At 45.9% G+C, this 57,671-nt stretch carries 43 protein-coding genes, 4 tRNA genes and 1 pseudogene (1 of these 48 running past the window's edge); 35 read left to right on the top strand and 13 right to left on the bottom strand.

The window, feature by feature from the left end:
- The 3 genes in view from I2494_RS17620 to wecG are tightly spaced (at most 9 nt apart) and all read left to right on the top strand, a layout consistent with a single transcriptional unit that may run on beyond the window.
- Positions 1–713, top strand: partial view of a TDP-N-acetylfucosamine:lipid II N-acetylfucosaminyltransferase gene (locus I2494_RS17620; RefSeq protein WP_218468383.1) — the 3' portion only. It extends 376 nt beyond the left edge of the window; only the last 713 of its 1,089 coding nucleotides appear in the window; its start codon lies off the left edge, out of view; its stop codon occupies positions 711–713.
- Positions 713–2,083, top strand: coding sequence for an ECA oligosaccharide polymerase (gene wzyE, locus I2494_RS17615; protein ID WP_218468382.1), 1,371 nt, complete (start codon positions 713–715; stop codon positions 2,081–2,083). Before I2494_RS17620 ends, wzyE begins: the two co-directional genes overlap by 1 nt.
- Before the next feature lie 9 nt (positions 2,084–2,092).
- On the top strand, positions 2,093–2,821 hold the full coding sequence (wecG, locus tag I2494_RS17610; protein WP_218468381.1) for a lipopolysaccharide N-acetylmannosaminouronosyltransferase: 729 nt from the start codon (positions 2,093–2,095) through the stop codon (positions 2,819–2,821).
- Between the two features lie 67 nt (positions 2,822–2,888).
- On the opposite strand, the gene sstT is transcribed toward wecG, so the two are convergent.
- A complete protein-coding gene (sstT, locus tag I2494_RS17605; protein WP_407657926.1) occupies positions 2,889–4,142 on the bottom strand; it encodes a serine/threonine transporter SstT in 1,254 nt (417 codons plus the stop codon).
- Positions 4,143–4,505: 363 nt separating this feature from the next.
- Between sstT and I2494_RS17600 the strand changes: the two genes are divergently transcribed.
- The 4 genes from I2494_RS17600 (at position 4,506) to I2494_RS17585 (ending at position 4,966) form a co-directional block, all read left to right on the top strand.
- Positions 4,506–4,582, top strand: a tRNA-Arg gene (locus tag I2494_RS17600).
- A 65-nt stretch (positions 4,583–4,647) separates the two neighbouring features.
- A tRNA-His gene (locus I2494_RS17595) sits at positions 4,648–4,723 on the top strand.
- Positions 4,724–4,764: 41 nt separating this feature from the next.
- Positions 4,765–4,850 (top strand) — tRNA-Leu (locus tag I2494_RS17590).
- A 39-nt stretch (positions 4,851–4,889) separates the two neighbouring features.
- Positions 4,890–4,966, top strand: a tRNA-Pro gene (locus tag I2494_RS17585).
- 92 nt (positions 4,967–5,058) lie between these two features.
- Here I2494_RS17585 and I2494_RS17580 read toward each other — a convergent pair.
- From I2494_RS17580 to hemC, 5 genes are all read right to left on the bottom strand, one after another.
- Entirely contained in the window at positions 5,059–5,439 is a 381-nt protein-coding gene (locus tag I2494_RS17580; RefSeq protein WP_218468380.1) for a DUF1294 domain-containing protein, read from the bottom strand.
- 582 nt (positions 5,440–6,021) lie between these two features.
- The gene (gene hemY, locus I2494_RS17575) at positions 6,022–7,203 is read right to left on the bottom strand and encodes a protoheme IX biogenesis protein HemY (RefSeq protein ID WP_218468379.1); all 1,182 of its coding nucleotides are present in this window, start codon (positions 7,201–7,203) and stop codon (positions 6,022–6,024) included.
- A 2-nt stretch (positions 7,204–7,205) separates the two neighbouring features.
- A complete protein-coding gene (hemX, locus tag I2494_RS17570) occupies positions 7,206–8,411 on the bottom strand; it encodes a uroporphyrinogen-III C-methyltransferase (RefSeq protein ID WP_218468378.1) in 1,206 nt (401 codons plus the stop codon).
- A gap of 17 nt (positions 8,412–8,428) precedes the next feature.
- Positions 8,429–9,172 (bottom strand): uroporphyrinogen-III synthase, encoded by a 744-nt coding sequence (hemD, locus tag I2494_RS17565; RefSeq protein WP_218468377.1) that lies wholly within the window; start codon positions 9,170–9,172, stop codon positions 8,429–8,431.
- Positions 9,172–10,110: a hydroxymethylbilane synthase gene (gene hemC, locus I2494_RS17560; protein WP_218468376.1), complete on the bottom strand. Its 939-nt coding sequence runs from the start codon at positions 10,108–10,110 to the stop codon at positions 9,172–9,174. Before hemC ends, hemD begins: the two co-directional genes overlap by 1 nt.
- A gap of 365 nt (positions 10,111–10,475) precedes the next feature.
- Between hemC and I2494_RS17555 the strand changes: the two genes are divergently transcribed.
- From I2494_RS17555 to I2494_RS17530, 7 genes are all read left to right on the top strand, one after another.
- On the top strand, positions 10,476–13,022 hold the full coding sequence (locus tag I2494_RS17555) for a class I adenylate cyclase (RefSeq protein WP_407657925.1): 2,547 nt from the start codon (positions 10,476–10,478) through the stop codon (positions 13,020–13,022).
- 444 nt (positions 13,023–13,466) lie between these two features.
- Entirely contained in the window at positions 13,467–15,644 is a 2,178-nt protein-coding gene (locus tag I2494_RS17550; RefSeq protein ID WP_218468374.1) for a type VI secretion system Vgr family protein, read from the top strand.
- Between the two features lie 28 nt (positions 15,645–15,672).
- On the top strand, positions 15,673–17,307 hold the full coding sequence (locus I2494_RS17545) for a hypothetical protein (RefSeq protein WP_218468373.1): 1,635 nt from the start codon (positions 15,673–15,675) through the stop codon (positions 17,305–17,307).
- Positions 17,304–17,435, top strand: coding sequence for a hypothetical protein (locus I2494_RS20575; RefSeq protein WP_267081335.1), 132 nt, complete (start codon positions 17,304–17,306; stop codon positions 17,433–17,435). The genes I2494_RS17545 and I2494_RS20575 overlap by 4 nt, the downstream gene beginning before the upstream one ends.
- A gap of 29 nt (positions 17,436–17,464) precedes the next feature.
- Positions 17,465–21,589 carry an RHS repeat-associated core domain-containing protein gene (locus tag I2494_RS17540; RefSeq protein WP_218468372.1) on the top strand — a complete coding sequence of 1,375 codons (4,125 nt, stop codon included), beginning with the start codon at positions 17,465–17,467 and terminating at the stop codon, positions 21,587–21,589.
- Positions 21,586–21,921 carry a barstar family protein gene (locus tag I2494_RS17535; RefSeq protein WP_228351000.1) on the top strand — a complete coding sequence of 112 codons (336 nt, stop codon included), beginning with the start codon at positions 21,586–21,588 and terminating at the stop codon, positions 21,919–21,921. Before I2494_RS17540 ends, I2494_RS17535 begins: the two co-directional genes overlap by 4 nt.
- Positions 21,922–22,107: 186 nt before the next feature.
- Positions 22,108–23,241: a hypothetical protein gene (locus I2494_RS17530; RefSeq protein WP_218468371.1), complete on the top strand. Its 1,134-nt coding sequence runs from the start codon at positions 22,108–22,110 to the stop codon at positions 23,239–23,241.
- A 67-nt stretch (positions 23,242–23,308) separates the two neighbouring features.
- On the opposite strand, the gene cyaY is transcribed toward I2494_RS17530, so the two are convergent.
- Entirely contained in the window at positions 23,309–23,632 is a 324-nt protein-coding gene (gene cyaY / locus I2494_RS17525; RefSeq protein ID WP_130590115.1) for an iron donor protein CyaY, read from the bottom strand.
- 78 nt (positions 23,633–23,710) lie between these two features.
- On the opposite strand from cyaY, the gene lptM reads away from it, so the two are divergent.
- The 9 genes from lptM (at position 23,711) to I2494_RS17480 (ending at position 33,483) form a co-directional block, all read left to right on the top strand.
- On the top strand, positions 23,711–23,899 hold the full coding sequence (gene lptM, locus I2494_RS17520) for an LPS translocon maturation chaperone LptM (RefSeq protein ID WP_218468370.1): 189 nt from the start codon (positions 23,711–23,713) through the stop codon (positions 23,897–23,899).
- A gap of 126 nt (positions 23,900–24,025) precedes the next feature.
- Complete coding sequence (gene lysA / locus I2494_RS17515) at positions 24,026–25,276, top strand: diaminopimelate decarboxylase (protein WP_218468369.1); 1,251 nt, start codon at positions 24,026–24,028, stop codon at positions 25,274–25,276.
- Between the two features lie 116 nt (positions 25,277–25,392).
- Positions 25,393–26,217, top strand: coding sequence for a diaminopimelate epimerase (gene dapF, locus I2494_RS17510; RefSeq protein WP_218468368.1), 825 nt, complete (start codon positions 25,393–25,395; stop codon positions 26,215–26,217).
- A complete protein-coding gene (locus I2494_RS17505) occupies positions 26,214–26,930 on the top strand; it encodes a DUF484 domain-containing protein (protein WP_218468367.1) in 717 nt (238 codons plus the stop codon). Before dapF ends, I2494_RS17505 begins: the two co-directional genes overlap by 4 nt.
- Positions 26,927–27,853, top strand: coding sequence for a tyrosine recombinase XerC (xerC, locus tag I2494_RS17500; RefSeq protein WP_218468366.1), 927 nt, complete (start codon positions 26,927–26,929; stop codon positions 27,851–27,853). Before I2494_RS17505 ends, xerC begins: the two co-directional genes overlap by 4 nt.
- A complete protein-coding gene (yigB, locus tag I2494_RS17495; RefSeq protein ID WP_218468365.1) occupies positions 27,853–28,569 on the top strand; it encodes a 5-amino-6-(5-phospho-D-ribitylamino)uracil phosphatase YigB in 717 nt (238 codons plus the stop codon). The genes xerC and yigB overlap by 1 nt, the downstream gene beginning before the upstream one ends.
- Before the next feature lie 43 nt (positions 28,570–28,612).
- The gene (uvrD, locus tag I2494_RS17490; RefSeq protein ID WP_218468364.1) at positions 28,613–30,775 is read left to right on the top strand and encodes a DNA helicase II; all 2,163 of its coding nucleotides are present in this window, start codon (positions 28,613–28,615) and stop codon (positions 30,773–30,775) included.
- A gap of 578 nt (positions 30,776–31,353) precedes the next feature.
- The gene (gene corA, locus I2494_RS17485) at positions 31,354–32,304 is read left to right on the top strand and encodes a magnesium/cobalt transporter CorA (protein WP_218468363.1); all 951 of its coding nucleotides are present in this window, start codon (positions 31,354–31,356) and stop codon (positions 32,302–32,304) included.
- A 117-nt stretch (positions 32,305–32,421) separates the two neighbouring features.
- The gene (locus tag I2494_RS17480; protein ID WP_218468362.1) at positions 32,422–33,483 is read left to right on the top strand and encodes an AbrB family transcriptional regulator; all 1,062 of its coding nucleotides are present in this window, start codon (positions 32,422–32,424) and stop codon (positions 33,481–33,483) included.
- Here the strand turns inward: I2494_RS17480 and rarD are convergent.
- Complete coding sequence (rarD, locus tag I2494_RS17475) at positions 33,480–34,367, bottom strand: EamA family transporter RarD (protein WP_218468361.1); 888 nt, start codon at positions 34,365–34,367, stop codon at positions 33,480–33,482. The genes I2494_RS17480 and rarD overlap by 4 nt on opposite strands.
- A 341-nt stretch (positions 34,368–34,708) precedes the next feature.
- Here rarD and recQ point away from each other — a divergent pair, with 341 nt between their 5' ends.
- The 4 genes from recQ (at position 34,709) to I2494_RS17455 (ending at position 39,554) form a co-directional block, all read left to right on the top strand.
- Complete coding sequence (gene recQ, locus I2494_RS17470) at positions 34,709–36,538, top strand: ATP-dependent DNA helicase RecQ (protein WP_218468360.1); 1,830 nt, start codon at positions 34,709–34,711, stop codon at positions 36,536–36,538.
- A gap of 10 nt (positions 36,539–36,548) precedes the next feature.
- Positions 36,549–37,670 (top strand): polysaccharide deacetylase family protein, encoded by a 1,122-nt coding sequence (locus I2494_RS17465; RefSeq protein ID WP_218468359.1) that lies wholly within the window; start codon positions 36,549–36,551, stop codon positions 37,668–37,670.
- Between the two features lie 126 nt (positions 37,671–37,796).
- Positions 37,797–38,429 carry a threonine export protein RhtC gene (gene rhtC, locus I2494_RS17460; RefSeq protein WP_218468358.1) on the top strand — a complete coding sequence of 211 codons (633 nt, stop codon included), beginning with the start codon at positions 37,797–37,799 and terminating at the stop codon, positions 38,427–38,429.
- A 21-nt stretch (positions 38,430–38,450) separates the two neighbouring features.
- The gene (locus I2494_RS17455; RefSeq protein WP_218468357.1) at positions 38,451–39,554 is read left to right on the top strand and encodes a hypothetical protein; all 1,104 of its coding nucleotides are present in this window, start codon (positions 38,451–38,453) and stop codon (positions 39,552–39,554) included.
- Between the two features lie 80 nt (positions 39,555–39,634).
- On the opposite strand, the gene gntT is transcribed toward I2494_RS17455, so the two are convergent.
- Entirely contained in the window at positions 39,635–40,969 is a 1,335-nt protein-coding gene (gntT, locus tag I2494_RS17450; protein ID WP_218468356.1) for a gluconate transporter, read from the bottom strand.
- Between the two features lie 255 nt (positions 40,970–41,224).
- Here gntT and I2494_RS17445 point away from each other — a divergent pair, with 255 nt between their 5' ends.
- Positions 41,225–41,749 carry a gluconokinase gene (locus tag I2494_RS17445; protein WP_218468355.1) on the top strand — a complete coding sequence of 175 codons (525 nt, stop codon included), beginning with the start codon at positions 41,225–41,227 and terminating at the stop codon, positions 41,747–41,749.
- A 6-nt stretch (positions 41,750–41,755) separates the two neighbouring features.
- Here I2494_RS17445 and gntR read toward each other — a convergent pair whose 3' ends face one another.
- Complete coding sequence (gene gntR / locus I2494_RS17440) at positions 41,756–42,751, bottom strand: gluconate operon transcriptional repressor GntR (protein WP_218468354.1); 996 nt, start codon at positions 42,749–42,751, stop codon at positions 41,756–41,758.
- Positions 42,752–43,537: 786 nt separating this feature from the next.
- Between gntR and edd the strand changes: the two genes are divergently transcribed.
- Positions 43,538–45,349 (top strand): phosphogluconate dehydratase, encoded by a 1,812-nt coding sequence (edd, locus tag I2494_RS17435; RefSeq protein WP_218468353.1) that lies wholly within the window; start codon positions 43,538–43,540, stop codon positions 45,347–45,349.
- Between the two features lie 337 nt (positions 45,350–45,686).
- On the opposite strand, the pseudogene I2494_RS17430 reads toward edd, so the two are convergent.
- Both I2494_RS17430 and I2494_RS17425 read right to left on the bottom strand, forming a co-directional pair.
- Positions 45,687–47,968 (bottom strand): annotated as a pseudogene (locus I2494_RS17430) (zinc/cadmium/mercury/lead-transporting ATPase).
- 132 nt (positions 47,969–48,100) lie between these two features.
- On the bottom strand, positions 48,101–48,847 hold the full coding sequence (locus I2494_RS17425; protein WP_218468352.1) for an SAM-dependent methyltransferase: 747 nt from the start codon (positions 48,845–48,847) through the stop codon (positions 48,101–48,103).
- A gap of 403 nt (positions 48,848–49,250) precedes the next feature.
- Here I2494_RS17425 and I2494_RS17420 point away from each other — a divergent pair, with 403 nt between their 5' ends.
- Entirely contained in the window at positions 49,251–50,126 is an 876-nt protein-coding gene (locus I2494_RS17420; protein ID WP_218468351.1) for a carboxylate/amino acid/amine transporter, read from the top strand.
- Here I2494_RS17420 and metR read toward each other — a convergent pair whose 3' ends face one another.
- Entirely contained in the window at positions 50,127–51,023 is an 897-nt protein-coding gene (metR, locus tag I2494_RS17415) for an HTH-type transcriptional regulator MetR (protein WP_218468350.1), read from the bottom strand.
- A gap of 101 nt (positions 51,024–51,124) precedes the next feature.
- On the opposite strand from metR, the gene metE reads away from it, so the two are divergent.
- From metE to hemG, 5 genes are all read left to right on the top strand, one after another.
- On the top strand, positions 51,125–53,401 hold the full coding sequence (gene metE / locus I2494_RS17410; protein ID WP_218468349.1) for a 5-methyltetrahydropteroyltriglutamate--homocysteine S-methyltransferase: 2,277 nt from the start codon (positions 51,125–51,127) through the stop codon (positions 53,399–53,401).
- A 108-nt stretch (positions 53,402–53,509) separates the two neighbouring features.
- Positions 53,510–54,841, top strand: a complete 1,332-nt coding sequence (gene pepQ / locus I2494_RS17405; protein ID WP_218468348.1) for a Xaa-Pro dipeptidase — start codon at positions 53,510–53,512, stop codon at positions 54,839–54,841.
- A complete protein-coding gene (locus tag I2494_RS17400) occupies positions 54,841–55,452 on the top strand; it encodes an IMPACT family protein (RefSeq protein WP_218468347.1) in 612 nt (203 codons plus the stop codon). Before pepQ ends, I2494_RS17400 begins: the two co-directional genes overlap by 1 nt.
- A gap of 38 nt (positions 55,453–55,490) precedes the next feature.
- Positions 55,491–56,942, top strand: a complete 1,452-nt coding sequence (trkH, locus tag I2494_RS17395; protein ID WP_218468346.1) for a Trk system potassium transporter TrkH — start codon at positions 55,491–55,493, stop codon at positions 56,940–56,942.
- A gap of 31 nt (positions 56,943–56,973) precedes the next feature.
- On the top strand, positions 56,974–57,507 hold the full coding sequence (hemG, locus tag I2494_RS17390; RefSeq protein WP_218468345.1) for a menaquinone-dependent protoporphyrinogen IX dehydrogenase: 534 nt from the start codon (positions 56,974–56,976) through the stop codon (positions 57,505–57,507).
- Positions 57,508–57,671: the final 164 nt, after the last annotated feature.

The following is a 57,671-nucleotide window of genomic DNA, read 5'->3' as shown; positions in this document are numbered from 1 at the left end:
TGTTTTATCGGTTGCGCCGTGTCGCTCAGGGAAAGGTGGGGCATATTTTTGCCACTCGGGGTGATTTGAACTATTACCAACAACGCCATCCTGATACACCCTGTTCATTACTCTATTTTCCAACCCGAATGGATCCTGACTATCAACCAACACTAATTGATAAGAGCCACAAGAAGACGTTAACAATATTGGTGGGTAATTCCGGCGATCGTACTAATCGCCATATTGAAGTGTTACAGGAAATTCACCGTCAATTTGATAACGATCGGGTGAAAATTATTATTCCGCTGGGCTACCCGGCGAATAATCATAACTATATTTCAGAGATTAGCGTTAAAGCGGTGGAGTTGTTTCCTCAGGGGCAGGTAACATTGCTGACGGAGCAAATTCCTTTTGATGAATATTTATCGATTCTTTCTGGCTGTGATTTAGGCTATTTCATTTTTAATCGTCAGCAGGGAATCGGTACGCTTTGTTTGCTGATTCAAAGCGGAGTGCCTTTCGTTGTGAGCCGTAATAATCCGTTCTGGAATGACCTTCAGGAGCAGAAAATTCCATTTCTGTTTTATGGCGATAAGATAGATATGGAAAGTGTTCGGGATATTCAGGAAAAAATCGCTACACTGGATAAAAGCCATATCGCCTTTTTTAACCCTAACTATATTAGTGGGTGGAAGCAGGCACTGGTTGTGGCTGCCGGAGAGGTAAAATAATGGAACCTGCACAGTTTGGTGGTTTGTTTGTTGTTTACCTGATATCACTGATATTCATTCTGACCTTAACGTATAAAGAGTTTAGAAAAGTGCGTTTTAATTTTAACGTATTATTTTCACTGCTCTATTTATTAACGTTCTATTTTGGTTTTCCGTTAACCTGTTTGCTGGTTTTTCAATTTGATGTACAGGTAGTTGAAGTTGATTCATTACTTAATGCGTTACTTTCGGCGACCTGTTTTTATGCTATTTATTATGTTTGCTATAAAACCCGATTATTAAAACCGAGTGATAAGCCCCGTCCGGCACTATTTAATATGAATCGTGTCGAAACCAATCTAACCTGGATGCTGCTAGCTTTAGTAGCGATTATCACCGTTGGAATATTTTTCCTGCAAAATGGCTTTTTACTGTTTAAGTTAGAAAAATATAGCCAGATATTTTCCAGTGATGTTTCTGGCGTTGCGTTAAAACGCTTTTTCTATTTCTTTATTCCTGCCATGTTGGTTGTCTATTTTCTGAAAGAAAATACGCGCAGCTGGTTTTTGTTTTTGATAAGTACCGTTGCCTTTGGGATTCTGACCTATGTGGTTGTAGGCGGAACGCGGGCCAACATCCTGATTGCTTTCTCCCTGTTTCTGTTTATTGGCATTGCTCGTGGACACATCACTTTATGGATGTTGGTCATGGCGGGTGTTGCTGGCGTCGTAGGTATGTTCTGGCTGGCGTTAAAGCGTTATGGCATGAATGTATCTGGTGCAGAGGCCTTTTATACCTTCTTGTATCTCACTCGGGATACCTTCTCCCCATGGGAGAATCTGGCATTATTATTGCAAAATTACGACAAGATAGAGTTTCAGGGTTTAGCTCCCATTGTCCGTGATTTCTATGTATTTATTCCCGGTTGGCTATGGCCTGACAGGCCTAATTTGGTCGTGAACACTGCCAATTACTTTACCTGGGAAGTGCTGGATTATCATGCTGGTCTGGCGATATCACCAACCCTGATCGGTTCCTTGGTGGTGATGGGGGGGGTATGGTTTATCCCTCTGGGAGCGGTACTGGTTGGTTTGATTATTAAATGGTTTGACTGGGTGTATGAGAAGGGACGAACCGAAACCAATCGCTATAAAGGTGCGATTATGCAGGCATTCTGCTTTGGTGCGGTTTTTAACATCATCGTATTAGCCCGGGAAGGTTTAGATTCCTTTGTTTCCCGAGTTGTTTTCTTTGCTTTGATATTTGGATTATGTTTGATTATTGCGAAGCTGCTGTATTGGATTTTTGATGCCTGCGGCATGATACGCCAACGAGTCCGCCGTTCTCTGTCTTCCGGGCAGGTAAACATTGATAATGCGAAAGCAGGTTAGGAGAGTAGAGTGAATATTGCTAAATATAGTATTCGCGGTATTGATATATGGGGCTTTCGCAACATGGCTCAGTTTGTTGACTATCTGTTTGATGATAGCGATATGAAAACCGGAACGCTGGTTGCGATCAATGCTGAGAAGGTAATGACCGCAGAGCAGGATAAGCCTTTGCGTGAATTGATTGATGCAGCTGAGTATAAATATGCTGATGGAATCAGCATCGTACGTTCTATTCGTCGTAAATATCCGGATGCTGATGTACAGCGTATCGCTGGTGCCGATCTCTGGGAAGCATTAATGGAACAGGCTGGAAAGCAGGGCGTACCGGTATTTCTGGTGGGGGGAAAACCAGAAATATTGGCAGAGGTTGAGCAAAAGCTAAAAAGTCAGTGGAATGTAAATATCGTTGGTAGTCAGGATGGATATTTCAAACCGGAAGATCGCGAGGCTTTGTTTGAACGCATTCGTGCCAGCGGAGCAAGATTTGTGACGGTTGCGATGGGATCGCCAAAGCAAGAGATGTTTATGCGTGATTGCCGTAAGATCTATTCTGATGCGCTGTATATGGGTGTTGGTGGAACCTATGATGTGTTTACTGGCCACGTAAAGCGTGCACCAAAAGTATGGCAGAATATGGGGCTGGAATGGTTATATCGGTTACTTGCCCAGCCAACTCGCTGGCGCCGGCAGTTTAAGTTGCTTAAGTATGTTGTTTACCATTACACCAATCGCCTTTAGTGAATAAGTTATCACCAATAAAAAAAGCCCTTTCGGGCTTTTTTTATTGGTTAAACTCAAACAATTATTAGTTTTCTTTTATTGCAGAAGCTGCCATAGCCGCCTCTTTTTGCTCTTCAGCTTTACAGACTGCTGCAATAAATACCACATCAGTGGATGAGTTTATTGCGGTTTCTACGGAATCTTGTAGAACACCAATGATAAATCCTACAGCAACAACCTGCATCGCAATCTCATTCGGAATACCGAACATGCTACAGGCAACAGGAATCAGTAGCAGAGAGCCACCGGCGACACCTGATGCACCACAGGCGCATATAGAGGCAATAACACTCAGTAATAATGCGGTAGGAATGTCAACGGTGATATCTAAAGTGTATACAGCTGCTAACGTTAATACCGTAATTGTTACCGCTGCACCCGCCATATTGATAGCTGTACCAAGAGGAACTGCAACAGAGTAGGTTTCTTCTTTAAGTTTTAACTTCTTACACAGGGTCATGTTGACCGGAATGTTTGCCGCAGAGCTCCGGGTGAAGAAGGCGGGAATACCGCTATCACGCAGGCAGGTAAACACTAATGGATATGGGTTTTGACGCGTGATAATAAATGCAATTAGTGGGTTAAGTACCAGCGCTACCACTGCCATACAGCCAATTAATACTGTTAACAGGTGAGCGTAACCACGAAATGCAGAGAAGCCTGTTTCAGGGTCTGACAGCGTTGCTGAGACTAAACCAAAAATACCAATAGGAGCAAAGCGGATCACTAAACGAACAATAAAAGTAATACCGTAAGAGAGATCGCTGACGACGGTTTTGGTGGTATCAGATGCATGGCGTAAAGCCACACCTAATGCGATCCCCCAAACCAGAAGGCCAATATAGTTTGCTTCCATAAGGGCTCTGACGGGGTTATCCACCATTTTAAACAGTACCGCATGAAGAACCTCAACTACGCTGCCAGGCGGGCTCAGTGAGGCATTGGTTGTGGCTAACAATAGTTTCGACGGGAATAAAAAACTACCCAGAACAGCAATTAAGGCGGCAGCAAAAGTACCAATCAGATACAGCATAACAATTGGCCGCATATTGGTTTTCTGGCCTTTTTTGTGGTTGGCAATAGAAGAGGCAACCAGAATAAAGACCAGAATAGGTGCAACAGATTTCAATGCACTGACAAATAAGTTACCTAAAAGGCCAACGGCCTGAGCGCCGCTTGGTGATACAAGTGCCAGAATAATACCGGCCAACATGCCTATCAATATTTGGGTAACGAGGCTACCGCGTAGAAAGCCAAATGGCTTTTTTATGTTACTCACTGTGGTTGATCCCTAAAATAGATATTATTTCCTAAGCCTGTCTTTCCGGGCGTTTTTGTGCAAATAAAGCACCGTCACCAGGTGTGGTGATGTTTAGCTGACCGGAAATCTGTGTTTGCTTTTATTAGTGTGCGAATGTATTTCTCATTCGCTGACTCTGACTTTAAAAGAGGTTGAGGAATTCTGGAAGCAAAAATTAGCAATAAAGATAAATTAATTATGAGTAAAATATGTTTTACCCCGGTTTTGTGATAAAAAAGTAGCCGAATCGTTGATGAAGTGAGCAATTAGAAAAATTCCTGAAAAAAGGGCTAGACAGATGGGTTCTAAATCCGTACTATCCTCACCGCAACGGCGCACTGCGCGCCCGTAGCTCAGCTGGATAGAGCGCTGCCCTCCGGAGGCAGAGGTCTCAGGTTCGAATCCTGTCGGGCGCGCCATAAACAGTGCGCAGGGCGTGATTAATGTCCAAGGTTTGGATACCGGGTTGAGCAAAGAATTTATGGTGGCTATAGCTCAGTTGGTAGAGCCCTGGATTGTGATTCCAGTTGTCGTGGGTTCAAGTCCCATTAGCCACCCCATTAATTTGTTGGTATAGTAAGTTTTAGATTTTTGTGTAACTGCGAAGGTGGCGGAATTGGTAGACGCGCTAGCTTCAGGTGTTAGTGTCCTTCGGACGTGAGGGTTCAAGTCCCTCTCTTCGCACCACACGAATTTAAAATAACAAATAAAAAGTAGTGCCTGATTCGGCGAGTAGCGCAGCTTGGTAGCGCAACTGGTTTGGGACCAGTGGGTCGGAGGTTCGAATCCTCTCTCGCCGACCAAATTTTGAGAACCCCGCATATTGCGGGGTTTTTCTTTATCTGCGTTTTAAATAGTGGTTTGATAATCACTCTCTTCTGTTTAATTCATTGGATTACCGGTTTCTTAACCACCAAATGAGAATCGCACTGTTAATCGCAACAGTAATCCAGAACATCCATTGAAATGACTTCTTGCTCGATTTATGGCGGAATAATTGTTGTGCCATCAGAGCTCCAGGCCATCCACCGATGACACCCAGCCATAACAGCGTACTTTCTTTAATACGCCAGGTATGGTTTTTGGCTGCAGACTTATCTTTACCGTAGAACAGAAAGGTTATCAGGCTTAATGTGGCATATAAAATCACAACTGGTAACGGCAGCCAGCCAAACCAAAATGCCAGCGCGATAGCAGATATAAACAAGATAATCACCAGTAGGGTGGTGAGGCTAGAGGTTCTGTATTTTTTGTTGGTATCTGTCCGTGATTTCATACTGTCGTTGATCTCTTCTATATTTTCTTTGCTTTGTCGTTACTTAAAGACACTTAATTAATTGATTATATTGAATAAATATATAACAGGAATTAGGTGTCTCTAAAAAGAGACGTCTTGTCCATGCGCTTTGTGCTCTGCGGAATAAGTATAAAAATAGTAGTAAAAACAAAACACAAAAATAATGATTTTATAATCAATATGTTACGTTAATTTATTATATTCTTATCTGAGTTAGTAAAAGTTGGCATGATAAGTGCATTATCTTATATGTAGATGCTCATTCTCCTTTTTATGATAGTTGGTTTAAGAACCACTTCATAATCCAATGAATGATGCAGAGCCGAGTAATGGTGTCTATCGTCTAGCTTTATGATGACATTGTCATCAAACATTAGACATAACGTTGAGTGAGACACCACCATGTTGTCCTTTGACCTGATTTTTTTCTCACACTTGCCCTTATAGGCAAGTGTTTTTTTTGTCTGAAATTTGTTGTCCTCTGATTAAGTTAGAGGATATTCAGGACAAATAAAAACGGACTCATATCCTGAGCCCGTTTCATTGCGATTGAAATCATTGTTACTTCAGGGAGAGTGCTAATCCCTGGCGCCGTATTTGTGCGGCTTCTTGTGTACGATTTAGTTTATCCAGAGCATCTGCCAGTAGTGCATAGTCCTTGGCATCGGGATGTTGCTCAATCGCTTGTTTCAATACTGCGCTGGCTTGTTCCCATTCACCGTGCTTCATTAACAGTTGACCCAATGTACTATTTAGCAGTGGTGTTGCGCCGTGTTCCTGAATCTGCATTTTTAGCTCTTTTTCCAGCGGATCAGGATTGCCGGATTCCAGCTTTTGAATTAACAGAATCAGCCTTTCATCATATTGATGTTTTAAACCGTCCAGAATGATCTTTTGTGCCTGCTCATTATCATCACAATCGATGAAATGGGAAGCCAGTTCAACCTGAAGCGTTTGGTTATTACGCACTTTACGTGGCTGATTCTTCCACCATAGCTTCAGCCCTTCGCTACCACCTTCTGACATGGCCTGATCCATTAAGCCGATGTAAGTATCGAGACGCAGGGTTTCCAGCGTATCTTCGTCATAAAGTTTAGCTTTCTCAATAGAAGGAATAATTTCCAGCAAAGAGGCATAGCCACCGGTTTTTAAATAGGCTTGCTGAGCCAAACGTAATACTTCCGGATGACGTGGAGCATCATTAAGTAACTGATCGATACCGTGTCGTGCAGCGTGATATTCACCTTGTGCTAATTGAATGCGGATGCGAGTAATATCAACCGGAAGTTGATCGGTATCCGCCAGCTCTGCAGCACGGCTCAGGTAGTCATTCACGCGTTGAGTGTCACCATTTTGCTGTGCAGCTTCAGCTGCCAGCAAATAGTTCACCACCGGTTGCTCTGCATGGTCAGCGTTACGGGTTAGTAATTTCTCAACCTGAGAGAAATCACCTTCGGTCAGCTTAAGCATTGCAGCTCGGGTTTGTTTGCGCGCGCGAGTGCTTTTACGACCAATAAACCAACCTTTGGTACGCGCACTGGTATGAAAAATACGGCGTAGTACCCACTCAAGGCAGAACAGAACGATAAACAGCAGTGCGATAAGGATAGCAAGACCGGTTACGCTCATTTTAATGTCGTAATTATCCGTTTGGATCATTACTGCACCCTGATGTCCTGCCAACATCGGACCTACCGCTATGCCTGCAACCAGTATCAATAATAGAAAGAGTAAACGCAGCATGTTTAACCCTCCTGATTACTGGATGGATGGGCTGATTCTGGGGCAGGTGCCGTTGTTGGAGCTGAAACCGGTGCTGGCGGTGCGATATCACGAGTACGTTTTCTCGTTACGGCATCCAGCAGCGACAGACTTTTCAGTTCTTTAGGCATATCCAGATTAATGGATTGCTGAGTGAGCTCATCAAGCTGGCTTAAAAACGCTTTAGTTGACGAGTGATCCGGATCGAAGTAGGCGCGAACCCAGGTAGACACGCTGTCCAGCGATTGCTGATAAATTTCGCTTTGATGACGAGAAACTGCTCTGGCTGCAATTAACAGTTTTAAGCGCAGGTTTTCTCTCAGATAAGTATCCTGATCGGGTGTTAACAGCGGGCTGGTTAGTTCATTCGCCGGAACATCGCGGGCGCGAATGGTAATGAACTCTGACATAAAGTTATGCCAGCTGTTTTTCAAATTCTGACGCCAGTCTTTCAGCTCACCGCTAACTTCGGTGCTGCTTTTATCCAGCGGCGCATTATCCCAGTCAGTGCTGGCGGATGGCAGATTCATCACTTGATCAGAGAGTTCATTTAATCTCAGGGCGATACCGTCGAAATCGATCTGGCTTACCGCTGAAATAGAGTTGATATCCTGAATAATTGCCTGACGAACCTCACTTAGGCTAGGGTCATTAAATTCAGACAGTGATTTATCTGCACTTTTTAGCATATTGATTGCTGTCGCTGCATCTTGCTCAATCCACAGCTTACGAGCCGCCATTTTGACCAGGAAATCAGCTTCAGACAGATGCCATATTTTGCTATCACTGGAAGCGATAGTGGTAACCTTATTTTGTAGCTCTTGCAGCGTTGATATTTGAGCGTTTAGCTTATTATTTTGCTCGGTTATCTGCTTTTCAGTATTTTTCAGCTGCTGAGTAAATTCATTTTGTGATGCTAATAACTGACCATCTTCTTTAGATTGACCGGTTTTCAGCGTATCAATTTGAGCCTGTAACTGTTGTATTGTTGCCTGCTGGGATGCAGCCCATTGATGACCGTGGTAATAAAGACCACCGCCAAGCGCAATGACTAAAGCGATCGCGATCGCTCCTAATGCAACACCAGACCGGCTACCTTGCCTGACTTTTGGCGTTTGAGTATTTGTTTCTTTTTCAGCTGACACGTTCTCTTGTTCAACTGGTGCTGATGGGGTCGTTGAATCCGTCATCTTGGCACATCCCGTAGTTAAATTTGTTGTAGCGCACGCAATAGCGCATCGTTATCTGCATTATCTGCAATTTGGCAATGCATCCAGCCTAAAGTATTGGCCAGAGCAGCAAGTCGTTCACTGACTACCAGCAATTGGCAACTAAGTAACCAGCTACGATAGCGTTCAGGAACCAATTCGTACAGTTGTTGTAACATTTCTCCACTGGTAATTACCAGCGTGTTAACGTTCATCTGTTGCCAGTGAAGGCAAAGTTTCTCGCCATCATAAGCTATCGGGTGACGTTGATAACATTCACAAAACGTTACTTCAGCTCCCCGTTTTTGAAGTTGTTCTGCCAGAAATGGCCTACCGCCGTTTCCACGCAAGATCAACACTCTTTTTCCGGCAACATGCTGTAATTGAGGTAATTTTAGCAGTTGTTCACTGATTTCGCGACCTTCAGGACGAGCCACCGGATAGTTTGTTACTTTTTCAAGTTCTCCGGCAGTTTTCTCCCCGATAGCCAAATAATCTATACTATCAGGCCAGGAATAACACTCTTCGAGCAATTTGTCCCTTGCGTAATATACCGCATGTTGGGAAGCCGCGATCAGTAAGTCACCCTGACGTAAATTATTTAAATAATCAGGTAACTTATTAAGTTCATCGCCAGGGGTAAAGCGAATCAATGGGATATGGCAGGCATTACTCCCCTGCGCAATGAGTTGTTTAACCAGCTCATCACCGGCAGGAGAGGGACGCGTAACCAGTATGGTCATCAGGACTGGCTATCCTGATAGACGCGTTGCAGAATGTCATCGGCTCCCTGACTGAGTAGTTCTTCAGCCAGAGCGATGCCCATCTTTTCAGCATTGGAGGCAGGGCCGCGACATTCTGCGCGGATCATTTTACTGCCATCCGGTGCGCCAACCAGCGCCCTGAGCCAAAGTTCATCGCCTTCCAGCACGGCATAGCTACCAATTGGCACCTGACATCCGCCTTCCAGACGAGCATTCATGGCTCGTTCAGCCGTCACCCGAATTTCTGTTGCAGCATCATTTAGCGGCGCTAACAATTCACGGGTTCTTTGGTCGTTCAGGCGGCACTCGATACCTACTGCACCCTGACCTACCGCCGGTAAAGACTCTTCCGGCGTCATAAAATTACGAATACGTTGTTCCAGCTTCAGGCGTTTTAAGCCAGCTGCAGCCAGAATAATGGCGTCATATTGGCCATTATCCAATTTGCTCAGGCGAGTACCAACATTACCGCGCAGGTCTGTAATGACTAAATCTGGACGACGGGCACGCAGTTGGCACTGGCGACGCAGGCTTGAGGTGCCAACGATACTGCCGGCAGGTAAATCATCCAGTGAATTAAAGAGGTTAGAGACAAATGCATCACGTGGATCTTCGCGTTCGCAAATGGTAACTAAACCCAAACCTTCCGGAAAAGCGACGGGTACATCTTTCATTGAATGAACGGCAATATCTGCTCGTCCTTCCAACATGGCGATTTCCAGTTCTTTAACAAATAGCCCCTTGCCACCCACTTTAGCCAGAGGCGTATCCAGAATGATATCGCCGCGAGTTACCATGGTCACCAATTCAACCGTCAGGTTTGGGTGAAAAGCTAACAAGCGATCCCGGACGTAATGTGCTTGCCATAACGCCAGCGGGCTTTGGCGAGTCGCAATACGAATAGTGTTAGTAGACATGCTTTATCATTACCTTTTTATTATGTCGTCTTATTCTACCAGTTGGTGCCTTGGGTGTCAGCGCAGCATAAAAATTATCAATATTTGAAATGAAATGAAGTCCCGATGCTTTTTGCTGAAATTATTTATTATTCAGCAGGAAGGTCTGATATCTACCTCGAATGTTGTATTGAATTGTGAACAAAATAGTGTGGGAAGCGGTGACAGAAGGGGGAGATACCTTTACGCCTACCTCACAAGGTGTTAAATTGATCACGTTTCTGGCAATCAATGAACGATTGTATTTGCTAAATGGACGAGCAACCAGAATGCAGTTCCTTTAACAATCTTGGGAATCAATCAGGCAAATCGTCTTGCATCTTAATATGACTCTATTAAAGCAGCGATTGGATACGCTAAATCAATTACGTATCGATCGGGCTATGGCGAATATGGGATCTGCTTTCCGGCAGGTTTACATGCTGCTGCCCGTTTTTTTGCATTATCACCACCCGAAAATGCCTGGTTATCAGGATGGTATCGTTCCTAACGGTATCTGCGCCTATACACCTAATGAAGCTCAAACACAGTATCTTGCCAACTTCTGTCAGAGCACCGATATTCCTCTCAATCAACATGCAACCCAGGCGCTACCGATTACCGGTGTTTACAGCATGGGAAGTACCTCCTCTGTTGGCCAAAGTCAGTTTTCCGATCTGGATATTTGGATCTGTCACCAGTCATGGCTAAACGGTAACGAGCGTACTATTTTGCAGGCAAAATGCCTGTTGCTGGAACAGTGGGCTGCTTCGTTGGGTGTGGAAGTTAACTTCTTTTTGATTGATGAAAACCGCTTCCGCCAAAATCAGAGCGGTAAATTGGATAACGAAGATTGCGGTTCAACCCTGCATATTCTGTTATTAGATGAATTTTATCGCAGTGCTGTGCGTTTAGCGGGTAAACCTGTTTTATGGAACGTGGTTCCTGATGAACAGGAGATGAATTATGAAGAGTATGTTTCAGCGCTATTTGCTGACGGAACGCTACAGCGCGATGAGTGGATAGATCTGGGCGGTTTAGGCTCGCTGTCTGCTGAAGAGTATTTTGGTGCCAGTCTGTGGCAATTGTATAAAAGTATCGACTCGCCGTATAAAGCAGTGTTGAAAACCTTGCTGCTTGAAACCTATTCATGGCAATACCCTCAATCACAACTGTTGGCAATAGAGATTAAACAGCGTTTGCATAATGGTGAACTGGACTCTTTCAGTCTGGATGCCTATTACATGATGCTGGAAAGAGTGACCACCTATTTGCAGGCGATTGGTGATGATGCCCGTCTGGATCTGGTTCGCCGCTGTTTTTATATGAAGGTTTGTGAACGTCTGTCTGAATCGACCGATACTATTCCGGCTCAGGGCAACTGGCGTCGGGAAATTCTCAGTCAGTTAACCCGAGATTGGGGCTGGGATACGGAACGAATGCAGATTTTGGACGATCGCGCCAACTGGAAAATCGAACGCGTCCGTGATGCACACAATGAGCTGCTGGATGCCTTGATGCAAAGCTACCGTAACCTGATTCGTTTTGCCCGCCGTAATAATTTAAGCGTTAGTGCCAGCCCACAAGATATTGGCGTACTAACCCGTAAGTTATATGCCGCTTTTGAAGCTTTACCGGGCAAAGTCACATTAGTAAACCCACAAATATCACCAGACCTGTCAGAAAAAAACCTTACGTTTATTCAGGTGCCTGTTGATCGGGCAAATCGTGCCGGATGGTATTTGTATAATCAGGCTCCACAGGTTGATTCTATTATTGGGCATCAGCCATTGGAATATAATCGCTACCTGAGCAAACTGGTGGCCTGGAGCTATTTTAATGGTTTACTGACGCCGGATACGCACCTGCATGTTAAAAATAGTCAGTATTGTAGCAATGATAAATTGCAGGTGTTTGTTGCCGATATTGCCAAACATTTTCCATTAAGAGTACCGGCACCTACACCAAAAGCGCTATACAGCCCTTGTGAAATTCGGCACCTGGCTCTGATTGTTAATCTGGAAAATGATCCAACAGAATCCCTGTTGCAGCAAGATACTCCACCGTTTGACCTCGGAAAATTAGATGTATTCAGCTTCGGTAATCAGGAGCAGTGCCTGATTGGCAGCGTAGATTTACTGTACCGTAACTCATGGAATGAGGTTCGTACTCTGCATTTCAGCGGCAGCCAGGCGGTAATTGAAGCGCTGAAAACGATTCTGGGTAAGATGCATCAGGATGCGCTACCGCCTGAATCAGTCGATGTCTTTTGCTATAGCCAGCATCTGCGTGGATTAATTCAGACGCGTCTGCAACAGCTGGTATCAGAATGTATTAGCCTGCGTTTATCCAGTACGCGTCAGGATTCAAATCGTTTTAAAGCATTGCGTCTTGCCGGGCAAACCTGGGGATTATTCTTTGAACGTCTGAGCGTTTCGGTGCAGAAGCTGGAAAATGCCGTCGAATTTTATGGAGCAATTTCCAACAATAAGCTGAATGGAATTCCGATTCAGCTAAAAGCGGGTCAGGAACATTTACCCGAAATTATTGATGGTTCCGCCAGTGAAGGGATTATTCAGTTCTTCTTTGAAGATACGGATAAAGGGTTCAATATCTATATTCTGGATGAGCTAAATCGGGTTGAAGTCTATTTGAACTGTCAGGGGTGTATTGAAGAGTTGGTATGCGATGTTAGTCGTTTCTACGCCTCTTCCCATGAACGTTTCACTTACGGTTCGGGTTCGGTTAACTTTAATTTGCCGCAGTTTTATCAAATTATTCAGTCCGAGGATGAAGCGCGAATTATCCCTTTCAACAGCAATTCAATTTCACCGTTGAGTGCGCCATCGGTGCCGATCACTAAAAAAGATATTCTTCTTAGTCATACTTTCTGATTTGCATTCTGGTAATGCATTATATATTTTCTAAAAATCACTCCTATTTCTATTTTTAATGATAATTAATTTCTGTTAATTAGTTAGAATTTATACATTCCTCAAAAAATCGATGTCATTGGTTAGATTGATTTTATCTTACTTAGTAATACTATAATTTCCGGGACACTATATTCTGTCAGCTTATTATTCTTTATATATTGAGAATGTAATGTTTCTGGACGCGTTGTAATTTTAATGAAATTTAATGATATTAATTTATTGTATATTTATGGCAGAAGCTACTTACCTAGTAATTATGTCAGGATTGATAGGTCTTGTATTTGTGTGCTTTAATTATGCAAAGTTATATTAATCCTGAGTATAAATAGCTTTTGTAAAAATACCGCATGTAATAAAAAGAATATTAGATATGTTTAATATTCATAAATAGGGATGTTACTTATGGATACTGGCTTATATTTCTCATGTAAAGTTGGCGATTTGCCTGAATCAACTTTTGATGTCGTTGATTTTACATTGGAGGAAGCGTTATCGACCTTGTTTAAATTGGAGGTTCAGGTAGCCAGTAACGATGCCAATATTAATATGGATGAGCAACTTTTACAAAAAGCATCTCTTACCATTAAGGTTGATGGACAAGTAAAACGTACCATTAACGGCATTATTGAAGAAGCATTTCGTGGTGACAGTGGTTTTCATCGGACCTATTATACTTTCACTATCCGTCCGGAACTCTGGTTATTAACATTAACTCAAGATAACCGAATTTTTCATTTCAATTCAATTCCAGATATTCTGGACCAATTATTACAAAAATATAATATCAGATTTGAATCAAAGCTGATTGACACACATAAGCAGTGGGAATACACCACCCAACGTAATGAAACAGACTATGACTTTTTTAGCCGTCTGGCAGCTGAAGAGGGAATTGTTTTTTGGTTTGAAGAAAACCAACTGTTTTACAGCGATAGCCGTACAGGCATGACGGGTGGTGAAAATCTGTTATATAACGCCCATGCTCAAAGTGCGAACCGTGAGTCTGTTATTCATAAACTACAGTATGGTGCCAGGATGAAGCCCAATGCTGTTCACCTGAAAGACTATAAGTTCTCCCATCCGGATGTTGGACTCGATTCCAAAGTTAAGCAGCCAGGCAAACGTCCATTATTTACTATCTATGAAAGCTACGGCCGTTATGATGATGATGGTGTGGCTCAACAGTACGCCAAATATCGTCTGGAAGCTCATCAGGCAAATAGCCTGTCGGGTCAGGCTGAAAGTAATTGTATTCAAATGATGCCGGGTAAAATATTTACTATTGCAGAACATCCGGCCGATGCCATCAACAGCAACTGGCAAGTTGTTAGTATCGTTCATCGGGGTACATTGCCTCAATCAGTGGCAGAAGAATCCTCTGATGCAGTTGCGGTAATAACCAATCAATTTAGTTTTATACCGGGCTCAGTTGACTGGCGTGCGCCATTTTCACCCAAGCCAACAGTATATGGTGATGAGACTGCTACCGTTGTTGGACCAGCAGGTGAAGAAATCTACGTGAATGAATATGGTCAGATAAAAATTCATTTTCACTGGAATAAATATGATGCACCTGATGAGAACGCATCCTGCTGGATTCGGGTATCACAAAACTGGAATGGTGATGGCTTTGGATTTTTATCCACCCCACGAATAGGCCAGGAAGTTGTTGTCTCTTACCTGAATGGCGATATTGACCAACCTATTGTCATGGGTACGACTTATAACGGAAAAAACAGCCCGCCGCTGGACCTTCCCGCCGCTAAAACTCAAATGTCGATAAAATCGAAAACCCACAAAGGGGACGGTTTTAACGAATTACGCTTTGAGGACTCAAACGGTAAGCAAGAAGTGTTTATGCACGCACAGCGCGATATGAATACCAGCGTGCGTAACAACCGAACTACTGACGTTGATAAAGACCATACTGAAAATATTGGTCAGCACCAAACGGTTAACGTAACGTCAAATCAGAGCACCAATGTAGGAGGGAATCAGTCAATTGATGTTAAAGGCCAGCGTACTGACCATGTCGTGCTGGATGAAACTGTCAACATTGATGCCAATCAGACTATCACTGTCGGTGCCGATCAAAAAATTGAGGTAGTAGGGAACCGTACCGATCATGTCAAAGTTAATGAAACGGTAAACATCGATGGTAATCAGGAAACCACAATTAAAGGAACGCATACCGTTAAGGTTTCCCAAAAACAAGATGTCACAATTACCGGACCAGAAACGACAACTTACGAAAATACCCATAACTTCACCATCAACGGCGTGCAAACAATTACGGCTAAGCAGGCAAGAAATCTGACGGTTAACGGCAAGCTAACTGAAAAGTTTACTGCTTCTCATGACATGAATGTCACAGGCAATCAGAAGATTGATGTGACGGCAAAACAGTCAACACATGCCAAGGTAATTGATATTAACGGCGATGATGAAATCAACATTACCTGTGGAGGTTCATCATTAAAGTTAAAGTCAGATGGAACTATTACGCTGAAAGGTAACAAGTTTGTTGTTGAAATGGCAGATAAAATGAGTGTTGATGCAGGCAAAATTGAGCTTAACTAGAACTTATCAAATAAGGGAACGCTGATTTATGGCGGTTGAAATCAAAAATCCGGTTGAGCGAAAAATAGCAGAGATTGAACAACGTTGGCTGGAGGCATCATCAAACGCTGATGCAAGATTATTCATCTGGCGGGTGCCTCAGGAGTCCGATCGTTTGATCCACGGTTTCTTTGCTCTACAACAGCAACCGGATAATGAATACAGTACTCAGGATCTGTTTATCAATTTTCAGGAGCCTTACGAAATTGCCTATCAGTATTGTCACGCTATTGAGCAGGCATTTATTGAGCGTTATGAATCAACTGATATTGAAGGTGAAAAGTGGGCGTATTCTTCATTAGCACCCTGCTATCGTTTTACTGAACTTAATGCGTTATTAGAGAGCTTTATTGCTCATCACGGTCAGTTTTTTCGTTATCTGACAATTGTACTCATGCCCGGGCAAATCAGCCAGATCAATGCCTTTACTACCTGGCTTGGCGAGTGTTTAGCTACGCCGGTTGCCGACCGAATTCGCTTCGTGGTTACTGACACTACTGAAGAACAAGTCTGGCAACCTCTGATTGATGACCATCTGAAGTTGACTCATCTTATTGAAATTAATATTGATGAAATGGAGTTGATGCGCCAGATCCTCAATGAGTCTCCCACTACTGATGGTGTTGATATGCTGCGTTTCAGGCAGTTGATGGTTGATACTTTTATCGGTTTAAGCAACGGCAATACCAGTCAATTAGGTGTTCGTGCGCAAAAAGCTATTGATATCGCAGCGAAAAACAATTGGTTCGATCAGCAAGTTGTCATGTATAGCATGTTGGCTGGCGTATATTTAAAAAATGCCGATATTCCGGATGCGGTTAAAAATTACAGGCTGGCACAGCAGGCAGCGACAAATATCCCATTAGAGCCTCAGCAACTGCTTCTACAGACTCAAAGTCTGTTTGGTGAAGCGGGAGCCTGGTTTATGGGCAAAGAGTATTTACATGCCTCTGAGGCCTATTATTCAGCAGCGCTTTTAGCTCAAAAGCTCCCTCAACCACTCTGGGTTATTGAAGGGTATCGAGTGTCGGGATTTAGCCTGTTGGAAGCCAACGTTAATGAACGACTAAATGAAGTGGTTGATCGCTATTACCATGCATTTATGGCAGGTATTGCGTTACCTGCTGATGAAAGAATGCAAAGTACATTTATGTTTATTTTTCAGGATATTATGAGGCTGGTGGATAATTCTTGCGTTGAGAAGTTGGTTCAATTAGCTGAAGTTTATTATCAGCGTCAGGGTGAAATTATTTCGTCAATTGAAGAACGCCAAAAATCACTGAATTATCCACCATCAGCAAGCCAGATTGCACAGTATGATGATGAGCTGGAACAACAAATGGTGAAGCTGTTCTATCTGGTGTTGCAGGCCCGTGAAGATTTGATTGCTCAGGCTGGTGAGTCTTTTAAACAGCTTATCAGTATCGCCCGCTTTTATTCACATCCTTACTGGAGTGTGCATCAGGATATTGTCCACCCGTTTGATGAGCCGAAAGAAGAGTGGCTACCGCTAACAGATTATACGCCCACCATTGAAATTGAGGACGATGATGTACCAGAAGCATTTTATACGTTACTCAAACACATCATTATTCCTGATAAAAACCAAGGAGAGGCAGCATGAGTTGGTTTACCAAAAAATGGCTAATCATGGCGGTACTGATACTTATCGCCATCGCTGTCGGTTATTTGTGTCCTGAATATGTCAACGAGTTGCGTGTTTTTTTACGGCAAGTTGGTCGGGCGTTCTGATTAATCGATAAACAAAAAGGGATTTGTTGATGAATGGAAGTAAACATTTCGACCCCCAATTAGGCGTTGATTTTCATACTTATATTGTTCCCCCTGCGCCGTTACCAACGCCGCATATTTCTTTAGTGGTTGATATTTTTGATTATCTGCCAATTATTGGGGCCACGACAACCATTCATGGACTAAAAAGAACCGTAGCAGGAACGGAAGGAAAAGTAGTTCATATCCCAATTGGTACCTGGGCACCACCTTATGCGGCTCCCATGGGCCCGCAGAAGGATGATGAACTATTTATGGGAAGCCGTACGGTCATTGTTGATGGTGACCCGCTTACTTACCGTTTACTACCAACGCTAAGTTGTAATATTGTTGGTATCCCCGCGCCATTTCGCCCGAGACAAAAAGATAAGCCCATACCTAAATCGCTGAGCTTGCCGCTTACCGCCAATATTGCCTTACCTCACAATGTCCATGTTGGGGGAATTCCCACCATAAGCATGATGGCTATGGCGATGAAGGCAGGTTTAGGTGCTTTTAAACGGCTTAAAAAGACCAAGGGCTTTAAAAATGCCATGGATAAATTTAAGAGCCTCCGCCAAAAGCTGTTTAAAAACATGGATAGCGGTTTCTTTAAATGCAAAGTGTTACGCGCAGAACCGGTTGATATTCGCGATCGTAGTGTGAGTTTACAACATATTGACTTCACTGTGAGTGGGCGCTTTCCGCTAAATTGGGTTCGATATTATAGCTCCGCTAATATTGATGAGGATGGATACTGTGGCCTTGGCTGGCGTACTCTGGCAGACACTGCTTTGCATCACCATCAGCAACAAGATTACTGGCAGATTGAGTTACCCGATGGTCCACTTGGCTTTATGGAAACACCGAAAGCAGCGGGTCGATCCCATGCTGTTTATGGTGTACCTGCGGGGCAGCTTTGGTATGAACAAGATCAACAGGGGACTCATTGGTTAGTTGAAGCCGATGATGTTATTTGGCGCTTTACCGATCAAAGTAAGCAAATATCTCCACATAACGTTCTTAATATTTCTAAATTGGAAGACAGGAACGGTAATCAGTGGCAGTTTATTTATCAAAATAATCAACTTGTTAAGTTAGTTGAATATAGCAACATTGATGCTACCGGACGAGAGATAGTCGTTACAACAGAACAACATCGTATTTTACAGATGTCTCTGTACGACACGCATCAGCCTGATGACAGTCAATATGAACTGGTCACTTATGAATATGATGGTTTTCGTCAGCTATTTCACCATATAGATAATCAGGGCTACGCCCGGCAGTTTCGCTATCAGGATAATTATTATCTGTGTGCCCATCGGGATCGACTGGGGCAAACTTTCTATTATGAATATGATGATGATAAAGCCGTTATCCGCGCCTGGGGTGATGGCGGGCTTTATGATTACCACTTTAACTGGATTGAAGAGTGTAAAGAGCTTGAAGTAACAAATTCACTTGGTCATACCTCGTTAATTCGTTTCAGTGAAGATGGGGTGCCGGTATGTGAGATAGATCCAGAGGGTGGAGCAACCTTTTTTGCCTACGATGACTGGGGCCGTACGGTGATGGTAACGGAACCTGGTGGCAGAAAAACTCAATGGGAATACGATGAACTGGGAAATCTGGTCAAAGAGTCAGTTAATGGCGAAACTGAATTTTCTGTTATCTACCAAAATAATCAGCCAATAACCATTACCGATACTGGCGGTGGAGTCTGGCAATATGAATATGACACCCGGAATAATCCGACTAAATTGACTAACCCGCTTCAGATTAGCCAACAATATCGCTATGACGATTTAGGGCAGCAAATTGAGACTATCTATCCAAGCGGTGCATCGGAGTTATTTTGCTATACCCCGTTGGGTTTTCTCCTGACCAGAACTGACACAGCACAACAGGTAACCACATATCGCACGGACTACCGTGGCAATCTGCTTGAAGAGACTAACCCATTAGGTCATATCACCCGTTATCGTTATGACGGTAAAGATCGGCTAATACGTGTTGACGGTTTCAACCAAAAACCGGTGCATATTGCCTATGATGCTGAAGATCAGGTGATTGCTTACCGTGATGAGGCAGGACTTGAAACTCAATTAACTTATAACGGCACCGGTGAAGTTACTGGTTGTCGCACGCCAGATGGCGAATGGATCCGCTACTACTACGATACTGAAGACCAACTGACGGGTGTCGAAAACCAGCGTAACCAGCGCTGGCAAATTAAACGAGACAGCCTGGGGCGCATCATTGAAGAGGTTGATTACTGGGGACAAAGCCGCCATTACCAGTACGACCTGAATAACCATATGGTGGCAAGCCGTGATGCATTGGGCGATACGCTGAATTTCCGCTATGACCGACAGGGAAATTTGATAGAAAAACGTCACAATGATATGCCGTTAACACAGTATCAGTATAACGCCAGACGGCAGATCACCGCATGTCATAACCCGTGGCGAAAACTGGAGTGGTCATATGATAACGCCGGGCGCTTAACCGAAGAGTCGCAGGACGGTTTTGTTATTCAGCATCGTTATAACGCGGTGGGGCAATACTCGGGCCGTATTAGCGATATGGGTAATGAGATAACACTGGGTTATAACTCTGCGGGTCAATTAAGTGACATTCAGCTTAATCAGGATGAGCCAATAGCGTTTGATTATGATGCGCTGGGGCGGGTTAAACAGGAAAAGCTCACGGAAACACTGAGGCGAGAGCTGGACTACAACGAGCAAAGTTACATTACCGCTCAACGGGTTTTCAGCGATGCTCAGCCGTTATTTGAAACGGTTTATCAGTATGACAGCGTGGGTCATTTAACTAAACGGCAGGATAGCCTGTGGGGGACTGATACTTATCATTACGATAAAGTGGGCCGTCTGGTTACCCATTCCGATCCGCTGGGCAAAATCAAAACCTTTGTTTTTGATGCGGCGGGTAACCGCCTGAAAGATGTGGTTCAACAACGTTATCACCGTGATGAAGATGGTGAAGCGCTTTATCGTGATAGCTCACTGGATGGCGTTCGTTATGTTTATGACCGAGTAGGACAATTGGTTAAACGCCAGCGTGATGGTGGCGAAGCAGAACAGTTTGTATGGAATGAAAGCCGGCAGCTAATTGGCTATCAGAAGAATGGGGTATCGACTGAGTACGCTTATGATGGTCTGGGTCGGCGCATCTGCAAGAAAACACCGGAGCGAGTGAGTTGGTATTTCTGGCAGGGAGATGCTTTGCTGGCTGAGGCTGAAAAGCCGATTGATTTTATTATTGAACCTGACAACAACAGCGATATTACTCAACCTTGCTTACTCACCAGAGCAAACAGTGAGCAATATAGGCAGGCACAGCTTAAATTTTTGTTTGAGGATTTAAGAGAGTACGTTTATCATCCCGGAACCTTCAGGCCTCTGGCGTTAATTGACAACCAACAGCGGCAGAAAACATCTTATTACTATCACTGTGATATTAACGGCGCACCGCTGCGCCTCACTGACGCCGCAGGCAACATCGTCTGGTCAGAAAGAAGCGGAGTATGGGGTGAGAAAGGAACGGTTTATGCTAATCAAATCCATAATCCACTCAGATTTCAGGGTCAGTATTTTGACGAGGAAAGTGGTTTACACTATAACCGGTATCGGTATTATGATCCGGTTAGTGGGGGGTATGTTAGTCAGGATCCGATAGGGCTGAACGGCGGAATCAATCTCTACTCGTATGTACCGAATCCGCTGAGTTGGATCGATCCGCTTGGCTTGAAATGTACTCATTCAGCCAAAAACCCGAAACAGGCCCATGCTGCTATTAAAGATAAATGGGGCCACACGATGTCTAAAAGAGAAATGCGTGAACTCCAGAGCACAATTGATAGGATTAAATTAAACAAACCGCGTTATTCAAATGATGGAACTCCTTTTGGTAATACTCATACTAAAGGAAATCCTAATAGCCAGCGTCTGGATACAGGCAGTGGTCCTTATACTGAATGGACGGTTAAGACACCGGATGTAGGTACTAATGGGCAGAGAAGAATAGTGGTTGATACCAAAACAGGAAAAGCCTACTACACTCATGATCATTACGAATCTTTCATAGAAATCGATCTTGGGGGGTGGAAATGATGAGGGTAGAGAAAACCATAATTCTAAACCTTTCAGATATAAACGATATTGATTCTCTATATAAGGAACTGGCTTTATTGTTTGGTTTTCCAGATTTTTTCGGGAGAAATGTCGATGCAGTTATCGATTGCATATTTGGAGTTCGATATCCTGAGGAAGGAATGACTAAAATAAATATTAGCAAAGATGGATGCCTTGCTTTAAAAATTAAAAATTTCTCTAATGCACCTGATATTGTGAAGGAAACAATAATTTCTATTATCGAGTTCGTAAACTATAAGTATCAATTTAAAGAGATGAATCCGGCAATTTTGTTGCATTTAACAAAATGATATTAAATCAATAAGAAATAGCTGCAATATAAAACACAGGCCATTTTTTATTTGGTGAAATAACGGTGTCAGAGAAACTTAATGTAATAAGAAGCTGGAGATCATTTAATTATCCCGGCTTCGGGCGATACACTGAATTTCCGCTATGACCGACAGGGAAATCTGATAGAAAAACGTCACAACGATATGCCGTTAACACAGTATCAGTATAACGCCAGACGGCAGATTACCGCATGTCATAACCCGTGGCGAAAACTGGAGTGGTCATATGATAACGCCGGGCGCTTAACCGAAGAGTCGCAGGACGATTTTGTTATTCAGCATCGTTATAACGCGGTAGGGCAATACTCGGGCCGTATTAGCGATATGGGTAATGAGATAACACTGGGTTATAACTCCGCGGGTCAATTAAGTGGTATTCAGCTTAATCAGGATGAGCCAATAGCGTTTGATTATGATGAACTGGGGCGGGTTAAACAGGAAAAACTCACTGAAACGTTGAAACGAGAGCTGGACTACAACGAGCAAAGTTACATTACCGCTCAACGGGTTTTCAGCGATGCTCAGCCGTTATTTGAAACGGTTTATCAGTATGACAGCGTGGGTCATTTAACTAAACGGCAGGATAGCCTGTGGGGGACGGATACTTATCACTACGATAAAGTGGGGCGTCTGGTTACCCATTCCGATCCGCTGGGCAAAATTAAAACCTTTGTTTTTGATGCGGCGGGTAACCGCCTGAAAGATTTGGTTCAACAACGTTATCACCGTGATGAAGATGGTGAAGCGCTTTATCGTGATAGCTCACTGGATGGCGTTCGTTATGTTTATGACCGAGTAGGACAATTGGTTAAACGCCAGCGTGATGGTGGCGAAGCAGAACAGTTTGTATGGAATGAAAGCCGGCAGCTAATTGGCTATCAGAAGAATGGGGTATCGACGGAATACGCTTATGATGGTTTGGGTCGGCGCATCAGCAAGAAAACTCCGGAGCGAGTGAGTTGGTATTTCTGGCAAGGTGATGCCCTGTTAGCCGAGGCTGAAAAGCCGATTGATTTTGTTACTGAACCTGACAATAACAGCGATATTACCCAGCCTTGCATACTCACCAGAGCAAACAGCGAGCAATTCCGACAGGCGCAGCTTAAATGCCTGTTTGAGGATTTAAGAGAGTACGTTTATTACCCCGGTACCTTCAGGCCTCTGGCGCTAATTGATAACCAGCAGCGGCAAAAAACATCTTATTACTATCACTGTGATATTAACGGCGCGTCGTTGCGTTTAACGGATGCAGCCTATCATATAGACGTCATATTTTGAGTGCAAAAAACCAGATTACATCCAGAAAACGGGAGCCATTACCAACCTGCCCCCGAATTACTCCCACCTAATCCCGCAAATAAACCTCTTCACCCGCCTGTTCAGTACAGGCTTCTGACAGCACAGAGAAAAACTCCTGCCCGCTGCGATCGCAAAACCATTGCCCATCACGATAGTCAAAATGGTATCCACCGCTTTTGGTTGCCAGCCAGACTTGGTGCATAGGCTCTTGTTTGTTAATGATAATCTTAGTGCCATTCTCAAAAGAGAGTGACATCACCCCACCATTGATTTCATAATCAATATCGGCATCGCTATCGATGCTATCAATGGCTTCTTCGATGTTATGCATCAGTTTTTCGGCCAGTTGATGAAACTCAGTATCATTCATAATCAGAATTCCTATTGCTTTTCGTGATCTAGCTGCGATTATAGAGGGCTAAACAAAATGAATCACAGGCTTATTTTAATGAATACATTTTTTCGTTGCTCACTCTTAGTACTGACAACCTTTTGGCTTGCTGGCTGCGGCTTGAAAGGGCCTTTATATATGCCAACGGACGAGCCACCTAAGAAGGAGTCTCCGCTAAAACCGACGCAATCACAACCTGCACAAACAGAAAATAATACTCAGGTTGATAAAGCGACCAAAGAATAATCGTTGGTTTATCCACTAAAGTTTACTTTGCTCACGTAATCAACCGGGAGTGCGTGATACAGACATTCAGGGTATTTTGGTTGTATCAGATAAATACAGCATAAAAAAACAGATTAGGCAGACACTATGGATTACTTTAATTACAAAGACGGGCAATTATTTGCTGAAGATGTACCGGTGGCAGAGCTGGCGGCTCGTTTTGGTACACCTCTTTATATCTATTCTCGAGCGACCATTGAGCGCCACTGGCATGCATTTAATGATGCGTTATCTGGCCATCCTCATCTGATTTGTTATGCGATCAAGGCCAACAGTAATCTGGCATTTCTGAATATTCTGGCTCGTTTAGGTTCAGGTTTTGACATTGTTTCGCAGGGTGAGTTGGAGCGGGTTCTGGCTGCTGGCGGCGATCCGGCTAAAATCGTGTTTTCTGGTGTGGCTAAATCGGAAATTGAAATTCGCCGGGCGCTGGAAGTGGGTATCCGGTGTTTTAACGTGGAATCTATTCCTGAATTACATCGTATTAATCAGATCGCTGGTGAGATGGGCGTTAAAGCGCCGATTTCATTACGCATTAATCCGGATGTGGATGCTAAAACCCACCCTTATATTTCTACCGGATTAAAAGAGAATAAGTTTGGTATCAGCTATCAAAAAGCGCGTGAGGTTTACCGCTTAGCGAACGAGATGCCAAATATTGCGGTCAGAGGTGTCGATTGTCATATTGGTTCTCAGCTTACTGAGCTTTCGCCTTTCCTCGATGCGACTGACCGCTTACTGGTTTTACTGGATCAGCTTAAAGAGGATGGAATTGAGATCCATCATCTGGATCTGGGGGGCGGACTGGGCGTACGCTATGACGATGAAACGCCACCAGAGCCGAAAGAGTATGCTGCTGCCTTGCTGCAAAAGTTGAAAGGTCGTGAAGGCTTAGAACTTTGCTTTGAACCAGGGCGTGCCATTGCCGCCAATGCCGGCATTATGCTGACTACGGTGGAGTACCTGAAAGATCAGGACGATCACCATTTTGCCATTGTTGATGCGGGTATGAATGACCTGATTCGCCCCGCTTTATATGAAGCCTGGATGAAGATCATTCCGGTGATTGAGAAACCAACCGGGCAGCATCAAACTTATGATGTTGTCGGGCCGGTATGTGAAACCAGTGATTTTCTCGGCAAAAATCGTGAATTGACACTGAATCAAGGCGATTTACTGGCGGTACGTAGCGCCGGAGCCTATGGTTTCACTATGAGCTCAAACTACAATACTCGCTGCCGTCCGGCAGAAATCATGGTTGATGGTGCACAGGCTCATGTGGTGCGTGAGCGAGAGATTTTTGAAGATTTGTGGCGCGGTGAGCATTTGGTGAAATAATATATCAGGATATACGTTTTCTGGTTTCACAGCTTCAGAATGGCTGGCCCGGCAAGACGAGAATTTAACTGGCGATAAATCAGTAAGATATAAGGTCGTCGAAAGTGGGGTATGAAATGCAATTCTCTAAAATGCATGGCTTAGGCAATGATTTTATGGTTGTCGATGCGGTGACACAAAACGTCTATTTTTCACCGGAGCTGATTCGCCGTCTGGCCGATCGCCATTATGGCGTTGGTTTTGACCAGCTATTGGTGGTTGAGGCACCCTACGATCCCGATTTAGATTTTCATTACCGGATATTTAATGCTGATGGCAGTGAAGTTGCACAATGTGGCAATGGTGCCCGCTGTTTCGCTCGTTTTGTTCGCCTGAAAGGATTGACCAATAAGCGGGATATTCGGGTCAGCACGCAAAATGGTCGTATGACACTCTCGGTTAGCGAGGACGATCTGGTTACCGTTAATATGGGCGAACCCGATTTTGATCCATCACAGGTGCCTTTTCGTGCGGCAAAAATGGAGAAAACCTACATTTTCCGCGCCGCTGAGCACACCGTGCTGTGTGGTGTGGTATCGATGGGAAATCCACACTGCGTTTTACAGGTAGATAATGTAGAAACCGCGAATGTGGAAGAGCTGGGGCCGCTGTTGGAAAGCCATGAACGCTTTCCTGAGAGAGCCAATATTGGCTTTATGCAGGTCATCAATCGTGGGAGCATTCGTCTGAGAGTTTATGAACGCGGAGCTGGTGAAACTCAAGCCTGTGGTAGCGGTGCTTGTGCTGCTGTTGCCGTGGGTATTATGCAGGGTGTACTGGATGATAATGTGAAAGTTGAACTTCCCGGTGGCAGTTTACAAATAAGCTGGAAAGGACCGGGATATCCACTGTACATGGTAGGGCCTGCCTCACATGTTTATGATGGGTTTATTCACTTATGAGTCAGCGTAAAAAAAAGGGATCAACCTCGGAAACACCACCGGTCAGTCTTACCGATGACATGGTTAGTCAGTATCTGCTGCACAATCCTGATTTTTTTATTCGTAATGCCCGACAAATTGAGCAAATGCGGGTTCCTCATCCGGTGCGAGACAGTATCTCATTAGTTGAATGGCAAATGGGCCGCCAGCGTAATCATATTGAGCAGTTAGAAGAAGAGATTACGTTATTGATGGAGCAGGCAACCACCAATGAGATTCTGTTTACCCGGCTGATTAACCTGCAATGTCAGTTGGTACAGGCCGATAGCCTGCAAGATTTATTAGATCGCTTACGGCAGTGGGCGCGTTCTCTGGGGCTGGTTGATGCCAGCATCCGTCTGTTTAATGAGAAATGGCATCTGGGGGCGCCTTCGGATTTTACCCATCTTGCTCTGCCGCGTCAGTCATTTGAATCAATGCGCATTCAGCGGCTGGGTAATCGTAATCAATATTTAGGGCCGCTGAATGGGCCGGAAATTCTGTTATTAATGCCTGAGGCCAAAATGGTCGGTTCTGTTGCGTTATCCCTGTTAGGAAAAAGAGGGGACTTAGGTATGGTGATATTTACCAGCCGTGATCCTCAGCATTACCAGCAGGGCATGGGTACACTGATACTCGATCAACTCAGTTTGATTCTGCCCGGTCTGTTATCCCGATGGATAGAGCCGGTATGACAGAACATCAAGATGAACTAAACTGCCCATCCTTACAGAATCCCGTCGATAGTTTTCTGCGTTACCTGCGAGTTGAACGTCAGCTCAGTCCCTATACTTTGAAAAGCTATCAGCGACAGCTGGCGGCGCTTATTGCTTTGCTGGTCGATATTGGATTGACGGACTGGACTAAATTGGATGCCGCAGGCGTAAGAATGCTGGTCACGCGTAGTAAGCGTTCCGGTCTGGAATCAGCCAGTCTGGCTCTTAGGCTCTCTGCCCTGCGCAGTTTTCTCGACTGGATGATTGGTCAGGGACAGATCACGGCCAATCCGGCAAAAGGGATCTCAACACCGCGTAAGGGTCGCCATCTACCGAAAAACATGGATGTGGATGAGGTGAACCACCTGCTGGATATCGATTTGAATGACCCTCTGGCAGTCAGAGATCGCACCATGTTGGAACTGATGTATGGCGCGGGTTTGCGTCTGTCTGAGTTGGTTGGTTTAGATTGCCGTCAGGTAAATCTGGACTCAGGTGAAATTCGGGTGGTAGGAAAAGGCAGTAAAGAACGTAAATTGCCTATCGGAAGAATGGCGGTAACCTGGCTGAATCGCTGGTTACCCATGCGTGAGTTTTATGCACCAGATGACGATGCGCTGTTTGTCTCAAAACATGGCAACCGAATTTCAGCCCGCAATGTGGAGAAGCGTTTCGCCGAGTGGGGGGTTAAGCAGGGAGTAAACAGCCATGTGCATCCGCATAAACTGCGGCACTCTTTTGCTACTCATATGTTAGAGTCCAGCGGAGACCTGCGAGCCGTGCAAGAGCTGCTGGGACATGCTAACCTCTCCACAACCCAAATCTATACCCATTTGGATTTTCAGCATTTGAGCTCGGTGTACGATGCTGCTCATCCACGCGCCAAGAGAGGGAAATCCTGATGCATTTTTATCGACCGCTGGGGCCTGTCAAAGCACTGACCTTCGATCTTGATGATACGCTGTATGATAATCGCCCGGTTATTGAGCGTACTGAACGTGAAGTTGTTAGCTTTATGCAACAACAGTTTCCTCAGGTTGCTGACTTAAGTCGTGAGGGATTTAATCGAATCCGTCACCAACTGTTGGAGCAGGAACCTGATATCTATCACGATGTCAGCGAATGGCGTCGTCGGGCGTTTGAGACCACCTTACAGGTTCATGGCTACAGCGATAATGATGCCCGACAAGGGGCTGAACTCACCATGGAGCACTTTAGTTACTGGCGTAGCCGTATTGATGTGCCGCAATCCACCCACACCACATTGAGCATGTTGGCGACACACTATCCACTGGTAGCCGTCACCAACGGTAATGCTAATCCGCACATGTTCGGTCTGAGTGACTATTTCCAACTGGTGTTACGTGCCGGGCCGGATGGTCGGGCGAAGCCGTTTGGCGATATGTATTTGAATGCCGCCCAACAGCTTAAACTGGCGCCAGAAACCATTTTACATGTAGGCGATGATTTGATTACTGATGTTGCCGGAGCAATACGCCATGGCCTTCAGGCATGCTGGATTAACGATCGCGAAAGAAACATTATGCATGAACCAACCGGCTGTTTATTACCCCATATTGAAATTTCCCGGTTGGAATCATTGTGTCGATTGATATAATCTATCCATTCATCTGTATAAATTAACAGTATATGGCCTAATAATGGACGTTTCCTACCTGCTAGAAAACTTAAATGATAAACAGCGCGAAGCTATCGCCGCTCCCCGTACCAATATGTTGGTGCTTGCCGGAGCAGGTAGTGGGAAAACTCGTGTATTAGTGCATCGTATTGCCTGGTTGCTGTCTGTTGAGCATTGCTCTCCTTATTCCATCATGGCGGTAACCTTTACCAATAAAGCCGCCGCAGAGATGCGCCATCGCATCGACCAGCTGATAGGGACTAGTCAGGGTGGCATGTGGATTGGAACCTTCCACGGCCTCGCACATCGCCTGTTACGGGCACATCATCTTGAGGCTAATTTGCCACAGGATTTCCAGATTCTGGACAGTGAAGATCAACTGCGATTATTAAAGCGAATTATCCGGGCGATGAACCTGGATGAGAAGCAGTGGGTTCCTCGTCAGGCTATGTGGTACATCAACAATAAAAAAGATGATGGCCTGCGGCCACAGCATATTGATACTTATGGCAATGTTACGGAAGGAACCTGGCTGCGTATTTATCAGGCCTATCAGGAAGCCTGCGATCGGGCCGGCCTGGTAGATTTTGCTGAAATTCTGTTACGTGCTCATGAACTATGGCTGCACAAGCCTCAAATCTTGAACCATTATCGTGAACGTTTCACCAATATTCTGGTGGATGAATTTCAGGATACCAACCGTATTCAATACGCATGGATACGTATGTTGGCGGGTGACAGCGCTAAAGTGATGATTGTTGGTGATGACGATCAGTCGATTTATGGCTGGCGTGGTGCACAGGTAGAGAATATTCAGCGCTTTCTGGATGATTTTCCGGGGGCGCAAACCGTTCGTCTGGAACAAAACTATCGTTCAACCAGCAATATTCTGAAAGCGGCTAACGCCCTGATTGCCAATAACGATGGTCGCTTGGGTAAAGAGTTGTGGACGGATGGCGAACAAGGCGAACCGATCTCCCTTTACTGCGCATTTAATGAACTGGATGAAGCCCGTTTTGTAGTCAGCCGCATTAAAGCATTTCAGGACAGCGGCGGTGCGTTAACTGACTGTGCCATCCTGTATCGTAGTAACGCCCAATCGCGGGTGCTGGAAGAGGCGCTAATACAGGCATCGATGCCCTATCGTATATACGGCGGCATGCGATTCTTTGAACGTCAGGAAATTAAAGACTCTCTGGCTTATTTGCGGTTAATCGCTAATCAAAATGATGATGCTGCATTTGAGCGGGTGGTAAACACTCCAACGCGCGGTATTGGCGATCGCTCGCTGGATGTTATCCGTCATGCCGCCCGTGACCGTCAGATGACGCTATGGCAGGCATCTATTGCTTTACTACAGGAAAAGGTACTGGCCGGTCGGGCTGCGGGTGCTATCCAACGTTTTATTGAATTAATTGAAGCCCTGGGCCGCGAAACCAGTGAATTGCCTCTGCATGTACAAACCGATCGCGTCATTCGCGATTCGGGTCTGCGTCAGATGTATGAGCAGGAAAAAGGTGAAAAGGGTCAGGCACGCGTAGAAAACCTGGAAGAACTGGTGACGGCAACCCGTCAGTTCAGCTTCCAGGATGAAGATATGGATTTAACACCGTTACAGGCATTTTTGTCCCATGCCGCGCTGGAAGCGGGAGAAGGACAGGCGGATGCCTATCAGGATGCGGTACAGTTAATGACCCTGCATTCAGCTAAAGGTCTGGAGTTCCTTCAGGTCTTTATCGTCGGTATGGAAGAGGGAATGTTCCCCAGCCAAATGTCGTTGGATGAAGGTGGCAGGCTGGAGGAGGAACGCCGTCTGGCCTATGTGGGTGTCACGCGCGCCATGCAGAAGCTAACCCTGACCTATGCGGAGACCCGCCGTTTATATGGTAAAGAGGTTTATCACCGCCCATCCCGTTTTGTGGGTGAGTTGCCGGAAGATTGTATTGAAGAGGTTCGTCTGCGAGCCAGCGTATCGCGCCCGGTAAGTCATAGCCGAATGGGAACGCCGATAAGTCAAAATGACAGCGGTTATAAGTTGGGCCAACGGGTTCGTCATCCTAAGTTTGGTGAAGGTACGATCATCAATCTTGAGGGCAGTGGTGAGCATGCCCGGCTGCAAATCGCGTTTCAGGGAGAAGGTATTAAGTGGCTGGTGGCCTCTTATGCCCGGTTAGAAATTCTGTAGTTATCTGATTCTGAGAACGTCGGGCAAGGCCCGACGATTAACTCGTTAGAATAACTATCAATTTATTGGCATAGGGATCTTGTGTTGTTGATTACCCATTACCCTGATGTTTTTAGTAAGAAAATCGCCTTTCGTTCGTTGTTCCCACCGGTTGAGCTTTTCTTTTGATTTCAGAGCTTGGTTTAAACTATAAAATCCAGAAAAAATAATGAATTAATAGATGAAAAGCTGGCTGTGCCTGTTATACCTGCTATTTTCGGTGCGAAAATAAACAATAAATACTTTCCAATGGTTGACAGAGTTTTTCCCGAAGGCGTAACATGCGCGCACTATTTTCCTATGGGGGCAACAGCTTTGGACATTCCCAGTCGATACTGGCTCAATGATCTTTTAATTAAGTTCAACTTCTAAGGCTATCCCTATTTGCTGATAGCCTTCGTGGTTGTCAGCGACCTCTTATATTATCCCGTCGCTAATGAGCTGGATCTAGTCTAGGTCTGATTGATATGGCTTTTGCCAGCATGATCAGATTGTTCAATGCGTTGTCTGTATCTCCACTGTAAAAGAGGGATGACGCTATGCTAAGCGCATTTCAACTAAATCATTGCCGCTTATCTCGTTTAGAGTTGGACGAGGGCGATAATCTGGCCTCGTCTGTATGGGTCGATCTGGTGGAACCAGAGGATGAAGAACGGGAACGCGTTCAGGAAGAGCTGGGTCAGTCACTGGCAACGCGTCCGGAACTGGACGACATTGAGGCATCGGCTCGTTTCTTCGAAGATGAAGATGGCCTGCACATTCACTCCTTCTTTTATTATGAAGATGCTGAAGACCGCGGCGGTAACGCCACCGTGGCATTTACTATTCGTGATGGCCGTTTGTTTACGCTACGTGAGCGCGATCTGCCCGCTTTCCGTCTTTATCGGATGCGTGCCCGTAATCGGGCGATGATCGATGGTAATGCTTACGAGCTGCTGTTAGATCTGTTCGAGACTAAAATTGAACAGTTAGCCGATGAAATCGAGAATATTTACAGCGATCTGGAAGCCCTGAGCCGAATTATTATGGAAGGTCATCCAGGTGATGGCTATGACGAAGCGCTGTCCACACTGGCGGAGCTGGAAGATACCGGCTGGAAAGTGCGTTTGTGTTTGATGGATAGCCAGCGTGCGTTAAATTTTCTGGTGCGCAAAGCGCGGTTACCAAGTAATCAATTAGATCAGGCGCGTGAAGTGTTACGCGATATTGAATCTCTGTTGCCTCACAATGAATCTCTGTTCCAGAAGGTTAACTTCCTGATGCAGGCCGCGATGGGCTTTATTAATATCGAACAAAGCCGCATCATCAAGATCTTCTCGGTGGTATCGGTAGTATTCCTGCCGCCAACGCTGGTGGCATCAAGCTACGGTATGAACTTTAAGTTTATGCCAGAGCTGGACTGGTCATTTGGTTATCCGGCGGCAATCGGTCTGATGGTGTGCGCGGCGTTAGCGCCTTATCTCTACTTTAAGCGTCGTAATTGGCTCTGATACCCCGTTTCCGTCAAAGATTTACCGTCTGATTGTTATATACTCATTTTATATCAATCAGCGGTAACTCCCTTGTTGGCTCTGTCTCCGCTGCGCTAGCTATCAGGATATGTAACCGTGGCAGAACGCTCTCCCATTTTCCAATGGGTCATATTGTTAACTCTTTCTCTGTTGTTATCGCTGGTGATGTTACATTTTCACATCCCTGCAGCGATGTTACTTGGGCCGATGGTGGTTGGCGTAACCATGAGCCTCTTTGGTGCAACAGTACGCATTGATAACCGTTTCTTTATCTCTTCTCAGGCCATTCTTGGCTGCATGATTGCTCAAAATCTCTCTTCATCCATTTTGGTCTCACTGGCGGCAAACTGGCCCATTGTTCTTTCTATTCTGTTGGCCACGCTGTTTGCCAGCGGTATGTCAGGCTGGCTGCTGGTTCGTTTTAGTAACCTGCCGGGTACCACCGGAGCCTGGGGATCATCACCGGGTGGTGCGGCGGCAATGGTTGCTATGTCGGAAGAGTATGGAGCAGATGTGAGGCTGGTGGCCTTTATGCAATATCTGCGAGTTTTGTTTGTCGCTGGTTCGGCGGCGCTGGTGGTGCGTATTGCCATGGGAGGGGAGGCACAGAGTGTTGTGCAGGAGCTGATATGGTTTCCTCCACTGGGTTGGGATTTTGTCGCCACGCTGGCTTTGGCTGCTATTGCCGGTTGGTTAGGGCGTCGCCTGCGCTTTCCGTCGGGTACTATGTTGTTCCCGATGTTGATTGGCGCAGGGCTGCATGCGGGTGATGTGTTAACCATTCAACTACCAGAATGGCTGCTGGCGATGGCGTATGCCTTTATCGGCTGGAGCGTTGGCTTACGCTTTAATCGGGCAGTTTTTCTGCTGGCGTTGAGAACGCTGCCGCAAATTGTTATCTCGATACTGGCGCTGATGTCACTGTGTGCATTAATGGCGCTGGCGCTGACCAAAGTATTGGATATGGATTTTCTGACCGCCTATCTGGCAACCAGCCCTGGGGGATTAGATACCGTGGCAATCATTGCTGCCGGTAGCGGGGTGGATATGTCTTTCGTTATGGCGATGCAAACCCTGAGACTATTCAGTATTTTGATGACCGGCCCGGCGATGGCGAAATTTATCTCTCGCCATGCGCCGAGAAAGGCTGAAAATTAACGTAATTTACGTTGGTAATGCAGGGCATCAAACACAAAAATAATCAGTGCTACCCAAATGAAGCCAAATGTAACCAGCTTATCTTTACCAATGGTCTCACCGTAAAATACCGTCGCCAGTACAAACATCATTGTTGGGCCGATATATTGGAAAAAGCCCAGCGTAGACAGGCGCAACTTGGTTGCTGCCGCAGTGAAGAACAGCAATGGAACCGTGGTAACAACCCCAGCAGCAACCAACAATAAATTTAGCGTCATTGTATTCTGGCTTAAGTGGCTGGTTGTGGTATCGGCAATAAAAAACAGATAGATAGCTGCGATTGGTAGTAACCACAGTGTTTCAATTAACATACCGGTTTGTGAATCGACGCCAATTTTCTTACGTACCAACGCATACAGACCAAAAGTAAAAGCCAGTATCAGGCTGATATAAGGAATAGAACCAAACTGCCAGAGCTGGATGGCGACGCCGCTAAAGGCCAGTGCTACCGCAACCCATTGCATACGACGAAAACGTTCGCTAAGAAATAACATGCCAAGCAACACGTTGACCAATGGGTTAATAAAATATCCCATGCTGGCTTCCAGCATATGGTGATTATTTACCGCCCAGATGAATGTCAGCCAGTTACTACCAATTAATATTGCGCTAACCGCCAGTAACAATAATTTGGTTTTATTACGACAGGCCTGGCGTACGGTATTCCACTGCCGACTAACGCTAATCAGCAATATCATAAAGAAAAACGACCAGATAATTCGATGTGTCAGTATCTCATTGGCAGGTACATAATCGATTAGCTTAAAGTAGGCCGGAGCAATACCCCAGATAAAGTAAGCGGCTAAAGCGAATAAAACACCCTGACGAGTCTGCTGCGATTCCATGAAAGACCTTGTACTGAACACTCAAAATAGAATTTGCCAGTGTACTTCATTTTAGTGCTTCTTTATGTCTGAAATTAACACAAGTTATAGAATAAACCGGTTTTAAATACCGGGAAATACTCAATTAATATCGGGCGGGATAATACGCACTCTACCGATGATACCCCTTCAATTTATAGGGATAAAGATCGAGGAATTTGCAGAAAAAGAGCCTGTTTGCATTAAAGATTGCGGGATACTCTGCCTTTTATCAGTTATCTGCCCTTTTTCCCTTTTCGAGTGACGACAAACGGCATGAATGAGCCTAAAATACCCCCCAATAAAAGTAACAGGGGATTAAGGTGTCAACTGCGGTTGTTATTAATACAGAACCTTTAGCCGCACAGGTATTACGTGACACCTTTGGCTATCATCAGTTTCGTCCCGGGCAGCAGGAGATTGTTCGCGAAGCGGTGTCTGGTCGTGACTGTCTGGTCGTGATGCCAACCGGCGGTGGTAAGTCACTCTGTTATCAGTTACCGGCGCTGTTGCTGGACGGTATGACATTGGTGGTGTCTCCGCTGATTTCCCTGATGAAAGACCAGGTCGATCAACTCCGCGCCAATGGTGTTTCTGCCGGTTGCCTTAACTCCAGTCAAACTCGTGAACAGCAGTATGAAGTGATTTCAGCCTGCCGTACCGGGCAAATTAAGCTGCTGTATGTTGCCCCTGAGCGGCTGATGATGGATAACTTTCTTGAGCAGCTTAGCGGCTGGAATCCAACACTGCTGGCGGTTGATGAGGCCCACTGTATTTCTCAATGGGGGCACGATTTCCGTCCTGAATACCGTGCTCTTGGCTCTATTCGACAGCATTTTCCCGATCTGCCATTTATCGCGCTGACCGCCACGGCGGATGAAACCACACGTCAGGATATTATTCGCCTGTTGGATTTACGCGATCCTCTGATTCATATCAGCAGCTTTGATCGCCCTAATATCCGCTATACCCTGATAGAAAAATTTAAGCCAACCGACCAGCTACAACGTTTTGTTCAGGATCAGCGCGGCAAAAGCGGCATCATTTACTGCAACAGTCGCAAAAAAGTGGAAGATGCCGCCGACAGGCTTAAAGCGAAGGGGCTTAGCGTTGCTGCTTATCACGCCGGTATGGATAACGATAGCCGGGAACGTGTGCAGGAAGCTTTCCAGCGTGATGATTTACAAATCGTGGTAGCGACGGTGGCCTTTGGTATGGGAATCAATAAGCCCAATGTGCGTTTTGTGGTGCATTTTGATATTCCCCGCAATATTGAATCTTACTATCAGGAAACCGGGCGGGCAGGTCGTGATGGCTTACCGGCGGAAGCGGTGCTGTTTTATGATCCGGCAGATATGGCCTGGCTGCGCCGCTGTCTGGATGAAAAACCTCAGGGTGCATTACAGGATATTGAACGCCATAAGTTGAATGCGATGAATGCATTTGCTGAGGCGCAAACCTGTCGCCGCTTGGTGTTGCTAAATTATTTTGGCGAAAGCAAACAACAGCCCTGTGGTAACTGCGATATTTGCCTTGATCCACCGAAGCAATATGATGGTTTAGTCGATGCACAGAAAGCCCTTTCCTGTGTTTATCGGGTTGGTCAACGTTTTGGTGTTGGCTATATTGCGGAAATTTTGCGTGGAGCGAACAATACCCGAATTCGTGAGTTTGGCCATGATAAGCTGCCGGTATATGGTATCGGTAAAGAGCTGAGCCACGAACACTGGATTAGCGTATTGCGCCAACTGATCCATTTGGGTCTTCTGACACAAAATATTGCTCAGTTTTCTGCGCTTCAATTGACCGAGGCAGCTCGTCCCGTTTTACGTGGGGAACATCCATTACAACTGGCGGTGCCAAGGCTGCTTAATCTCAAATCACGCAGCAGTGCGGCCACCAAGAGCTTTGCCGGAAATTACGATCGCAAGCTATTTGCTAAATTGCGGAAGCTGCGTAAATCTATTGCCGATGAAGAAAATATTCCGCCCTATGTGGTATTTAACGATGCAACATTGCTGGAGATGGCAGAACAACAGCCAACTCGCGAAAGTGAATTATTGTCGGTTAATGGCGTCGGTTACCGTAAGCTGGAGCGTTTTGGCCAGGCCTTCCTGACGCTCATTCGCGATCATTTAGTCAGCCCTGATTAAAGGTATTTTCATGAAAAAACTTATTTTGCTCATTGGGTTAATCAGCTTTAACCTGATGGCGGCGGGGCCGCAGTCGATGGCAGTTATCGATCGTAGCCAATTATCTGATGCAGAGATTACGGACAGCGCCAGCTTTGACAAAGCCTCTCAGTTAGAGATTTTAGCGTTTGCTAAAGCACTGTTGGAAAGCGAATCCGTTCCAGAATCACAATTGCCAGAAAAGCTGTCTTTGCCCGCCAAGCGGATCGATATTAAATCGATGGAGAAGGTGCGCCAGCACTTTTGGCTGCGTCTGACTAAAAATTATCAGTTAGCTAATATCTCTTCTGCGCAGAATATGGAAAGGCGTGTTGTAAAGGCGTTGAGTGTTGACGAGTTTCGTCAGTTAGTCCAAAAGGCTAATGTATCACCTGTAAGATTGGCCTTTCATCGCACCTATGTGGTGGAACAACTGCGGCTGGCGGCGCTGTTTCCTAAAACCAGCAGTGAAATTTCGACTTTCTCAGATAATGAAGTGACGGGAGAGGGGTTTGCCGATCGCCAGTTCGTTTTGACATTTGATGATGGCCCCAGCCCGGAGAACGGTAGCACCGACCAACTTATAAAAACGCTTAGTCAGCATCAGCTACACGCTTATTTCTTCGTTTTGGGAGAAAGCTTTCAACGGCGTTTACAGCAGCAGTCAAAAGAGCAACTGATGGAGCTGTATCAGGGACAATGTGTAGGTTCTCATGGCTGGCAGCATAAATCGCATGCCAGTTGGGCAGACTGGCAAAATTCGGTGCTGGAAAGTTTAAATCTGATTAGTAAAGCTATTCCCGACAGCTATGTATCCAGCTTCCGGCCTCCTTATGGTCAGCGTAAGGCTGACAGTGGGGATTTTTTCCGTGAATACCGGATCCCGGTAGTGTTATGGAATATTGATTCTCAGGACTGGAGCCAAAAAGTTAATACTCAGCAGGCCAGCGATCGTGTTCTTACATTAATGTTGCTCTGGCGCAAAGGTATTATTCTTTTCCATGATATACATACAAAAGCACCAACTTCCGTTGACTATCTGTATAGCCTGACGCGTAACGCAGGCGTTACCTGGCAAGATTGCCGTCGTGGCGAGATGACGAAAATTCAATAAAGCCAGGCTGTTATCTTTTGTGTGGAAGAGTACAATAAATTACCTGTTAGCCGTGGGTTGATGGTCACGGCTAGTATGTTTCGTTATTCCAACATCCCGTTTTCCTGAAGATTAAAGAGAACTTCCATGACGCTATTTTTAACCGTTGCGGTGGTCCAGTTGGTGGCGCTGGCCTCACCGGGACCTGACTTCTTTTTCGTGTCGCAAACGGCGGTTAGCCGTTCGCGACGTGAGGCAATGTATGCCGCAATCGGTATTATGAGTGGCGTTATGGTATGGGCAGCTGTTGCGCTGCTAGGGCTTCATATTTTACTGCAACAGATGGCCTGGCTGCATAGTCTGATCGTTATCTGCGGTGGTGCTTATCTGTGCTGGATGGGTTTTTGTCTGCTGCGCTCTGCATTTAGCAAGTCTCAACCACAGTCACATGATGCTTCTGCTGAATCTGAAGTAACGCCTCATAATAGCCATGCTTTTCTGCGCGGATTATTTACCAATCTCTCCAACCCTAAAGTGCTGATCTATTTTGGTAGCGTGTTTTCCGTGTTTGTGGGCGATGACATTGCCAGCAGCACACGTTGGGGATTGTTTGCCCTTATCGCAGTGGAAACGCTGATTTGGTTTACGTTGGTTGCCTTTATCTTTGCACTACCGGTGATGCGCCGTGGTTATCAACGTGCAGCTAAGTGGATTGATGGTATTGCAGGGGCGTTGTTTGCCGGTTTTGGATTACACCTGATCACCTCTCGCTTTTACTGATTTCAGTGTGGCACTCGCCTGATGCATACGTTAACTACGCAGGGAGATAGTTTGGCTGATTTGCCGAATTATCGCATCAGGCTTGTTAATCCTCAGATTATTACTCCTTTAAATATCCCTGCTTTCTCCCGGGCTCATGCAATTGGTGAAGAGAAAGTGGGTTTCTGCATTGAAAACAATGGCACCGTTGCTGACTCTCTGTCGTTAGAGATTATGGCTGGCGACCAATTGATACATCAGGAACAAGACACCTATCATTTTCGCTCGCCTGGCTGCCATCTCTGGTTCTGGGATGGCTATAGTGATGCCGGAATAATGGATACACAAACTCTCAAGCATTCTGATCTTCGCCTGCGATTAGTTGCTTCCCGCGCCAGTGAACATTTTATCGTTGAATATCCATTTCAGGGAAAAGCGCGGCATGTTGATTGGGTCGATGTAAGAGTTGATCGAATAAACCGTCAGGTTGATGTACTAACGCGCCTTAGTTTCTCCGATGGTGGCTCCAGAGGGCGGGTGAGTGATTTTCCCTGCCCGGATTATTCAACGTTGGCTGCGATGGCTGGTGAAGGGGTTGAACTTTACTGGTCCCGAAATGGTCATCGGGCTGGTGGCATTGGTAATGGTATTCAGACGGAACAGGGGCTATTTAGTGTAACCGTGGTGGCTGATTGGCATACTAAACCGGGTATGCCTGATTTTAAATTGATTGGCTCTTTGTCTGAACGTTTTGGTCGTTCTACCAGCCTGAAAGGGTTTCGCAGAATCTTTTATAATCAGGGGTTCTACGCTAAGCATATTACCGGTCAGACTAACTTGAATCACTTCTGTGAGTTAAATTTTAAAATGACAGCGGCCCATGAAATAGGGCATATCATTTTGGATCGCTATGGTGCGGGCTCTTTTCCTGATTATTCATGGAGTCATAAAGGCACCTCTACAGTATTAACTCAGCGGGCGAAACGAGGCGTTATGATGCCGTTGCAGGGTGAGATTGATCTGATGAAATATGCGGATGCCCGGGTGAATCGTGTAACGCCTGCGGATCGTTTCTTGCGTTCCGTTGCCGCCTCGGAAGATGTTAAAGGACTTATCTGGCTGTCGGCAGTTGTTTTTAGCGCATAGCTGTATCACTAGCAACAATTAAAAAAGCCGGTCTGGATAACAGACCGGCTTTTTAGCATTCAGATAATGATCAATCTGAATCAGATAACAGAGCTCAGAAGCAGACAGCCAATCAGGCCACACACGGAGATGATAGTTTCCAGTACTGACCATGACTTCAGCGTTTCCGCGATAGTCAGGTTGAAGTACTCTTTAAACAGCCAGAAACCAGGATCGTTTACGTGAGAGAAGATTACGCTACCAGAACCAACGGCCAGTACCATCAGTTCAGGGCTTACGCCAGAGATAGTCAGCAGAGGTGCAACGATACCACCAGCGGTCATTGCTGCGACGGTTGCTGAACCCAGTGCTAAACGCAGCGCTGCGGCAATTGCCCAACCCATTAACAGCGGAGACAGGGTGCTGCCAGCCATCAGGGTTTCGATATATTTAGCTACGCCACCATCAACCAGAATCTGTTTGAAGGCACCGCCACCACCGATGATCATCAGCATCATGGCAATGATTTTGATGGAGTCACCAATAGTATCCATAATCTGATCCATTGAACGACCACGGTTCAGACCAAAGGTGAAGATAGCGATTAATACGGCAATCATAGTAGCCATGACCGGGTCGCCAAGGAATTCGGCGTAAGGCAGAACCGCATGGCCTTTTGGTAGTGTCATTTCAGCAACAGCACGACCAGCCATTAAAATAACCGGTACTAATGTGGTTGCCACGCTAACGCCAAAGCTTGGCATTTCGCTTTCGGTGAACACTTTAGGGTTATGCAAACCTTCCGGAACCGGCTTATCAATGCCTTTCAGGAAACGAGCATAAACCGGCCCTGCCAGAATAACGGTAGGAATGGCGATTAATGTACCAAACAGCAGAGTTTTACCCATATCTGCTTTAAACAGAATAGCAATCGCCGTTGGACCCGGGTGTGGTGGTAACAGAGCATGAGTTACGGATAACGCTGCCGCCATTGGTACACCAATGAACAGAAGAGGAATACGCGCTGATGCTGCGATAGTGAAGACTAAAGGTAATAACAGCACGAAGCCGACTTCGTAGAACAGAGCGAAGCCAACAACGAAACCTGTCAGTACGATAGCCCACTGAATCCGCTCTCTACCAAATTTTGCAATCAGGGTAGTTGCGATGCGTTGAGCGCCGCCACAGTCTGCCAGTAATTTGCCCAACATGGCACCAAAGCCCATGATTAAAGCTAAACTTCCCAGCGTCCCGCCGACACCATTTTTAATTGAAACGATAACGCCGTTAACGTTGAACGCGCCCTGAGTTGTGTAACCCAGTGCCAGGCCAACGACCAGCGAAACCAGTATCAGTGAAATGAAACCGTTCAACTTGCAACGGATCATCAGTAGCAGTAGTAGGGCTACGCCAATGACTACGATCACTAATGGCATAATAATTCTCCGATGTATGTACCGTATAAACCTAACTGTGACTATTTTAGGTTAGTATAGAGATATGACTTTTTTCCAGAAGATGGCGTCATATTTCTATTTTTTGTCTGCAATATTCGTAATTATTGCTTTGCTTTCTCTTTGTGATATTTATCACATCTTTGTTTGTTACCGGTATCATGATACCGGTAACGTGGTAGCATAGGGAACTATAGTGAAGGGCTAAATGTTCATTTTGAGATAGAGATCAAACTTATGACAGGACAAAGCATAATTCTTATGGGTGTGTCAGGCTGCGGTAAGTCCAGCGTTGGTTCGGCAGTGGCCAGAAAGTTAGGTGCCAAATTCATTGATGGAGACGATCTGCATCCAAAAGCTAATATTCAAAAAATGGCTAGCGGTCATCCCCTGAATGATGACGATCGCGCACCATGGTTGGAACGTTTAAATGATGCGGCATACAGCCTGCGTCATAAAAATGAAGTTGGCATCATTGTATGCTCCGCACTAAAACGCCGCTATCGCGATAAGTTGCGAGAAGGGAATCCGGAGATGCTGTTTCTTTATATGAAAGGCAGCTTTGATGTGATTTTGGAACGCTTGAAAGCACGAGCTGACCACTATATGCCGACTGACCTGCTAAAAAGTCAGTTCGACGCGCTGGAAGAACCGGGCGCCGATGAACCAGACGTATTATGCATTGATATTGACGCTGACTTCGATGAAGTGGTTAACCGTGGTACCGAAGCGCTGCGTCAGGCGGGTGTTAAGTTTCGTTGATAACCATCAGATACTGCCGCCGTGCAGTATCCTAAAGCCCAAATCAAGCATTTTGGGCGTTACGGTCTCTCCCCGTAAACGGGCAAGAAGTCTTTCTGCGGCCACTTGCCCCATCTGCTCGCGGGGAGTTAATACGCTGGTAAGCTTAGGTTCCATTGATTGACCAATGTCATGACCATGGAAACCAGCGATTGCCATATCATCCGGAATACGTAGGCCTAAACGCTGACACTCAAAAGCAGCACCGATGGCGATATCATCGTTGGTGCAGAATATGCTGTCAGTTTCGGGGTAACGCCGGAATGCTTCTTTTAACAGTTCGCAGCCCAGGCTATAGGATGACGAGCGATCGGTGCATACGCTGCGAGGCTCCAGACCAAACTCACGCATCGCCTGTTCGTACCCCTGCATTTTAATCACGGTACGTTCGTCCTGTCGGGCGCCAAGGTAGACGGTATGCAGATGTCCGTTTTGCAGAATCTCTTTGGTCATCTGGTAAGCGGCATCATGGTTATTAAAGCCAACGGCGAGATCGATACAGGGAGAGGCACTATCCATAATTTCGATGACCGGAATACCCGCCACCTCGATCATTTTTCGCGTGCGTTCAGTGTGGGTTCGTTCAGAAAGAATTAATCCGTCAATATTGTAAGAAAGCAGCGAAGTTAAACGCATTTCTTCGCGTTCCGGACGGTAGCCATAGTGAGCCAGCATGGTTTGATAACCATGAGAGTCCGTTACGCTTTCAATACCACGCAAAACTTCGGCAAAAACCTGGTTGGTTAATGAAGGCAGTAATACACCAATGGCTCTGCTGGTCGCATTGGAAAGAATTTCTGGAGCCCGGTTTGGGATATAGCCTAATTCATCCAGCGCGACGGCAATTTTACCGCGTAGTGTGGCTGAAACTTGCGAGGGATCGCGCAGATAGCGGCTGATGGTCATTTTGGTCACGCCGACCTGATTAGCTACATCCTGAAGTCCGGGTCTTTTTTTCTTCATTTTCAACTGATTAAAATAGTAAACCGCCAAGGGTTTAGTTTAACAAAGAAAACGCAGGGCGCATATGCCTGTGACGATTTCTGCATATCAATGAATAACTTTACTCACGATATTATCAGGCGATTTTCTGTTGTTTATCACTTCCTGATATTACGTAAATTAATTACCGTATGGATAATATACTATTTACCTTAAGCAGGTTTAATTTTTATTTAAAATGAAACTATTTATTATTATCCGATTATATTTTTCCAGTCTAAATGTTAAATAAAAGTGTTTCTATTGTTTGGTATTTAATGAGAATTCATTATTTCCAGCTAAATACCATACCGCTCTCTCAAACCCGATTTTTCCGGTAGATAACATCTTTGAGATAATTGTGACTCTTGTCACAAAAACATCTGAAATCTAAGCTGAATCGAGTAAAGTTAGAGGAAAAAAGGAATTGTTACCGGTATCATTTAAGTATATAGTGATATTGTGGTGTGGTTAAAGTGGTATGGCGAGGTGAAAAAAAGCGATATTCATCAGTGAAAAATTGATGTGACTGGTCATGAAGTTAGCCTGTTTAGATTTTAAATAAGCAGCAATATTTTATTTTCTATTATTCAGATAATTTACTGCTTATTTAAGATTTAAATTAATAGTCATAGCGCTATTGGTCATTGATTGGCAATAAGCATTATTCGTTTAATTGGGTGTTCCGCTTATTTCTCTTCGTCATGTAATAGCGTTATTTATTGAATATCACTATTTATACACTTGAACAGGAAGTGAGGAAATCGCATGAACCCTACTGTTGAACGCGTTACTCAGAATATCATTGCTCGTTCTCAAGCCGACAGAGCCCGCTATCTGGCCAGAATCGACGCGGCTAAAGCTAAAACGGTACACCGTTCACAACTATCCTGTGGCAATCTTGCTCATGGTTTTGCTGCCTGCTCACCAGATGATAAATCCTCTTTAAAAAATATGGTGAAAAGCAATATCGGCATTATTACTTCTTATAACGATATGCTTTCCGCTCATCAGCCTTATGAACATTATCCTGAACGTATCAAGAATGCTCTGCACGCGGTAGGCGCTGTTGGTCAGGTTGCCGGTGGCGTGCCTGCCATGTGTGATGGTGTTACACAGGGGCAAGATGGTATGGAGCTCTCTTTATTAAGCCGTGATTTGATTGCGATGTCGGCGGCGATTGGCCTGTCTCATAATATGTTTGATGGGGCATTATATTTGGGCGTTTGTGACAAAATCGTACCGGGATTGTTTATTGCCGCTATGTCATTTGGTCATTTACCGTCAGTCTTTGTGCCTGCTGGCCCGATGCGTACCGGTGCTTCAAATAAAGAGAAAGTACGTGTGCGTCAACTGTATGCAGAAGGCAAAGTAGGTCGCGATGCATTGCTGGAATCGGAAGCTAATTCCTATCACTCTGCGGGTACTTGTACTTTCTACGGCACGGCGAATTCGAACCAGATGGTTCTGGAAGTGATGGGCTTGCATTTACCCGGCTCCTCTTTTGTCTATCCGGATATTCCATTACGTGATGTATTAACCGAAGCCGCAGCGCGTCAGGTGACGCGTATGACAGAGTCTTCCGGTGATTATCTGCCGGTGGGTCGTCTGGTTGATGAAAAGGTAGTGGTTAACGGTATTGTTGCGCTGTTGGCGACCGGTGGTTCAACCAATCACACCATGCATCTGGTGGCAATGGCGAAGGCGGCGGGTATCACTATTACCTGGGATGATTTCTCTGAATTGTCTGAAGTGGTTCCATTATTGTGCCGGATCTATCCTAACGGCCCGGGAGATATTAACTATTTTCAGGCTGCCGGTGGAGTTTCACTGCTGGTTCGTGAATTGTTGAAAGGCGGGTTATTGCATGAAGATGTGCATACGGTCGCCGGTTTTGGTTTGCATCGTTACACTCAGGAACCGTTCCTTGAGAATGGTGAATTGGTTTATCGTGATGGCCCTCATGCGTCACTGGATCCGGAAGTTATCGCCACGTTAGAAGCGCCGTTTGTTAAACACGGTGGTACCAAAGTGCTGTCCGGTAATTTAGGGCGTGCAGTAATGAAGACCTCAGCGGTGCCTGAAGATCGTCAGGTTATCACTGCACCGGCGGTGGTATTTGAAAGCCAGTATGATATTGATGCTGCGTTTGATGCCGGCAAATTAGACCGCGATTGTATCGTGGTGGTGCGTTTTCAGGGGCCAAAAGCCATTGGTATGCCAGAATTGCATAAATTGATGCCACCGCTGGGGGTGTTAATGGATCGTGGTTATAAAGTCGCGCTGGTGACGGATGGACGCTTGTCCGGTGCTTCCGGTAAGGTTCCTGCTGCAATTCATATTACCCCTGAAGCTTACGTCGGCGGTTTACTGGCGAAAGTACGGGATGGTGACCTGATTCAGGTTGATGGCACCACCGGACAAATCAACCTGCTGGTAGATGAAGCGGAGTTAGCGAGCCGTGAAGTTATTCAGCCGGTTCTTTCTGATTCCCATGTTGGCATGGGTCGGGAACTGTTTTCGGCGCTGAGAGCGCAGATTTCGGGAGCAGAGGAAGGGGCGAGTTGTTTTAAACTCTGATTAGCTCTTTTTATTGAAAATTGAATTTAGTGTTGAGTAAGTTTCGTCCGCTAATTGTTGCGATGCTCGGATTGACTATTGTGCGGCGGTCGAGCAAGGGGCGTTAAAAGGCGAACGCCCCCTGCACCCCCGCGCCTTCGCACCTGAATCCAGGTCGCTACGCGACTTCCCTCCGCCTTCGTTCGGGCTTACGCACCGGCGCTGATTCGCTCCCGGCGAAGCAGCGCCTCGCCTGACATCCATGTCAGTCATGCTACCCTCTCTCAGTTGTCGGCTGAATTCCAGAGCTCTATTAAGAAGGGCAAGGGCTAATTTCATTGTATTAAAATCCAACAAGTTAACCTTCCGTCTCTTCCTTTCTCTTCCGTAGTAATCTCAGTGAGTTGGCGGTAACCAGTGCGGTGGCGCCGGAGTCTGCCAGAACGGCCAGCCACAGGCCGGTCAGGCCAATCAGGCTGGTGACCAGGAAGATGGCTTTCAGGCCAAGAGCGATAGTAATATTTTGACGAATAATCTTACGAGTGGCCCGGGAGAGCACAATCATATCTGTCAGGCCAATCAGTCGGTTATGGGTTAGTGCCGCATCGGCGGTTTCTAACGCCACATCGGTACCGCCGCCCATGGCTATGCCGATAGTGGATGATTTCATCGCCGGTGCGTCGTTAATTCCATCTCCTACCATGGCGGTTGGCTGCGCTTTATTCAGGGCAATAACCGCAGTAACTTTATCTTCAGGTAGCAGGCTGGCCTCATATTCGATATCGAGTTCATGAGCAATAGCTGCTGCAGCCCGCGGGTTATCACCCGTCAGCATCACACCATTAACGCCAATTTGTTTTAAGGCGGCCAGCGCCTGTCGGGCATCGGATCGTAATGTATCGCGCAGCGCCAATAAGCCGATAACCTGATTGGCTTTAAGGGTAACCACGACGGTTTTTCCCTGCTCTTCCAATTGAGTAATTTGCTGTTGCTGTTCGGCAGACAGCTCATTTTGTGTCAGTTTGGATGGTGAGCTGATCAGGATGGTTTCATTATCTACGCTACCCTGAACACCAACACCGGCAATTGCCCGGCGATCTTCTGCCTGAATATAGGCAATACCATTCTCTTCGGTTTTGCGAATAATAGCCTGCGCCAGAGGATGGTGAGAGCCAGACTCTACTGCCGCAGACAAACCTAACAGCTGGGTTTCGGTTATCTCACTCACAGGAATGACATCCGTTACCATTGGTTTGCCTTCTGTCAGGGTACCCGTTTTGTCAAAAGCGATTTGGCTGATGGTTCCTAATTGTTCCAAAGCTGCTCCGCCTTTAATAAGCGCGCCACGACGGGTTGCCGCTGCCAGAGCCGAAGTAATTGCTGCCGGAGTAGAAATCACCAGAGCACAAGGACAACCAATTAACAGCAGTGTCAGGCCTCGATAAATCCAGGTTTCCCATGGTTGTGCAAACATCAGCGGTGGAACAATAACGACTAACAGCGCGAACAGCATAATGGCTGGGGTGTAGTAGCGGCTGAAGCGATCGATAAATCGTTCAATGGGTGCTCTGCGCTCTTCGGCTTCTTCAATCAACGTCAGAATTCGGTCGATGGCGTTGTTACCCGGTTCAGACAGCACTTTTAACTGCATTACGCTGTCAACGGCCAGACTGCCTGCCGCGACTTTCTCGCCCCGCAAACGTTCCACCGGAATAGATTCGCCCGTCAGTGCACTCTCATCAAAGCTGGCGCTGGCGGCCTGTAATTCGGCATCGACAGGCAGACGGGTTCCGGGGGCGATTTCAATCATATCTCCCGGGCGCAGGCTGGCGGCGGTAACGACTTCTCTTGTACCATCGCTATTGAGTTTAACCGCCTCTTCCGGCAGCAGTGCCATTAACGCAGATACCCCCTGACGGGCACGGTTTGCAGCATATGACTCCAGTAATTCACCAATCATAAATAGCATTAGTACCATGGCCGCTTCTTCCGTTGCGCCAATAAACAGTGCACCGATGGCGGAAACGCTCATCAGGGTTTCTATGGCGAAAGGGGTTCCGCTACGGGTCAGGCGAATGGCCTGTAAACCAATAGGAATCAGTCCGATGATGGTCGTTACAGTAAAAGCGATACGACCATAGGTTAGTGAAAACAGCTCCAGAAGCCAACTGAGTAAGATCAACGTAGCCATAATAGCTGGTGGGCCATACTCTTTTAGTCGCTGTTGTTTGACCGATGGTTTTGCAGTTGGTGTGGTACCGGTATCAGAGCTTAATGAATAGCCTGCCTTTTTAACGGCCTGTTCAATACGCGGCGCAATATCCTGAGCTTCTTTGGTATCAACGACTAACTTTTCTGTGGCGAACAGGATTTTGGCATGCTCGACGCCTGCCACCTGACTTACCGCAGTTTCTACCTTTTTAGCGCAGCTTGGGCAATCCATACCAAAACTTGCCATGTCAGGCGGGTACTTCCGCTGGAGAGTGTGGCTAAGGTTTCGGGTTTATCTTGTGAACAGCAGCTTGACTGACTACAGCAGCTTTCCTGTTGATGGTCATGATCGTGATGATGTTCATCCGATGAAGAATGAGTATGCGCTTCATCGGATGATATGTGATTGTTATGGCTGTGATTATTCATAAATGTATACCTTCACCCATCGTTTAATGAAGCTACTCTACACCTTAGAGTCTACTCCAGAGTCAAGAGGTGAAAATAATATATTTGGAGCTGTACGGCATGACGGTTTTAGATACGCCAAAACCGCCGGCATCACCGTGCCATCAGGGCAAATACTCCCCATCCCAGATACTCTCGCGTATAGGTGGCGTAACGTTTTGGTTCCTGAGTTAGCATGTTTCGAACCACTTTCGCCATTTCATCATGGGAATTCGCTTCGAGCCATCGGCGCATAGTGAGCCACTTGGCGGCTTCGTATCTGTCCCAACCATGTTGATCGGCCAGAACCATTTCTACAACGTCGTAGTTGAGGTCGCCAAAAGAGGCGAGAAGTTCCGGTAAGATAAGAAAGTCAGAGATAGAACCGGCAAAACATTCTTTGGCGACCTCTTCTGTTGGCGGTAACTGACGCCAGTAAGGCTCACCGATGAGGATAATTCCCCCAGGATTGAGACTTTTCGAAAGAAGCTCGATAGTGCCAGCGACACCTCCGGCAATCCAGGTGGCACCAATGCAGGCCGCCACACCGACCTTTTCACTGGCAACGTAACCGGCGGCGTCATTGTGAATAAACTCCACGCGATCGGCGACATCGAGTTCTTCTGCGCGACATTTTGCCTGTGCGGAAAACAACTGGCTCATATCGATACCGATACCTGTGATTCCATAATCCCGAGCCCAGGTACACAACATCTCTCCTGAACCGCTGCCGAGGTCGAGTACACGAGTTTCTGGTTCCAGCCGCAATGCGGCTCCGAGAGTGGCAAACTTTTCTGGTGTGAATGGATTATGGATGCGGTGAGCGCTTTCGGTAATGTTAAAGATACGTGGAATATCCAATGCAAAAATTCCTTTTATTAAGTAATGCAATCACTGGAATGTAACCTTAGTCGCTGTAATGAACAAGCGTTGTAAATATTACGCTACTACCTCAGCGTTCAGATTTATAAGGTCTGTGGCAAAGCTTGATAGTTCTTAAGGTAGCCAATCGATGGGAGAATTAGTTAGAAGGTGCTACCGGTGCAGATATCATCACGGTGTTTTTACGATGGAATATGCACAATCGTTGATTTATTAGGTTTGCCAGCAGTCTGAACGATGATTTTAGTGTTTCATCGATAAACTTGGGTTTATGATTTCTGGTTAAATATTAACCATATGTAAAGTAAATATCTTTGGTATCAAAAACAGCGATAACCTATACTTGGCATCCTTTAACGATACGAAGAAAGGTAAATAAAGCATGCCATTATTGATTGCAACCACAGTTCTGTGGGCGTTCTCTTTTAGTTTAATTGGCGTCTATTTATCCGGTCAGGTGGATACCTGGTTTGCAGTTTTAATGCGAGTGGCTCTGGCCTTCTTAGTCTTCTTACCTTTCCTGCGATTACGTCAGGTCAGTTTGAAACAGGCACTACTGTATATGACCGTTGGTGCTTTTCAACTCGGTATAATGTATCTGTTCTATTATCAATCCTTCCTCTATCTCAGCGTTCCGGAAGTTTTACTGTTTACTATTTTAACCCCTGTTTATGTGACGTTGATTTATGATCTGATGTCAGGTAATCGCCTGCGTATGGGGTATTTACTGAGTGCATTGCTGGCAGTCGCGGGGGCGGCAGTCATTCGTTATGACCAGTTGAGCAGCCAGTTTTGGTTGGGATTAATCTGTATTCAGGGCGCGAATATTTGCTTTGCCATTGGTCAGGTTGGCTATAAGCGACTGATGGAAGTCTACCCAATGCCACAGCGAAATGCGTTCTCGTGGTTCTATTTGGGGGCGTTGTGTGTTGCCGTGATGGCGTGGTTTATATTTGGCAATTCGGACAAATTACCCACTACCCATTTGCAGTGGGGCATTCTCATCTGGTTGGGTATTGGTGCTTCCGGATTGGGCTTCTTTATGTGGAACTATGGGGCAACACAGGTGGATGCCGGTACGCTGGCCATTATGAATAACGCGCTTATTCCGGCAGGGTTGCTGGTGAACTTCGCCCTCTGGCAACATGATGTTAACTGGGTCAGATTGATTATTGGCGGCGGAATTATTGTAGCGTCCCTGCTGGTACATAAGTGGTGGGTGGTTCCTAACGCCGTGACGGTCAGAAAATCGGCTTGATCAGGCCAGTCTGACAAACGGCAGGCTGCCACCATGCTGGTGAGCAATATCAATAAACGCTTTAACCGCCGGTTGATGTTGCTCTCCATCACGAACCGCAGCATATAATCTACGCCATAGCCCTTCTGCCAAGGGTTTCGTAACGACTAATCCCTGTTTTTCAGCGCTCTCAACCACCCAATGTGGAAGGGCGGCAATCCCCATTTGTGCTGATACCATCTGAATTAACAGCATAGTATTGTCCACGCTCTTTAACGCAGGTGAGATACCTGCCGGCTGTAGAAAGTGTTTCCAGACGTCTAAACGCTGGCGTTGAACCGGATAGATCAGCAATGTTTCATCTGCCAGACTTTCAGCCGCAATTTGCTGCTGAAGCGCTAATGGATGCTCTGGTGCCAGTACCAGACGAACCTCAAAATCAAACAGCGCAGAATAATGCAGACCACTACGTGGCAAAATATCGGATGTCATTACCAAATCTAGCTCGCCCTGCTGCAGTTCGGGCTGAGGATCAAAAGTCACGCCTGCTTTGAAATCCATCTGAACTTCAGGATAAATCTGGCGAAACGTATTGAGTGCCGGAGTTAACCACTGAATACAGCTATGACACTCAATAGCCAGACGAAGCGTATTTATAGGTGGAGCGTTGCAGCTTTGTAGCGCCTGCTGAATTTGCGGTAATACCCGATCCGCCAGCGCCAGCAAGATATCACCCTGTGGCGTAAAGCGAATCGGTTGGCTTTTACGCAGATAAAGTCGGTACCCAAGGCGCTGTTCAATTTCGTTCAACTGATGGGAAAGAGCCGATTGAGTTAAATAGAGTTGAGTTGCCGCGCTGGCCAGAGAGCCGTTCTGACGTAAAGCCTGTAGTGTTCGTAGATGTTTTAATTCGATCATGAATATTTTTCACTCTCTGTATGAAAAAGTTGCGCTTGTGGATCACACCATACCTGTTGATTATGGATGTGTAAACATCTAGACGGCTAAATGAGGTTGATATGAGTATCCAGAGTCACATTTTAGGCTTCCCGCGTATTGGCGTGGAGCGCGAGTTAAAAAAATCATTAGAACGCTACTGGAGTGGCGATATCGACAGACAAAGTCTGTTAGAAACCGGGCGTGAACTGAGAGCTCGTCACTGGCAACAACAGCGTGATGCCGGAATTGATCTGCTGCCAGTAGGGGATTTCGCCTGGTACGATCATGTTTTAGCAACCAGCCTTCTGCTGGGCAATGTGCCAGAGCGTCATCGTGACCAAGACGGCACAATTGATATCGATACTCTATTTCGCATTGGTCGCGGTCGGGCACCAACCGGTGAGCCTGCGGTAGCAGCAGAAATGACCAAATGGTTTAACACTAACTACCACTACATGGTGCCAGAGTTTGTTCGCGGTCAGCGCTTTCATCTGGCGTGGAATCAGTTATTTGATGAAGTGGATGAGGCCATTGCTTTAGGGCATCGCATTAAGCCTGTACTGTTGGGGCCGCTCAGCTACCTGTGGTTAGGCAAAGTAAAAGGCCAATCATTCGATCGCCTGACGTTGTTGCAGGATATTTTACCGGTCTACCAGCAAGTTCTGGCTAAACTGGCAGAGCGCGGTATCGAGTGGGTGCAAATTGATGAGCCTGCACTGGTACTGGATTTGCCAAAAGAGTGGCTGGAAGCCTACCTGCCAGCCTATCAGGCATTAACCGGAAAGGTGAACATTTTACTTACCACCTATTTTGACGGCATCAGCCATCAGTTAGAAACCCTTCGTCATTTACCTGTACAGGGGCTGCATGTCGATTTGGTTGCGGGTAAAGATAATATTGAACAGCTGCATCAGGCACTGCCGCAGGATTGGTTGCTCTCACTGGGTGTTATTAATGGCCGTAACGTATGGCGGGCGGATTTATCTCGCTGGTTTGAACAATTACGCCCGTTGGTAGGGCAAAGAGCATGGTGGATTTCCGGTTCCTGCTCGTTACTGCATAGCCCAATCGATCTGGCTAGTGAAACCAGACTGGATGATGAAGTGAAGAGCTGGTTTGCCTTTGCTCTGCAAAAATGTAGCGAAATTAGTTTGTTAACTCAGGCTCTGAATAATGTTGAAGATAGTGCGTTACAGCAAAAACTGGCGGAATACAGCGCACCTGTTCGCCGGCGACAGAAATCTGCACGGGTTCATAATTCTGCAGTGGAGCAACGTTTAGCGAAAATAGGCCCGCAGGATAGCCAGCGCCAGCAGCCTTATGCCCAACGTGCCGAACTGCAACGGGCAAAATATAATTTGCCGCTGTGGCCAACTACCACCATTGGTTCATTTCCACAAACGGCGGATATCCGCACCTTACGCCTCGATTTTAAACAAGGGCGCCTGGACGGTGGTAAATACCGTACCGGCATCAGTGAACATATCAGACAGGCCATACTTGAGCAGGAGCGCTTAGGGTTGGATGTACTGGTGCATGGCGAAGCTGAACGCAATGACATGGTTGAGTATTTTGGTGAGCATCTGGATGGTTTTGTATTTACACAAAATGGCTGGGTACAGAGTTATGGTTCACGCTGCGTGAAGCCACCGGTTATTATCGGCGATATCAGCCGTCCGCAACCCATTACTGTCGAATGGGCCCGTTATGCTCAGTCTTTGACCGAGAAACCGGTAAAGGGGATGTTAACCGGCCCGGTGACTATTCTCTGCTGGTCATTCCCGCGTGAAGACGTTAGCCGTGAAGTGATTGCTAAACAAATAGCTTTGGCTCTGCGTGATGAAGTGAGTGATTTAGAAGCGGCAGGTATCGGTATTATCCAAATTGATGAGCCAGCGCTAAGAGAAGGGTTACCGCTGAAAAAAGCAGAGTGGAATGATTATCTGAATTGGGCCACGGAAGCATTTCGTCTGAACGCCTCTTCGGTGAAGGATGAAACCCAAATTCATACCCATATGTGTTACTGCGAATTTAACGACATTATGGACTCCATCACTGCGTTGGATGCGGATGTCATTACCATTGAAACATCACGTTCTGATATGGAGTTGTTAGAGGCGTTTGAATCATTTGAGTATCCAAATGAAATTGGGCCGGGGGTATATGATATCCACTCCCCTAACGTACCGAGCGTAGCATGGATTGAAGCGTTATTACGTCGTGCAGCCCAACGCATTCCTGCGGAACGTCTGTGGGTAAACCCGGATTGCGGCTTAAAAACCCGCGCCTGGCCAGAGACCCGACAGTCACTGGAAAACATGGTGCAGGCAGCCCGTTCACTGCGGGAATCCTTTTAATAGTTGATTCTGCATCACTTAATCGGAAAATCATTGGGCGCATTCAGCGCCCCTTTTTTATAGCTGTGATAAAATTAAACGGATTAATAACTTTAATAGGGTGATCTGATGGAAAAGTTGGCATCGTTATACCAGGCGCATCTCTCTGTATTACAGCAACGTACTCAGGCCGTTTTAGAACGAAATCAGCTCGACGCTTTACTTATTCACTCTGGCGAATTGATTCGACTGTTTCTCGACGACAGAGATTACCCGTTTAAAGTTAACCCTCATTTTAAGGCTTGGGTACCGGTTACCGAAGTGCAAAATTGCTGGATATGGGTTGATGGCGTTAATACGCCAAAGCTTTGGTTCTACTCCCCGGTGGATTACTGGTACAGCGTTGAACCCTTACCAAACAGTTTTTGGACGCCTTACATTGATATTCAGCCGCTGAAAAAGGCGGATGATATTAATAATTTCCTGCCAACAAAACGGGACAAAGTCGGGTATATTGGCCCAAATCCGGCCAGGGCTGAGTGGTTGGGCATCTCAGGAGAAAACATTAATCCTAAATCGGTGATCGACTATCTGCACTACTATCGTTCATACAAAACTGACTATGAATTGTTTTGTATGCGTGAAGCGCAAAAAGTGGCGATTAACGGTCATAAAGCTGCACGGGATGCGTTTTACTCCGATATGAGTGAGTTCGATATCAATCTGGCCTATCTGACGGCAACCGGTCATCGGGATACCAACGTACCCTATGACAATATTATTGCATTGAACGATCATGCAGCAGTGTTGCATTACACCAAGCTGGAGCAATCTACTCCGGCGGAGTCTTTCAGTTTTCTGATTGATGCTGGTGCTGAATATAACGGTTATGCCGCCGATCTGACCCGTACCTATGCCAGACATAAAGACAGTGATTTTGATTTACTGATAAAAGATATGAATGCTGAACAGCAAGCGCTGGTCGCCACGTTAAAAGTCGGGGTTAACTTTGTGGACTACCATCTGCAAATGCATCAACGCGTTGCCAAACTGCTGAAAAAATACGATCTGATTGTGAATATGAGCGAAGAAGATATCGTTGAAACCGGAATCAGTTTCACTTTCTTCCCTCATGGACTTGGTCATCCGTTAGGCTTACAGGTTCATGATGTTGCCGGATTTATGCAAGATGACACCGGTACTCATCGTCCGGCACCGGAAAGGCATCCACCGCTACGTTGCACGCGCAATCTTGAGCCGGGCATGGTGATGACTATTGAACCGGGGCTCTATTTTATTGATACCCTGCTGGCACCATGGCGTGATAGTCAGTTCGACCCTAACTTCAACTGGCTGCGCATTGATAAATTCAGACCGTATGGCGGTATTCGTATTGAGGATAACGTTGTGATCCGTAAAGATCGGGTAGAAAACATGACGCGGGATTTGAAACTGTCCTGATGGAATCTTATTTAATACCTGCTGAGGCGGTGACATTTAATGAAGAGATTAAAAAGAGCCGCTTTATTACTTATCTTGCACCGGTAAAAGGCGCCGATAAGGCTAAACTGTTTATACAGCAAATCAGAGATGAGCATCCGGATGCTCGCCACCACTGTTGGGCTTTTGTGGCCGGAGCACCAAATGATTCTCAGCAATTGGGCTTCTCTGATGATGGTGAACCATCGGGAACCGCGGGAAAACCGATGCTGGCTCAGCTAATGGGAAGCGGGGTAGGTGAAGTGGTTGCCGTCGTGGTTCGCTATTATGGTGGTATTTTGTTGGGGACTGGCGGTCTGGTTAAGGCCTATGGTAATGGTGTTCAGCAGGCGTTAAAGATATTACCCACCCAACTGCGCATACCTCAGTCAGAATTTTTGCTGGTGTGTGATTATCAGCAATTAGCAATGGTAGAAACCTTAGTTCAGCAGTCTGGTGGGGAAATTGTACGTGCCGATTATGGTGTAGATATTCGTTTAATATTGTCATTACCGACATTACATATTGAGCAAATTGCAGGTAAATTGCGCGATGTCAGCCGTGGAGCATTGCTTTTGTCTCCGGTTACGTAATAATCCTCAGGTTTTTTATTGAAAAAGGTCGAACCGGAATGCACTTTCGCACAATAACCCGTATTGTCGGGCTCTTGGTTATCCTCTTTTCCGGATTAATGGTAGTCCCGGGGATCGTCGCACTGATTTATCGCGATGGTGCCGGTAGTGCATTCACTCAAACCTTTGTTGTGGCGATTATTATTGGTCTGTTTTTGTGGTTCCCTAATCGTAATCAGAAGAAAGAGTTGAAATCCCGGGAAGGCTTCCTGATCGTAGTACTGTTCTGGACGGTACTGGGTAGCGTAGGGGCATTGCCATTTATTTTTGCCGAATCGCTGGGGATGAGTATCACCAATGCGTTCTTTGAGTCATTCTCCGGATTAACCACCACGGGCGCCACCACGCTGGTTGGGCTGGATAGTTTGCCCAAAGCCATTCTGTTCTATCGCCAGATGCTCCAATGGTTAGGGGGCATGGGGATCATCGTATTAGCCGTGGCCATTTTACCGCTGTTGGGTGTTGGTGGGATGCAGCTCTATCGGGCAGAAATTCCTGGCCCGTTAAAAGACAGCAAGATGCGGCCGCGAATCGCGGAGACGGCAAAAACCCTGTGGTTCATCTATGTATTGATTACTATCGCCTGCGCGTTGTCTCTTTGGGCGGCGGGTATGAGTCCTTTTGATGCCATTGGGCACAGTTTTTCTACCGTGGCTATCGGTGGGTTTTCTACCCATGAAAGTGGGCTGGCGTTTTATAACAGCTCATTGATCAATAATATTACTGCGGTATTCCTGTTTATTTCCGGATGTAACTTTGGCCTGCACTTTGCGGTATTAAGCGGACGCAGCGTTAAGGTGTACTGGCGCGATCCGGAATTTAAAATGTACTTCTTCTTTCAGGTCGCCCTGATTGCCATTTGTACTTTAATGCTCTGGCAGAAAGACGTGTATGGCACGTTGCTGGAATCGCTGAATCAGTCGTTTTTTCACGTGATATCCATGACCACTACTACCGGTTCCTCTACAGAGGCGATTGCCATCTGGCCGACCTTCTTACCGGTAATGCTGCTTATGGCAACATTTGTTGGGGGCTGTGCGGGCTCAACCGGTGGTGGGCTTAAAGTTATTCGCGTACTGTTATTGTTCTTACAAGGAGTGCGTGAACTGAAGCGTCTGGTTCATCCTAATGCGGTATATACCATTAAACTGGGAAACCGGGCTTTGCCGGAACGTGTTATTGAAGCCGTTTGGGGCTTCTTCTCTGCTTATGCGCTGGTATTTATCATTGGTATGCTGGCTTTGATGGCTACCGGGTTAGATGCATTTTCTGCCTTCACTGGTATCGTCTCTGCGTTAAATAATGTGGGGATTGGTATTGGTGATTTTGGCAGCCACTATGCGCAGGTTAATGATGCAGCCAAGTGGATCCTGATTGTGACCATGATGTTTGGTCGTCTTGAGGTGTTTACGCTTCTGGTTCTGCTCACGCCGATTTTCTGGCGTGAATAACGGGAAACAAACAATAAGAAAGGAATAACCCATGAAAGCACTGCTTATTTATTCAAGTCGTGAAGGGCAAACGAAAACCATTGTCTCCAGTATTGCCGATGAATTGCGGAAAAAAGAGATTCAGGTCGATCTGTATAACGTGGATGATGTACCGCAGGTTAACTTCGCAGACTATAACGGCGTTCTGATTGGTGCTGCTATTCGCTACGGCCACTTCCATAAAGAGTTCCGCACGTTTGTTGAACGTCACTATCAGGCGTTGAACCAAATACCGAGCGCATTCGTTTCTGTTTCGCTGATTGCCCGAAAAGTGGAAAAGCAAACGGCGGAAACTAACAGCTATACCCGTAAATATCTGGCAGCTACCCAGTGGCATCCAACTCTTTGCGGTGTTTTTGCTGGTGCATTACGTTACCCTCGCTACACTTGGTTAGACCGGGTCATGATTCAGTTAATTATGAAAATGACCAAAGGGGAAACGGACAGCAGCAAAGACGTAGAATATACCGACTGGGATAAAGTGAAGCAGTTTGCCGGGGAATTTGAACGTTTAATCAGCAAATAGCCTGTTTATTGCGGCATTGTGGTGAAAAATAAAGCGGTTAAAATTATTTTATCAATTAGCACTTGCCAGATGATTCTGAGTCCCTATAATGCGCCTCCACTGACACGGCAACAGCCGCTTCAGTTCAGACGTTATCGTGCATAAATCTGTGATTTAACACTTGA

This window comes from Limnobaculum allomyrinae (assembly GCF_016649425.1).
GTDB classification, from domain to species: domain Bacteria; phylum Pseudomonadota; class Gammaproteobacteria; order Enterobacterales; family Enterobacteriaceae; genus Limnobaculum; species Limnobaculum allomyrinae.
The sequence above is the reverse complement of the archived record's forward strand: the minus strand, read 5'-3'. Positions and strand labels throughout refer to the sequence as shown.

What these genes read in the sequence shown, in the direction of transcription:
- wzyE (WP_218468382.1), top strand. Translation starts at nt 713, where the DNA reads ATGGAACCTGCACAGTTTGGTGGTTTGTTTGTTGTTTACCTGATATCA.
- uvrD (WP_218468364.1), top strand. Translation starts at nt 28,613, where the DNA reads ATGGACGTTTCCTACCTGCTAGAAAACTTAAATGATAAACAGCGCGAA.
- hemX (WP_218468378.1), bottom strand. Translation starts at nt 8,411, where the DNA reads ATGACGGATTCAACGACCCCATCAGCACCAGTTGAACAAGAGAACGTG.
- I2494_RS17550 (WP_218468374.1), top strand. Translation starts at nt 13,467, where the DNA reads ATGGATACTGGCTTATATTTCTCATGTAAAGTTGGCGATTTGCCTGAA.
- gntR (WP_218468354.1), bottom strand. Translation starts at nt 42,751, where the DNA reads ATGAAGAAAAAAAGACCCGGACTTCAGGATGTAGCTAATCAGGTCGGC.
- metR (WP_218468350.1), bottom strand. Translation starts at nt 51,023, where the DNA reads ATGATCGAATTAAAACATCTACGAACACTACAGGCTTTACGTCAGAAC.
- I2494_RS17505 (WP_218468367.1), top strand. Translation starts at nt 26,214, where the DNA reads ATGAGTCAGCGTAAAAAAAAGGGATCAACCTCGGAAACACCACCGGTC.
- lysA (WP_218468369.1), top strand. Translation starts at nt 24,026, where the DNA reads ATGGATTACTTTAATTACAAAGACGGGCAATTATTTGCTGAAGATGTA.
- I2494_RS17420 (WP_218468351.1), top strand. Translation starts at nt 49,251, where the DNA reads ATGCCATTATTGATTGCAACCACAGTTCTGTGGGCGTTCTCTTTTAGT.
- I2494_RS17400 (WP_218468347.1), top strand. Translation starts at nt 54,841, where the DNA reads ATGGAATCTTATTTAATACCTGCTGAGGCGGTGACATTTAATGAAGAG.
- hemC (WP_218468376.1), bottom strand. Translation starts at nt 10,110, where the DNA reads ATGTCTACTAACACTATTCGTATTGCGACTCGCCAAAGCCCGCTGGCG.
- hemD (WP_218468377.1), bottom strand. Translation starts at nt 9,172, where the DNA reads ATGACCATACTGGTTACGCGTCCCTCTCCTGCCGGTGATGAGCTGGTT.
- dapF (WP_218468368.1), top strand. Translation starts at nt 25,393, where the DNA reads ATGCAATTCTCTAAAATGCATGGCTTAGGCAATGATTTTATGGTTGTC.
- I2494_RS17530 (WP_218468371.1), top strand. Translation starts at nt 22,108, where the DNA reads ATGCCGTTAACACAGTATCAGTATAACGCCAGACGGCAGATTACCGCA.
- lptM (WP_218468370.1), top strand. Translation starts at nt 23,711, where the DNA reads ATGAATACATTTTTTCGTTGCTCACTCTTAGTACTGACAACCTTTTGG.
- I2494_RS17445 (WP_218468355.1), top strand. Translation starts at nt 41,225, where the DNA reads ATGACAGGACAAAGCATAATTCTTATGGGTGTGTCAGGCTGCGGTAAG.
- cyaY (WP_130590115.1), bottom strand. Translation starts at nt 23,632, where the DNA reads ATGAATGATACTGAGTTTCATCAACTGGCCGAAAAACTGATGCATAAC.
- I2494_RS17555 (WP_407657925.1), top strand. Translation starts at nt 10,476, where the DNA reads ATGACTCTATTAAAGCAGCGATTGGATACGCTAAATCAATTACGTATC.
- rarD (WP_218468361.1), bottom strand. Translation starts at nt 34,367, where the DNA reads ATGGAATCGCAGCAGACTCGTCAGGGTGTTTTATTCGCTTTAGCCGCT.
- yigB (WP_218468365.1), top strand. Translation starts at nt 27,853, where the DNA reads ATGCATTTTTATCGACCGCTGGGGCCTGTCAAAGCACTGACCTTCGAT.
- I2494_RS17540 (WP_218468372.1), top strand. Translation starts at nt 17,465, where the DNA reads ATGAATGGAAGTAAACATTTCGACCCCCAATTAGGCGTTGATTTTCAT.
- I2494_RS17465 (WP_218468359.1), top strand. Translation starts at nt 36,549, where the DNA reads ATGAAAAAACTTATTTTGCTCATTGGGTTAATCAGCTTTAACCTGATG.
- I2494_RS17455 (WP_218468357.1), top strand. Translation starts at nt 38,451, where the DNA reads ATGCATACGTTAACTACGCAGGGAGATAGTTTGGCTGATTTGCCGAAT.
- hemY (WP_218468379.1), bottom strand. Translation starts at nt 7,203, where the DNA reads ATGCTGCGTTTACTCTTTCTATTATTGATACTGGTTGCAGGCATAGCG.
- hemG (WP_218468345.1), top strand. Translation starts at nt 56,974, where the DNA reads ATGAAAGCACTGCTTATTTATTCAAGTCGTGAAGGGCAAACGAAAACC.
- corA (WP_218468363.1), top strand. Translation starts at nt 31,354, where the DNA reads ATGCTAAGCGCATTTCAACTAAATCATTGCCGCTTATCTCGTTTAGAG.
- I2494_RS17545 (WP_218468373.1), top strand. Translation starts at nt 15,673, where the DNA reads ATGGCGGTTGAAATCAAAAATCCGGTTGAGCGAAAAATAGCAGAGATT.
- I2494_RS20575 (WP_267081335.1), top strand. Translation starts at nt 17,304, where the DNA reads ATGAGTTGGTTTACCAAAAAATGGCTAATCATGGCGGTACTGATACTT.
- pepQ (WP_218468348.1), top strand. Translation starts at nt 53,510, where the DNA reads ATGGAAAAGTTGGCATCGTTATACCAGGCGCATCTCTCTGTATTACAG.
- I2494_RS17535 (WP_228351000.1), top strand. Translation starts at nt 21,586, where the DNA reads ATGATGAGGGTAGAGAAAACCATAATTCTAAACCTTTCAGATATAAAC.
- trkH (WP_218468346.1), top strand. Translation starts at nt 55,491, where the DNA reads ATGCACTTTCGCACAATAACCCGTATTGTCGGGCTCTTGGTTATCCTC.
- xerC (WP_218468366.1), top strand. Translation starts at nt 26,927, where the DNA reads ATGACAGAACATCAAGATGAACTAAACTGCCCATCCTTACAGAATCCC.
- I2494_RS17580 (WP_218468380.1), bottom strand. Translation starts at nt 5,439, where the DNA reads ATGAAATCACGGACAGATACCAACAAAAAATACAGAACCTCTAGCCTC.
- gntT (WP_218468356.1), bottom strand. Translation starts at nt 40,969, where the DNA reads ATGCCATTAGTGATCGTAGTCATTGGCGTAGCCCTACTACTGCTACTG.
- metE (WP_218468349.1), top strand. Translation starts at nt 51,125, where the DNA reads ATGAGTATCCAGAGTCACATTTTAGGCTTCCCGCGTATTGGCGTGGAG.
- edd (WP_218468353.1), top strand. Translation starts at nt 43,538, where the DNA reads ATGAACCCTACTGTTGAACGCGTTACTCAGAATATCATTGCTCGTTCT.
- rhtC (WP_218468358.1), top strand. Translation starts at nt 37,797, where the DNA reads ATGACGCTATTTTTAACCGTTGCGGTGGTCCAGTTGGTGGCGCTGGCC.